The following is a 57,671-nucleotide window of genomic DNA, read 5'->3' as shown; positions in this document are numbered from 1 at the left end:
CGGCCTGGCCAAGCTGCGCGCCGGCTGGATCGACGCGCGCGGCGATACTGCGACCCTGAACGGCGCCAGCTCCGGCTTCACCCAACAGCGGCTGGCGGACGAGGGGCTGGATCACCTGCGCTTCGAACATCTGCCGCTGCCGCGCAAGGCGTTGCCGGGCAAGTGCGTGACCCAGCTGCACTATGCCCGCGCCGGCATCGTCACCCCGGAGATGGAGTTCATCGCCATCCGTGAAAACATGGGGCGCGAACGCATTCGCGGCGAGGTGCTGCGCCACCAGCATCCGGGCCAGGGCTGGGGCGCCAACCTGCCGGACAACATCACGCCGGAGTTCGTGCGCCAGGAAGTGGCCGCCGGCCGCGCCATCATTCCTGCCAACATCAATCACCCGGAGGCGGAGCCGATGATCATCGGCCGCAATTTCCTGGTGAAGGTGAACGCCAATATCGGCAACTCGGCGGTCACGTCGTCGATCGAAGAAGAGGTGGAGAAGCTGGTGTGGGCCACCCGCTGGGGCGCAGACACCGTGATGGATCTCTCCACCGGCCGCTATATTCACGAAACCCGCGAGTGGATCCTGCGCAACAGCCCGGTTCCCATCGGCACCGTGCCTATCTACCAGGCGCTGGAGAAGGTCAACGGCGTGGCGGAAAACCTCACCTGGGCGATGTTCCGCGATACGCTGCTGGAACAGGCGGAACAAGGGGTCGATTACTTCACCATCCACGCCGGCGTGCTGCTGCGCTACGTGCCGATGACCGCCAAACGCCTGACCGGCATCGTGTCGCGCGGTGGCTCGATCATGGCCAAATGGTGCCTGTCGCACCATCAGGAAAACTTCCTCTATCAGCATTTCCGTGAAATCTGCGAGATCTGCGCCGCCTACGACGTTTCGCTGTCGCTCGGCGACGGCCTGCGCCCCGGCTCGATTCAGGACGCCAACGACGAAGCCCAGTTCGCCGAGCTGCATACGCTGGGCGAGCTGACCAAAATCGCCTGGGAATACGACGTGCAGGTGATGATCGAAGGCCCGGGCCATGTGCCGATGCAGATGATCCGCCGCAATATGACCGAAGAGCTGGAACACTGCCACGAAGCGCCGTTCTACACCCTCGGCCCGCTGACCACCGATATCGCCCCGGGCTATGACCATTTCACCTCCGGCATCGGCGCGGCGATGATCGGCTGGTTCGGCTGTGCCATGCTGTGTTACGTCACGCCGAAAGAGCACCTCGGCCTGCCGAACAAAGAAGACGTCAAACAGGGCCTGATCACCTACAAGATCGCCGCCCACGCCGCCGATCTGGCCAAGGGCCATCCGGGCGCGCAGATCCGCGATAACGCCATGTCCAAGGCGCGTTTCGAATTTCGCTGGGAAGATCAGTTCAATCTGGCGCTCGATCCGGCCACCGCGCGCGCCTATCACGACGAAACCCTGCCGCAGGAATCCGGCAAGGTCGCCCACTTCTGCTCAATGTGCGGGCCGAAATTCTGCTCGATGAAGATTTCGCAGGAGGTGCGCGACTACGCCGCCGCCCAGGAGGCCGCCAAGCCGATCGAAGTGCAGCTGACCGGCATGGAGAAAATGTCCGCCGAATTCCGTGCCCGCGGCAGCGAGCTGTATCACAGCGCCGGCACCCTGCAAGAGGAGACAAACAATGACTGATATCACGACCCCCTTCCCGGCAACGCCCCACAAGCTGGGACTCTACCCGGTCGTCGACAGCGTGGAATGGATCGCTCGCCTGCTGGAGGCCGGCGTTACCACGATCCAGCTGCGCATCAAGGATTTGCCTGACGAGCAGGTCGAAGAGGATATCGCCGCCGCCATCGCGCTGGGCCAGCGTTATCAGGCGCGCCTGTTCATCAACGACTACTGGCGGCTGGCGATCAAGCATGGCGCCTACGGCGTGCATCTGGGCCAGGAAGATCTCGATACCACCGATCTGGCTGCCATTCACCGCGCCGGGTTGCGGCTCGGCGTGTCCACCCATGACGACGCCGAACTGGCGCGCGCGCTGGCGGTGAAACCGTCCTACATCGCGCTGGGGCACATCTTCCCCACCCAAACCAAAGACATGCCTTCGGCGCCGCAGGGGCTGACGGAGTTGAAACGCCACATCGCCGGCCTGGCGGATTACCCGACGGTGGCGATCGGCGGGATCAGTATCGATCGCGTACCGGCAGTGCTGGCGTGCGGCGTCGGCAGCGTGGCGGTGGTCAGCGCCATCACCCAGGCGCCGGATTGGCGCGCGGCGACGGCCGAGCTGCTGCGGCTGATCGAAGGCGAGGGGTCGAGCGATGCTTAACGATCAGGAATTCCTGCGCTACAGCCGCCAGCTGCTGCTGGAGGACGTCGGCCCGGAAGGCCAGGAGAAACTCAAGCGCGCCACGGTGTTGATCGTCGGTTTGGGCGGGCTCGGTTCCCCGGCTTCGTTGTACCTGGCCGCCGCCGGCGTCGGCACGCTGCTGCTGGCCGACGACGACCAGCTGCACGTTACCAACCTGCAGCGGCAAATCCTCTACCGCAGCGCCGATACCGCCACCGGTAAGGCGGCGCTGGCGCAACGTCACCTGCAGGCGCTGAACCCGTTGGTGGAATCCATCCCGCTGGCGCAACGGCTACAGGGGCAAGCGCTGCGCGACGCGGTCGCCCGCGCCGATCTGGTGCTGGACTGCTGCGACAATATGGCGACCCGTCATGAGGTCAATGCCGCCTGCATCGCCGCCGCCAAGCCGCTGATCAGCGGCAGCGCGGTCGGTTTCAGCGGCCAGCTGCTGGTGCTCGAGCCGCCCTATGCGCACGGCTGCTACGCCTGCCTGTATCCGGAGCAGGAAGAACCGCAGCGCAACTGCCGCACTGCCGGGGTACTCGGCCCGGTGGTCGGCGTAATCGGCACCCTGCAAGCGCTGGAGGCCATCAAGATGCTGGCCGGCATGCCTTCCTCCCTCAGCGGGAAACTGCGGCTGTTCGACGGTAAGCAGCAGAGCTGGAGCACGCTGCAACTGAGCCAGGCCCGCGCCTGCCCGGTATGCGGAGGCGCAGCATGAAAATCCGGCTGAACGACCAACCGCTTGAGCTGGCGCAGCCGCTCAGCGTCGCCGCCCTGCTGACCCAGTTGGAACGCCACCAGCCGGGCACCGCGCTGGCGATCAACCAAACCATCATCCCACGCGCCGACTGGGCCGACCATCAGGTGCAGGACGGTGACGACATTTTGCTGTTTCAAGCGATCGCCGGAGGCTGACATGCTGAAAATCGCCGATACCACTTTTACCTCGCGCCTGTTCACCGGCACCGGCAAGTTCGCCACCCCGGCGTTGATGCTGGAGGCACTGGCGGCCTCCGGCTCACAGCTGGTGACCATGGCCATGAAGCGCGTCGATCTGCGCGGCGGCAACGACGCCATTTTGGCGCCGCTGCAGCAGTTGGGCGTCAGGCTGTTGCCCAACACCTCCGGCGCCAAAACGGCCGCCGAGGCGGTGTTCGCCGCCCGGCTGGCGCGTGAAGCGCTCGGCACCCACTGGGTGAAGCTGGAGATCCATCCCGATGTGAAATACCTGCTGCCTGATCCGATAGAAACGCTGAAAGCGGCGGAAACGCTGGTGAAAGACGGTTTTGTGGTGCTGCCCTACTGCGGCGCCGATCCGGTGCTGTGCAAACGGCTGGAAGAGGTGGGCTGTGCGGCGGTGATGCCGCTCGGTGCGCCTATCGGCTCCAACCGCGGTCTGCGCACCCGTGACTTCCTCGAAATCATCATCGAGCAAGCCAAGGTGCCGGTGGTGGTAGACGCCGGCATCGGCGCGCCAAGCCACGCGCTGGCGGCGATGGAGCTGGGTGCCGACGCGGTGCTGGTGAATACCGCCATTGCCGTGGCGCGCGATCCGGTGCAGATGGCGCGGGCGTTTCGCCTGGCGCTGGAGGCCGGCGAGCTGGCACGCAGCGCCGGATTAGGCTCCAGCCAGTGCGGCGCGGTCGCGTCCAGCCCGCTGACCGCTTTTCTCAGCCAGCCAGAGGAGGCGCAATGATGGCCGACGATTTCAGTAGCCGCTGGCAACAGCTGGACTGGGACGACATTACGCTGCGCATCAACGGCAAAACTACGCGCGACGTGGAGCACGCGTTGAACGCCGACAAGCTGACGCGCGACGACTTTATGGCGCTGATCTCCCCCGCGGCCGCGCCGTATCTGGAACCGTTGGCGCAACGCGCGCAGCAGCTGACCCGCCAGCGGTTCGGCAACGTCGTCAGCTTCTATGTGCCGCTGTATCTCTCTAACCTGTGCGCCAACGACTGCACCTACTGCGGCTTTTCGATGAGCAACCGCATCAAGCGCAAAACGCTGGATGCGGCGGAGATCGCACGCGAGTGCGAAGCCATCAAGGCGCTGGGGTTCGAACATCTGTTGCTGGTCACCGGCGAACATCAGACCAAGGTTGGCATGGACTATTTCCGCCAGCACATCCCGGCGATCCGCCGGCACTTCAGCTCGCTGATGATGGAAGTGCAACCGCTGGCGCAGGAGGAATACGCCGAACTGAAAACGCTGGGCCTGGACGGCGTGCTGGTGTACCAGGAAACCTACCATCCGGCCACCTATCTGCAGCACCACCTGCGCGGCCAGAAGCAGGATTTCCATTGGCGCCTGGCCACGCCGGATCGCCTGGGGCGCGCCGGGATCGACAAGATCGGCCTCGGCGCATTGATCGGTCTGTCCAACAGTTGGCGCACCGACTGCTACCTGCTGGCGGAACATCTGTTCTACCTGCAGCAAACCTACTGGCAGAGCCGCTACTCGATCTCGTTCCCGCGTCTGCGCCCCTGCGCCGGTGGCATTGAACCGGCGTCGATCATGAGCGAGCCTCAACTGGTGCAGCTGATCTGCGCCTTCCGGCTGTTCGCGCCAGACGTTGAGCTGTCGCTGTCTACCCGGGAGTCGCCTTACTTCCGCGATCATATGATCCCGGTGGCGATCAACAGCGTCAGCGCCGGATCCAAGACGCAGCCCGGCGGCTATGCCGATGACGTACCGCCGGAGCTGGAACAGTTCGAACCGCACGACGGCCGCACGCCGCAGCAGGTCGCCGAGGCCATCAGCCACGCCGGGCTGCAGCCGGTGTGGAAAGACTGGGACGGTTATCTGGGACGCGGCGCGCAATAAACAGCAACGTTTGCCGCCGCGTGAAGAAAACGCTGGAGCGGCCGCGCAATGCCGAACGGCAGCGCTGGCGCCGGCAAACGCGCCGGCTATAGTGGCCTTGCCGACCGCCAAACCCGGCGTCGGCCGGGGCCGTCACCCTCTCGATGGCCCCGCCTTATCCCATCCCGGATCGCGCCGGAGATCCTCTTGCGCGACTCCGGCCCTCGTCCGCGGCAACGCGCATATGCCATATCGCGGCCTGTAAGGGCGCACGGATAGGTTGTCTTGTCGGTTAATGGGCTGTCAGAAAGATACGATATCTGCGTTCGGTATTCACTTAGGAGTGATATTCATAGGGCGCTATTGCGGCAGAACAGTGAGGAACGAGGAAAAAAGAAGATACAGCGACGAAGAGAGGTTCGAATGGTCATCCCCGATGCAGCCAATAGCCCTGGTGTTGACCGCAGATCTTTTTTGCCGCCTGCTCCCTGCTTACGGACAAGAGCAGGCGGTTTATTTTGTGAGACTGGCACCCCCCCAGGACGCGAATCACACAGTATGTGCGCTAATTAACCACATAAACGATTAAATGTGAATGTCTTTTGAGTGTTTTTTTATTTAGTATCGAGTATGTTTTGAGTTTGCCAAAGGAAATCAAACTGATATCACCGCAACCACCGGGGCATCATCTATAATCCAGCACGGGTTCTCGCGCAGGTTTTTCAGCGCTCGCGGTCAACATCAAAAAAGCCAAGGTTGTCATGAAGAAAACGCCAAATTATATCGATGCAATCAGCGCGTTGCTCACTCTGAAAGGAGTTGGCGACAGAAAACATGCCTCCACGATGGCCAACATACTGAACCTTCAGTACAACAGCGCCAAACAAAAACTGGATGGCAAAAGGGGCATCACCCTCGATGAAATCAAAAAGGTTTTTCAGTATTTCAACGAACCGTTTGCCGGCCAAAGGACGCATAACGGCGTCTTTATCATGAACAGCATTCACAAGCGCTGCAACATTGAGGTCGACGAGCGCCCGGCCACGCAAGCAGACAGCGACGAAACCTACGCCTACAAAAAAGACGATCTTTTCATCATCAACACCAACCGGGAACATGCCGCCGATGCCCCGCTGTACAAAGTCAACAAGATAGACTTTCTGCCGGCTCCGCGTATCGCGATCCTGGACAATGACAGTGATATTCTCGAATTGTTGAAGAAGATCGCCTGCCGCTACGGCATCGAGACCGAGACCTTTCAGACGGCGGACGCCATGCTGGCCGCGCTGGAGCACCAGTCTTTTGAGGCGTTTATTTTGGACTGGCTGTTGGACTTCGGCGAGACTTCCGAACGCGTCGTGAAGAAAATTAAAGATGCCCTCGATCCGCATGCCCGCATCATCATTTTGACCGGCCAGCTGAATCACTACGAGAAAAACATCGGCGATATGATCCTGCACTATGACGTGCATCTGGTGGAAAAACCGACCAAACCGCTGATTATCTCTTCGCTGCTGCTGTCGAACTTATTCTTTAATTAGTTTGACCGGGATGCGGATCAAAAACGACGAGCCAACCCCTTCGACGGATTTGACCTTGATGGCGCCTTTCATCGTCGTGACGTAATTTTTGATAATGGTCAGCCCCAGCCCCAATCCCTGTCGCGTTTCCCTTTCCACCCCCTGATTGAACGCCTTATATAATCGTTCCAGATTATCGACGTTAAACCCGATGCCGGTGTCTTTTACCCATAAATACAGATTGCCGTGGTACACCTTCACATTGAGGATAATCGCACCGTGGTGAGTAAATTTGTCCGCGTTGCTGAGCAGATTGGCCAATATTCGGTAGAGCTTATATTTGTCGGAGCAAATCAAACCAACATAGGATGAACGACGCACCACGATGCGATTACCGCGCCCGGCGCTGATACTGGTCATGGCATCGTCCACCACCTCATTCAGACGGAAGGTGGATATATTCACTTTGACCTCCCCCATCTCTAGCCGCGAATAATCCATCACCTCGCGCGTTTGTTCGGTGATCTTATTGCCGTGATAGGAGATCAGGCGAGCTTCTTTTTTCAACTCTTCCTGCGCTAGCTCGTGCTCCATGATATCCGCAGCAATGACGATGGCCTGAGTCGAGCCGGCGATCTCGTGGTAGATGGAAGAGATAAAGATGTTCTTATTCTTGATGATCTCTTTTAACGAGAAGGCATTTCTCAGCACCAGGAACATCATCAGGAACACCAACATCAGCGAAAAGAGGGCAAACATCTCGGCTTTACTCGAGTTGTCCTGGATGATGCCTTTCACTTCGGTAAAGTTTTTAATCTGTATCCGATAAATAATTTCCTGGATATCGACCAGCGTGCCCTCGATATCATCCATATAAGAGAGAATATCCGCCTTGTTTTTCTGCCCCACCAGCAAGCCGGCGGAGAGATCGTCCAACGTGCGGTACTGCTGCTTCAGCAGCGCAACATTCTTGATGAACTCGTCGTCGTAATAAAAAGAGTCGCTGAAGGTCGAACGACTTTCCAGGATCTGAATCTTCGAGTAGAAGATTTTCTTTTTGATCAGGAAGACGTCGTAGTCGTTGTTTTCACTGAGCAGCAGCGCGGTTTTGGTCCTTTCAAACGCCAGAAAAAGGATCTCGGCCACCGAATAGTTGTCCAGATTCGGCTCGATTTGCTTGTAGCGCTCTTTTACGCCGCCGAAGTTAATGGCAATCAACAAAATCAATAAAGAGAAGATGGCAACCAACGCGATAAGAGTACCGATCAGTTTTTTGCTCATCTTATTTCATCTCCAACCGTTTAACTTGCCAGACGGTTTTCGCATTCACATCCAGGTTATTCAGCTCAGCGTAGCCATCGCGCGGATAAATAATGGCGAATGGCCCCAGCTCCCCCACGTCGATCGGCTTACCGCCGCGCAGATAGGCGACAATCACGCGGTATTTAAGCATCTCGTCAATCGGCATCGAGTAGGAGTAATCGTCCCAGGCGAAAGCGCGCACCGACTGGCCTTTCAGATGATAGGCTTTCACCAGCTCGGCAAACTCAACGCCGGTAAACGTATCTTCCGGGGTGAAATTGGTCGAGGTTTTAATCGTGTGCGGCGGCATCGCCTCCAGCATCTGCCGGGTGATTTTGATCTTCTCGCCGTCGAGCGGTTTCAGATAAAAATAGTCAACGGCCGCATACAGCGGCGCGCTAAACAGCGAAAGCAGCAGTAACGTCATCAATCCTTTGATTTTCATCATTCACCCTCTTTGCGTTTCACCAATTCGGCCTGGCCAAATTCATCCTGCCCGACCACGACCCAGCCGTGACGTTGATAAAAGCCTTCGGCCTTGGAGCCGAGATCGGTGGTTAAGTGGATCGCTTCGGCGCCGTGCTCAAACATCCAGTGAGTGACCCGTGCCAGTAAGGCAGAGCCGATCCCCTTAGACTGGTATTCCGGCTTCACGAACAGGCCGCCGATCAGCGGTTCAGGGATGAATAACCCGAAGCCAACGCCGGCATAGTCGTCGCCATACTTGCAGATCCAACCGCCGCCCTGGTTGATGTCCTCCAGCGCCTGTTTGCGCTGCAGATACTGGACCTGATGCGGATGCAGCAGGTTTTCTTCAACGGAAAAGCGGATCTCATACAGGTATGGCAGGTGTTGCGCCGTCAATTTTTCGAAGGTAATGAGGCTGTCCATGTTTCGCACTGTCCTTAATTGTCAGATAAAAAGCGCCGGTCAATTTCTGCTGGAACCATAGTAGCAAAGTTTGTCTTAACCCGGCACGAGGCGAAAAAAAACCGCCCCCGAAGGGGCGGTTTATCTGGCGATGGGCCCGGCGTACCGGGCCCGCGGCGCGGATGACGATTACTCGTCGTCGCTGCCGCCCAGGCCTGCGTTGAGCAGCTCGGCCAGGTTAGCCGTCGCTTCTTCCGCGCTGACTTGCGGAACAACCGGCGCTTCACCCTGAGCACGGCGACGCATACGATCCTGATGATAAGCGTAACCGGTACCGGCTGGGATCAGACGGCCCACGATAACGTTCTCTTTCAGGCCACGCAGTTCATCACGCTTGCCGGCTACGGCAGCTTCGGTCAGAACGCGCGTCGTTTCCTGGAACGATGCAGCGGAGATGAAGGACTCGGTCGCCAAGGAAGCCTTGGTGATACCCAGCAGATCGCGCGAGAAGGTTGCCGCGATTTTACCTTCAGCTTCCAGCTGACGGTTGGCAATCTTGACGCGAGACACTTCAGCCTGCTCGCCTTCCAGGAACTCGGAGCCACCAGCGCTAACGATGGTGCCTTTACGCAGCATCTGACGAACGATAACTTCGATGTGCTTATCGTTAATCTTAACGCCTTGCAGACGGTAAACTTCCTGCACTTCGTTGGTGATGTAGCGGGTAACCGCATGCACGCCACGCAGACGCAGAATGTCGTGCGGAGACTCTGGGCCGTCGGAAACGACGTCACCACGTTCCACCACTTCGCCTTCGAACACGTTGAGCTGACGCCATTTCGGGATCATCTCTTCGTAAGCGTCGCTGCCGTCCAGCGGAGAGATCACCAGGCGACGTTTGCCTTTGGTCTCTTTACCGAACGAGATAATCCCGCTGATTTCAGCCAGGATTGCCGGCTCTTTCGGACGACGTGCTTCGAACAGGTCGGCAACGCGCGGCAGACCACCGGTAATATCCTTGGTACCGCCGGATTCCTGAGGAATACGCGCCAGGGTATCACCCGCACCGATCTGAATGCCGTCTTCCAGCTGAACGATCGCTTTGCCCGGCAGGAAGTATTGAGCAGGCATATCAGTACCTGGGATCAATACGTCTTCGCCCTGAGCGTCAACGATTTTCAGTGCCGGACGCAGGTCTTTACCGCTACCGGTACGCTCTGCGCTGTCCAGTACGACCAGAGAAGACAAACCGGTCAGTTCGTCGGTCTGGCGAGTAATGGTCTGGCCGTCAACCATATCCGCGAAGCGAATGAAGCCGCTGACTTCACTGATGACCGGCATGGTATGCGGATCCCAGTTAGCAACGGTTTCGCCGCCGTTAACTTCTTCACCGTCGCCTTTGCCCATCACGGCGCCGTAAGGCACCTTGTAGCTTTCTTTGGTACGGCCGAATTCGTCGATCAGTTTCAGTTCGGTGTTACGCGAGGTGATCACCAGCTTGCCCGCGGCGTTCATAACGAACTTCACGTTGCTCAGCTTGAGGCTACCCTTGTTTTTCACCTGGATGCTGGATTCAGCAGCCGCACGAGATGCCGCACCACCGATGTGGAACGTACGCATCGTCAGCTGTGTACCCGGCTCACCGATGGACTGTGCCGCGATAACGCCGATGGCTTCACCTTTGTTGATGATGTGGCCACGTGCCAGGTCGCGACCGTAGCAGTTTGCACACACACCAAAGTCGGTTTCACAGCTCACTACGGAACGGACTTTAACGCTGTCGACAGAATTCTCTTCCAACAGGTCACACGCCTTCTCGTTCAGCAGGGTGTTGCGTGGCACCAGAATGTCCGCCGTACCCGGCTTGAGGACGTCTTCTGCCGTCACACGGCCCAGAACGCGTTCACGCAGCGGCTCTTTCACGTCGCCACCTTCGATAACCGGAGTCATCAGGATGCCGTCGTGGGTGCCACAGTCGTCTTCGGTCACAACCAGATCCTGCGCCACGTCAACCAGACGACGGGTCAGATAACCGGAGTTCGCGGTTTTCAGTGCGGTATCCGCCAGACCTTTACGAGCACCGTGGGTGGAGATGAAGTACTGGAGTACGTTCAGACCTTCACGGAAGTTCGCGGTGATTGGCGTTTCGATGATGGAGCCGTCCGGCTTCGCCATCAGGCCACGCATACCGGCCAGCTGACGAATCTGAGCGGCGGAACCACGCGCACCGGAGTCGGCCATCATAAAGATGCTGTTGAAGGAAACTTGCTGTTCCACTTCGCCGTCACGGTTAACCACGTCTTCTACCGACAGGTTTTCCATCATCGCTTTCGCAACGCGTTCGTTCGCTGCAGCCCAGATATCGATCACTTTGTTGTAGCGTTCGCCGGCGGTAACCAGACCAGACTGGAACTGCTCCTGGATCTCGGCAACTTCGGTTTCCGCTTCTTCGATGATCTCCGCTTTCTTGGCCGGGATAACCATGTCGTCGATACCTACGGAAGCGCCTGAACGGGCTGCGTAAGCAAAACCGGTGTACATGATCTGGTCAGCAAAGATAACGGTCGGCTTCAGGCCCAGGATGCGGTAACAGGTGTTCAGCATCTTGGAGATCGCTTTCTTGCCCAAAGGCTGGTTAACGATCGAGTACGGCAGACCTTTCGGTACGATCATCCACAGGATGGCGCGGCCGATGGTGGTGTCGATGATGCTGGTCTGAGAAGTCCATTCGCCTTCGGCGTTTTTGACGTCTTCGGTGATACGCACTTTAACGCGCGCATGCAGAGACGCCAGGCCGGCGCGGTAAACACGCTCAGCTTCTTTGGAACCGTTCAGCACCATGCCTTCGCCCTTGGCGTTAACACAGTCGCGGGTCATGTAGTACAGACCCAGTACAACGTCCTGAGAAGGAACGATGATTGGCTCGCCGTTCGCTGGGGACAGGATGTTGTTGGTAGACATCATCAGCGCACGCGCTTCCAGCTGGGCTTCCAGCGTCAGCGGTACGTGAACAGCCATCTGGTCACCATCGAAGTCGGCGTTATAGGCCGCACAAACCAGCGGGTGCAGCTGGATCGCTTTACCTTCGATCAGAACCGGTTCAAACGCCTGGATACCCAAACGGTGCAGGGTTGGTGCACGGTTCAGCAGTACCGGGTGTTCGCGGATCACTTCGTCCAGGATATCCCAAACGACGGCTTCTTCACGCTCAACCATTTTCTTGGCGGCTTTGATGGTGGTGGCCAGGCCACGCAGCTCCAACTTGCCGTAGATGAACGGTTTGAACAGCTCCAGCGCCATCTTTTTAGGCAGACCGCACTGATGCAGACGCAGGTATGGACCTACGGTGATTACGGAACGGCCGGAGTAGTCAACGCGTTTACCGAGCAGGTTCTGACGGAAACGACCCTGCTTACCTTTGATCATGTCGGCCAAAGATTTCAGAGGACGTTTGTTGGAACCGGTGATGGCACGACCGCGACGGCCGTTATCCAGCAGGGCGTCTACCGCTTCTTGCAGCATACGCTTTTCGTTGCGCACGATGATGTCAGGCGCAGCCAGATCCAGCAGGCGTTTCAGACGGTTGTTACGGTTGATCACGCGGCGATACAGATCGTTCAGATCCGAGGTCGCGAAACGACCGCCATCCAGCGGAACCAGCGGGCGCAGATCCGGCGGCAGTACCGGCAGCACGGTCAGGATCATCCACTCCGGCTTGTTACCGGACTGTACGAACGCTTCCAGCAGCTTGATACGCTTGGTCAACTTCTTGCGCTTGGTTTCGGAGTTGGTTTCGTTCAGCTCTTCACGCAGCTGCTCGCACTCGGCTTCCAGATCCATGTTTTTCAACAGGGCCTGAATAGCTTCCGCACCCATCTTGGCGTCGAATTCGTCACCGAACTCTTCCAGCGCGTCCAGATACTGCTCTTCGGTCAGGATCTGACGACGCTCGAGGTTGGTCATACCGCCTTCGACCACCACATAGGATTCGAAGTACAGTACGCGTTCGATATCACGCAGCGGCATATCCAGCAGCAAACCGATGCGGGATGGCAGCGATTTCAGGAACCAGATGTGCGCGGTCGGCGAAGCCAGCTCGATGTGGCCCATGCGCTCACGACGCACTTTGGTCTGGGTCACTTCAACGCCGCACTTCTCACAGATCACGCCGCGGTGTTTCAAGCGCTTGTACTTACCGCACAGGCACTCGTAATCTTTTACCGGCCCGAAGATACGGGCGCAGAAAAGGCCGTCACGTTCTGGTTTGAACGTACGGTAGTTAATGGTTTCCGGCTTCTTAACTTCACCGAACGACCACGAACGGATCATGTCTGGCGAGGCCAGAGCAATCTTGATCGCATCAAACTCTTCGGTCTTAGTTTGCGCTTTCAGAAACTTCAATAAGTCTTTCACGGATTGGCTCCTGTCGGAGTTAAACCTGTTGGGTACCCACAACCGCAGTAGGTACCCGTGTGACCTGAACAACCACCCTCAGGCTCCCTTAGGCGGGGAGCCTGAGCCAGAATGACGATTACTCGTCTTCCAGTTCGATGTTGATGCCGAGCGAGCGGATTTCTTTCAACAGTACGTTGAAGGATTCCGGCATGCCTGGCTCCATCCGGTGGTCGCCATCCACGATGTTTTTGTACATCTTGGTACGGCCGTTAACGTCATCCGACTTAACGGTGAGCATTTCCTGCAGGGTATAAGCCGCGCCGTATGCTTCCAGTGCCCACACTTCCATCTCACCGAAGCGTTGACCACCGAACTGCGCTTTACCACCCAGAGGTTGCTGAGTAACCAAGCTGTAAGAACCGGTTGAACGGGCGTGCATTTTATCGTCAACCAAGTGGTTCAGTTTCAGCATGTACATATAGCCAACAGTAACCTGGCGCTCGAATTGCTCACCGGTACGGCCATCGAACAGCGTGATCTGACCGGAGGTCGGGATACCACCCATTTCCAGCAGCTTCTTGATTTCAGTCTCTTTCGCACCGTCAAACACCGGCGTTGCGATCGGCATACCTTTTTTCAGGTTCTCTGCCAGACGCAGCACTTCGTCGTCGCTGAAGGTGTTCAGGTCAACTTTCTGGCAAACGTCGTCGCCCAGATCGTAGGCCTTCTGGATGAACTCACGCAGCTTGGCCACTTCCTGCTGCTGCTTCAGCATCTGGTTGATCTTCTCACCGATGCCTTTCGCAGCCATACCCAGGTGGGTTTCCAGGATCTGACCGATGTTCATACGTGATGGTACGCCCAGCGGGTTCAGTACGATGTCTACCGGCGTGCCGTTTTCATCGTAAGGCATATCTTCGATCGGGTTGATCTTGGAGATAACACCCTTGTTACCGTGGCGGCCCGCCATCTTGTCACCCGGTTGGATCTGACGTTTAACAGCCAGATAAACCTTGACGATTTTCAGCACGCCCGGCGCCAGATCGTCGCCCTGAGTGATCTTACGACGCTTGGCTTCCAGCTTCTTCTCGAAGTCGGATTTCAGTTCGTCGTACTGCTCGGCCAGCTGTTCCAGCTGGTTTTGCTTCTCTTCGTCGGTCAGGCCCAGTTCCAGCCAGCGATCGCGCGGCAGCTTGCTCAGCTTGTCGGCTTCGATGCCACCGGCAACCAGCACCGCGTGGATACGTGCAAACAGGCCGGCTTCCAGGATCTGCAGTTCTTCCGTCAGGTCTTTCTTCGCCTGCTTCAGCTGCATCTCTTCGATTTCCAACGCGCGCTTGTCTTTTTCCACGCCATCGCGGGTGAAGACCTGCACGTCGATAACCGTACCGGAAACGCCGTTCGGCACACGCAGAGAAGAGTCTTTAACGTCAGACGCTTTCTCACCGAAGATCGCACGCAGCAGTTTCTCTTCCGGCGTCAGCTGGGTTTCGCCTTTAGGCGTTACCTTACCGACCAGGATGTCACCGCCGGTCACTTCAGCGCCGATATACACGATACCGGATTCATCCAGCTTGGAGAGCGCAGCTTCACCCACGTTAGGGATGTCGGCGGTGATCTCTTCAGGCCCCAGCTTGGTGTCGCGAGACACGCACGCCAGTTCCTGGATGTGGATGGTGGTGAAGCGATCTTCCTGCACCACGCGCTCGGAGACCAAGATGGAGTCTTCGAAGTTGTAGCCGTTCCAAGGCATGAACGCTACGCGCATGTTCTGGCCCAGTGCCAGTTCGCCCAGGTCTGTCGATGGGCCATCCGCCAGCACGTCACCGCGCTCGATTGGCTCACCCAGACTCACACACGGCATCTGGTTGATGCAGGTGTTCTGGTTAGAACGGGTGTACTTGGTCAGGTTGTAAATATCGATACCTGCTTCGCCCGGGTACATCTCGTCTTCGTTAACTTTGATAACGATACGGGAAGCATCCACGTACTGGATCACACCGCCGCGTTTGGCAACGGCGGTTACGCCGGAGTCAACCGCTACAGCACGTTCCATACCGGTACCGACCAGCGGCTTGTCAGCGCGCAGGGTTGGTACGGCCTGACGTTGCATGTTCGCACCCATCAATGCACGGTTGGCGTCATCGTGTTCCAGGAATGGAATCAGTGAGGCACCAACGGAAACAACCTGCTGGGTGGATACGTCCATGTAGTCAACCTGATCGCGGCTGAACAGGCTTGATTCGCCTTTGCTGCGGCAGGTGACCAGGTCTTCTACGAAGCGGCCTTCTTCATCCAGGTTGGAGTTCGCCTGGGCGATAACGAAGTTGCCTTCTTCAATAGCAGACAGGTAGTTGATTTCATCGGTCACCACGCCGTCACGCACGCGGCGGTACGGGGTTTCCAGGAAGCCATACTCGTTAGTCTGTGCGTACACGGACAGGGAGTTGATCAGACCGATGTTTGGACCTTCCGGCGTTTCGATTGGGCACACGCGGCCGTAGTGGGTCGGGTGTACGTCTCGAACTTCAAAGCCGGCGCGCTCACGGGTCAGACCGCCCGGGCCCAGTGCGGAGATACGACGCTTGTGCGTGATCTCGGACAGCGGGTTGTTCTGGTCCATGAACTGGGACAGCTGGCTGGAACCGAAGAACTCTTTCACCGCCGCCGAAATCGGCTTGGCGTTGATCATGTCCTGAGGCATCAGGGTATCCAGATCGCCCAGAGACAGACGCTCTTTCACCGCACGCTCAACACGCACCAGACCTACGCGGAACTGGTTCTCGGCCATTTCGCCGACAGAGCGGATACGACGGTTGCCCAAGTGGTCGATGTCGTCCACTTCGCCCTTGCCGTTACGGATATCGATGAGCTTCTTCATCACTTCGATGATGTCGTCTTTGCTCAGGATGCCCGAACCTTCGATCTCGTCGCGCAGCAGAGAACGGTTGAACTTCATGCGACCAACCGCGGACAGATCGTAGCGGTCTTCGGAGAAGAACAGATTCTCGAACAGGCTTTCGGCAGCTTCGCGCGTTGGCGGCTCACCAGGGCGCATCATGCGGTAGATTTCTACCAGCGAGCTCAGACGATCGTTGGTCGGATCGACACGCAGCGTTTCAGAGATGTACGCGCCGTGATCCAGATCGTTGGTGAACAGCGTTTCGATGCGCTTGTGGCCAGACTGGCTCAGTTTGGCCAGCAGATCCAGCGACAGCTCCATGTTGGCTGCGCAGATCAGTTCGCCGGTATTGGTATCGATATAGTCTTTCGCGACCACTTTGCCCGCGATGTACTCTACCGGTACTTCAATGCTCTGAATGTCGTCTTTTTCCAGCTGACGGATATGACGGGCGGTGATACGACGGCCTTTCTCTACGTAGATCTTGCCGTTGGCTTCGATATCGAACGAAGCGGTCTCACCACGCAGGCGCTCTGGCACCAGCTCCATCTGCAGCTTGTTGTCGCGGATTTCGAAGACGATCTTATCAAAGAACAGGTCGAGGATCTGTTCAGTGGTGTAGTTCAGCGCGCGCAGAATGATGGTCGCAGGCAGTTTGCGGCGACGGTCAATACGCACGAACAGGTTGTCTTTCGGATCGAACTCGAAGTCCAACCATGAACCGCGGTAAGGGATGATGCGTGCGTTGTACAGCACTTTACCCGAAGAGTGGGTTTTACCCTTATCGCTGTCGAAGAATACGCCAGGACTACGGTGCAACTGAGATACGATAACCCTCTCAGTACCGTTGATCACAAAGGTGCCGTTTTCGGTCATGAGCGGAATTTCGCCCATGTAGACTTCTTGTTCCTTGATGTCTTTGACCGTACCTTCAGGCGCTTCGCGCTCATAGATAACCAGGCGCAGTTTTACGCGCAGCGGTGCAGAGAACGTCACACCACGGATCTGGCACTCTTTGACGTCGAAGACCGGCTCACCAAGACGGTAGCTAACGTATTGCAGCTCCGAATTGCCACTGTAGCTCTGGATAGGGAAAACAGAACGGAATGCGGCTTCAAGGCCGTACTGCCCTTCTGGATCTTGCTCGATAAACTTCTGGAACGAGTCAAGCTGGATAGAAAGGAGATATGGTATGTCCAGCACTTGTGGACGTTTACCAAAATCCTTACGAATACGTTTTTTCTCGGTATAGGAGTAAACCATAGGGTTCCTCAGCTCGCTGATCAGTGACCCAATCTGTCCGTCCGATTAGGGACAGTTCATGCAACACCGTTTTGTCGACCGGAAAGCGGGAACACTTTCCGCAATGTCTCTTGCTATCACGCTTAAACCATTTCATCGCGTCTTCCCCCAGAACTCCTGGTAGTGCAAAGACCGCGGTATATTAAGTCGTCAACAGAAACAAACATTGGGAGGCGAAACCAGCAGCCAAACAGTGTGAAACGCTACTGGCGCCCTACAGCGCAAAAAGGCTGGTGACTAAAAAGTCACCAGCCATCAGCCTAAAAGACTAGGCTGCAACCGGAAAGGTTGGCTTATTTAACTTCAACTTCTGCGCCAGCTTCTTCCAGAGATTTTTTCAGAGCTTCTGCGTCATCTTTGCTCACGCCTTCTTTCAGAGCGGCTGGAGCAGATTCAACCAGGTCTTTAGCTTCTTTCAGACCCAGGCCGGTAGCGCCACGTACTGCTTTGATAACAGCAACTTTGTTAGCGCCTGCAGCTTTCAGGATAACGTCGAATTCAGTTTTCTCTTCAGCAGCTTCAGCTGGGCCAGCAGCTACAGCTACAGCAGCAGCAGCAGAAACGCCGAATTTTTCTTCCATAGCGGAAACCAGTTCAACAACGTCCATTACGGACATAGCGGCAACTGCTTCCAGGATTTGGTCTTTAGTGATAGACATAACAATTGTTCCTAAAATTCAGAAATAGTTTAAATACGTTAGCAAAGGCTAAGAAAGAGTGGCTTACGCCGCTTCTTTCTGATCGCGTACTGCAGCCAGAGTGCGAACCAGTTTGCCGGCAGCGGCTTCTTTCATGGTTGCCATCAGGCGTGCGATCGCTTCTTCGTAAGTTGGCAGCGTCGCCAGGCGGTCGATTTGCGCCGCTGGGATCAGCTCACCTTCAAAGGCCGCAGCTTTAACCTCGAATTTTGCATTCGCTTTCGCGAACTCTTTGAACAGACGAGCAGCAGCGCCCGGGTGTTCGTGAGAGAATGCAATCAAGGTTGGACCGACAAACGTGTCTTTCAGGCATTCGAATGGAGTGCCTTCAACTACGCGACGCATCAGGGTGTTGCGAACAACACGCATGTAAACGCCAGCTTCACGACCTGCTTTACGCAGTTCAGTCATTTTATCTACGGTAACGCCGCGGGAATCCGCAACAACCGCAGACAGCGCGCCTTTGGCTACTTCGCTGACTTCAGCAACAATCGCTTGTTTGTCTTGAAGATTTAATGCCATTAGCTTTTTGCTCCTGGATTAGCCGGGGAAAATCCCCCGGAACTCACTTCACTCGGCGCTTTGTAAAACGCCACGCCGAGCGGCTTAACACGGTGAGCAGAATCCAGCAAAGACATTCTTTTATAAAAAAGAAAAATTTTCTTAGGCTCTGTCACCGTCTACGCAGGAAGGATTAAGTATCTTGCGATACACCTGCGGTCTTGGACGGAGGCCTGGATAGGCCAGGCTCCAACCGAAAAATCTTTGTTTTGCCTACGGCATAGCCAGTAGCAAAACCTTGGGGCATAAGATTCTAGACAAATCTCGGCCCCAAGTCAAAGCGATAATCGCAAGTGCGATTAGTTCGCTGCAGCAGACAGACCGCTCTGATCGATAGCAACGCCAGCACCCATGGTGGTGGAGAGGCTAACTTTCTTGATGTACATGCCTTTCGCCTGAGAAGGTTTTGCTTTTTTCAGCGCAACCAGCAGGGCTTCCAGGTTTTCTTTCAGCTTGTCTGCGTCGAAATCAACCTTACCGATAGTGGTATGGATGATGCCGTTTTTGTCGTTACGGTAGCGAACCTGACCAGCTTTAGCGTTTTTCACTGCTTCAGCAACGTTCGGAGTAACGGTACCCACTTTCGGGTTTGGCATCAGGCCGCGTGGACCCAGGATCTGGCCCAGTTGACCTACAACGCGCATTGCATCCGGGGAAGCAATAACAACGTCGAAGTTCATTTCGCCTTTCTTGATCTGGTCAGCCAGATCGTCCATACCTACCAGCTCTGCGCCGGCAGCTTTCGCTGCTTCAGCGTTAGCGCCTTGGGCAAATACGGCAACGCGAACGGAACGACCGGTGCCGTGTGGCAGAACGGTAGCGCCACGAACATTTTGGTCAGATTTACGAGCGTCGATGCCGAGGTTAACGGCAACGTCAACGCTTTCTACGAATTTAGCGGTGGCCAGCTCTTTCAGCAGAGCAACAGCTTCGGTGATGTCATACTGTTTAGTAGCATCAACTTTGTCACGGATCACGCGCATGCGCTTGGTCAGCTTAGCCATCTCTTAATCCTCCACTACCAGGCCCATGGAACGAGCGGTACCTTCGATGGAGCGAGTCATCGCTTCAACGTCAGAACCAGTCATGTCCGCAGCTTTGGTTTCTGCGATTTCACGTACCTGAGCACGGGTCACTTTACCTACTTTGTCTTTGTTCGGCTTACCGGAACCAGACTTGATACCAGCCGCTTTTTTCAGCAGAACTGCTGCTGGCGGGGTTTTGGTAACGAAAGTGAAGGAGCGATCAGAATAAACGGTGATAACAACCGGAATCGGCAGACCTTTTTCAACGCTGTCAGTCTTAGCGTTGAATGCCTTACAGAATTCCATGATGTTAACGCCCTGCTGACCCAGAGCTGGACCCACTGGTGGGCTCGGGTTCGCCATACCAGCTGCAACTTGCAGCTTGACGTAGGCTTGTACTTTCTTAGCCATTTAAATTTCCTCGGTTTGGGTAGTATCGCCTCGCAAAAGGCTCCCCGTGTTTCACCTCGCCAGACAGGCATCAGGCAAGGCATCTAAAAACAAAAGGCGCGAAATTGTAGTTCAATTTCGCGCCTTTGACAAGCGGCAACGGACCGCTTATTGCTGATTATTCGATCAGCCTTTTTCAACCTGGCTGAAGTCCAGTTCCACCGGCGTTGCACGGCCGAAGATGGAAACGGAAACTTTCAGGCGGCTCTTTTCGTAATCGACTTCTTCGACCACGCCGTTGAAATCGGCAAACGGGCCATCGTTGACGCGCACCAGCTCGCCCGGCTCGAACAGCGTCTTCGGACGCGGTTTGTCACCAACCTGCTGCAGGCGGTTCATGATCGCATCAACTTCTTTATCGCTGATAGGCGCAGGACGGTCAGACGTGCCGCCGATGAACCCCATGACACGCGGCACGCTGCGCACCAGGTGCCAGCTGGCGTCATTCATCACCATCTGCACCAGCACGTAGCCAGGGAAGAATTTACGCTCGCTCTTGCGACGCTGGCCACCACGGATTTCAACCACTTCTTCCGTAGGCACCATCACTTCGCCGAACAGCTCTTCCATATCGTGCAGTTTGATGTGTTCACGCAGCGATTGCGCTACGCGACCTTCAAAACCGGAAAACGCCTGAACGACGTACCAACGTTTTTTTGGAGCTTCAGACATTTTAGAACCTCAGGCCAGTAATAAACGACACCAGACGGACCAGAATACCATCCAGTCCCCACAGAATCAGTGACATCACGGCGGTTACCGCGGCAACGATCAACGTGGTGTGTAGCGTTTCCTGACGAGTTGGCCAAATCACTTTACGTACTTCGGTACGCGCTTCGCGGGCAAACGCAACGGTGGCTTTGCCTTTGGTGGTCATCAGAGCCACTGCACCTGCAACGGCGATGATCAGCACAACTGCCAGCGCGCGCAATGGCAGGCTTAAATCACGGTAGTAATAGTTACCGACAATAGCCACAACCAACAGAACGGCGACGATCAGCCACTTTGCCGCTTCCAGGCCGCGTCCGCTCCCTTGAGCCTCGGTATTCGCACTCATAAACCAACCTGTCACAATGATGATTCAGAACAAACAACTTTGCCTCGCATTGCGAGGCAAACCAAACCGATCGGATACCGCAATAGCAATATCCCGGTGTTTTACGCCATGACGTATTCAGTCAATACGGTTTAAGAGCCCATCTCACCAATGATTATGACTGCAAAATCGCTGATGAGATAGGTTCTAGTTCACAGCGTAGAAAAAGGGCATCAAATGATGCCCTTTTACCGCGTGTCGCGTCAAACTTTATCAGCGATTAAGCGATAACTTTAGCAACAACGCCTGCGCCAACGGTACGGCCGCCTTCACGGATTGCGAAACGCAGACCGTCGTCCATCGCGATTGGGTGAATCAGGGTTACAACCATGTTCACGTTGTCGCCTGGCATTACCATCTCTACGCCTTCTGGCAGTTCGATGGTACCGGTCACGTCAGTGGTACGGAAGTAGAACTGTGGACGGTAGCCTTTGAAGAATGGCGTGTGACGACCACCTTCATCTTTGCTCAGGATGTACACTTCAGATTCGAACTGGGTGTGTGGCTTGATGGAGCCTGGTTTAGCCAGTACCTGACCACGTTCGATTTCTTCACGTTTGATACCACGCAGCAGAACACCTACGTTCTCACCAGCACGGCCTTCGTCCAGCAGTTTGCGGAACATTTCAACGCCAGTACAGGTAGACTTAACGGTGTCTTTGATACCAACGATTTCAACTTCTTCGCCAACTTTGATGATACCGCGCTCAACACGACCGGTAACAACGGTACCACGACCGGAGATGGAGAATACGTCTTCGATTGGCAGCAGGAACGGCTTGTCGATAGCACGCTCTGGCTCTGGGATGTAGCTGTCCAGGGCTTCGGCCAGTTCGATGATTTTCGCTTCCCACTCAGCTTCGCCTTCCAGCGCTTTCAGCGCGGAACCGCGGATCACTGGCAGGTCGTCGCCTGGGAAGTCGTACGCGGACAGCAGTTCGCGAACTTCCATTTCTACCAGTTCCAGCAGCTCTTCATCATCAACCATGTCGCATTTGTTCATGAATACGATGATGAAAGGAACGCCAACCTGACGACCCAGCAGGATGTGCTCACGAGTCTGAGGCATTGGGCCGTCAGTCGCAGCTACTACCAGGATCGCGCCGTCCATCTGAGCAGCACCGGTGATCATGTTTTTCACGTAGTCGGCGTGCCCTGGGCAGTCAACGTGCGCGTAGTGACGAGTCGGGGTGTCATACTCAACGTGAGAGGTGTTGATGGTGATACCACGAGCTTTTTCTTCTGGCGCGTTATCGATCTGGTCGAAAGCACGTGCAGAACCGCCGTAGGTTTTAGCCAGAACGGTGGTGATCGCTGCAGTCAGGGTAGTTTTACCGTGGTCAACGTGGCCGATAGTACCGACGTTAACGTGCGGTTTTGTACGTTCAAACTTTTCTTTAGACATCGATTGTCCCTCTAAGACACGGATAAATCGGTGGTATCACCACATCAACCAAGCATTTGCTCGTTGAATCCAGAACAGAAAGAAAATCAGGGGGCGAGAAATTAAGAAGTGGTGCTGATAGGCAGATTCGAACTGCCGACCTCACCCTTACCAAGGGTGCGCTCTACCAACTGAGCTATATCAGCACATCTTGGAGCGGGCAGTGGGAATCGAACCCACATCATCAGCTTGGAAGGCTGAGGTAATAGCCATTATACGATGCCCGCATCCTGGAACTCGGCTACCTGATTTTTCTGTAGAATTTTGGGATGGAGCAGGACTATTCATCACTCGCTTCGCATCCTTCGGGCCGGCTGCGCCTTGCGCTGCACAGCTCGAACCTTGCCGAAGGCTTTCGCCCTCTCCTCCCGCCATCAACCGCTGCGGTATTTATCGCATCTCAGTTAATCGCCGAAGGCAAGATTTGGTGGTGGGGGAAGGATTCGAACCTTCGAAGTCTGTGACGGCAGATTTACAGTCTGCTCCCTTTGGCCGCTCGGGAACCCCACCAGATTTTAACTACTTGTGACTTGAATGGTGCCGGCTACCGGAATCGAACTGGTGACCTACTGATTACAAGTCAGTTGCTCTACCTACTGAGCTAAGCCGGCATCAAGTGCAGCGCATTCTAGGTAGAGCGGACGGCCTATGCAACAAAAAAATTGCTTTACGCGCACTTTCGCTCACAAATCAGTCAATTTTGCATGCTGTCATGCAATTCGCAGCCTGCGGCGTGCAAACATTCATCACTTGCGGCAATCATTCTCTACAATTTTATCCACTTTTTGCAAGCATTGAGAGCCCCTTTCTCCGTGTCGGGCTTCTCAAAACACGTAACCTGCGTCGGTAAACCGTGAGCGGGATCGATGCACCAAAAAGAGGATCGCTGCCCAGGTTCGTGGCGTGAACTACACTTATTGCTCGCTCTTTCGCCGTGGCTATGCCTTTCGTCGTTCTGGCGCAGTTATTGCTTATCTTCATTACCCCCATCTCTGGAGGAATGACCGATGAAAATAGTGCCTATCAACGCCGCTACGCTCCCGATTTATCGCGATGAATTGGCTCGCCTGTTGACCGATGCGGTCACCCACGGTGCTTCAGTGGGCTACGACACCTTAATCCCGCATGAAGACGCCGAGAGTTACTTCCACAGCCTGCGTCCCGCCTTGGCCAAAAGCGAGCTGCTATTGTGGATTGCCCGCGACGAACGCGGCGTCGTTGGCACCGTGCAACTCGAGCTCTGCCAGAAACCGAATGGCCGTAATCGTGCGGAGGTGGTGAAGCTATTGGTGCATAGCCGCGCTCGCCGCAACGGCGTAGGTCTGGCGCTGATGAAGACGTTGGAGCAGGCGGCACTGCAACAGCAGCGCGGGCTATTGTACCTGGATACGCAGGCTGGCTCAGCGGCTGAAGCGCTTTATCGCAGCCTGGGTTATCGCTGTTTGGGCGAGCTACCGGATTATGCAGCGGGCCCCGATGGGCATTATCATCCGACCGTCATTTATTACAAACGTCTATTCACCGTAAACCAACCTTCGCGCGCCATTGCCTGCTAGCCTTCAGGCGGTATCCGGCCCCGATGATACCGCCTTGCAACCCCGCCTTATCAACTGCGCGCCGCTTCGCACAATTGACATAAACTGCTGCCTATCGACAACTTTTGCGAAAAAAGTCTACGCCAAAAACGAAGCTGTCTATAATATGCAGCTTGTTTATTCTCTGGAGTTGGCGTCCGGCGCCTTTCCCAACCTGCGTTAACAGGCAGAATTTGGCTTATGATAAAAAGAGATCAATCTTTAGCAACGCCTTACCTACAGTTCGATCGTACCCAATGGGCTGCGTTGCGAGATTCGGTGCCGCTGACGTTATCGGAAGAAGAGATCGTTAAGCTGAAAGGGATTAACGAAGATCTCTCGTTGGAAGAAGTTGCGCAGATTTATCTGCCGCTGTCACGACTATTGAACTTCTATATCAGTTCCAACCTGCGCCGACAGGCGGTGCTCGAGCAATTCCTCGGCACCGACGGGCAAAAAATTCCCTATGTCATCGGCATCGCCGGCAGCGTAGCCGTAGGTAAGAGCACGACCGCACGTCTGTTGCAGGCGTTGCTGAGCCGCTGGCCGGAACACCGCAGCGTTGAGTTGATCACGACCGACGGCTTCTTGCATCCTAATAAGGTGCTGAACGAACGCGGCCTGATGAAGAAAAAAGGCTTCCCGCAGTCTTACGATATGCATAGCCTGGTGAAATTCGTGTCAGAAGTGAAATCCGGCGCCAAACGCGTTACCGCTCCGGTTTATTCTCATTTAATCTATGACGTTGTACCTGAGGGTAATAAAGTCATCGAGCAACCGGATATTCTGATCCTGGAAGGGCTTAACGTATTGCAAAGCGGTATGGATTACCCGCACGATCCTCATCGCGTATTCGTTTCCGATTTTGTCGACTTCTCCATATATGTCGATGCCCCGGAGACGCTATTGCAAAGCTGGTATATCAATCGTTTCCTGAAATTCCGTCAGGGCGCATTTTCCAATCCCGATTCTTATTTCCATAACTATTCAAAATTGCCGGAACCGGAAGCGATTAATATCGCTACACAATTGTGGAATGAAATTAACGGCTTGAATTTGCAGCAGAATATACTACCTACCCGCGAACGCGCCAGCCTGATCATGACCAAAAGCGCCAACCATGCCGTTGAAAGCGTGCGCTTAAGAAAGTAAGACTACCGATCGCTCAAGGGGACGGTAACGTCCCCTTGGTTGCGCTCGCTATTCTGCACTGCGCAGCGATATCTCTCCGCCGATAAAGGGTTTGATCTCCCCATCTTGTTCCAGCAGCAGTGCCCCCTGCGAATCGATGCCTCGTGCGATCCCTACAATCTGCCGCTCACCAATCAGCAGTTTGACCGGTCTGTCGATAAAATTATCCAACGTGCGCCAACGACCAATGAATGGCCCCAGCCCATCTATCTCGAATTGTTTTAACGACTGCCGCAATTCATTGAGCAAAGTAGCAGTCAGCTCATTACGATCGATGTTAATGCCGGCTTCTTGCAGGTTGATCCAACCTTGGTTGATCCCCCCGGCATTGGTATCCCGCATCGCCAAATTAATGCCAGCACCGATGACCAACTGAGCCGCATCGCCAGTTTTTCCTGTCAACTCGACCAGGATCCCTGCCAATTTGCGATCATTCAGGTAGAGGTCGTTGGGCCATTTTACTCGCACGTCTTTAGCACCAAGGCGTTGCAAGACCTCCGCCATCACCATGCCGATCACCAGGCTCAGCCCCATCGCCGCAGCTGGCCCCTGTTCCAATCGCCAAAACATCGACAGGTATAAATTGGCGCCAAACGGCGAAATCCACTGGCGCCCACGACGACCGCGGCCAGCCAGTTGATACTCAGCGATGCAGGCGTCGCCAGATTGTAGTGTTTCGATACGATCCAGCAAATATTGATTGGTAGAGTCGACTACCGGCAACACGGTAACGCGTTTGTCGTCCAACCCTTTTAGAATGCGTTCCGCCTCCAATAGCGGCATGGGGGCAGGCAAGCTGTACCCTTTGCCAGGCACGGTAAAGACATCCAGCCCCCACTCGCGAATGGTTTGAATATGCTTATTGATCGCAGCACGGCTCATGCCGAGTGACTCACCGAGGTGTTCCCCGGAATGGAATTCGCCGTCGGCCAACAACGCGATCAGTTTTAACGGAACCTTGGTATCTTTCATGACAGCACCGCCACGGCATTCAGCTCACCGGTCGCGCCAATAAAGCGCACCTCAGGCTCCAACCACACACCGAATTTATCGGCCACCGTCTTGCGTACGTGGCGCGCCAGCGCCACCACATCCTGGCTGTGGGCATTGTCGATGTTCACCAGCACCAGCGCCTGCTGGCGGTGTACCGCAGCACCACCGATGCGATATCCTTTCAGCTCGCATTGGTCGATAAGCCAGCCGGCGGCCAGCTTCACCTGACCATCCTGCTGCGGATAATGCGGCATGCCAGGATATTTGGCGACGAGTTCTGCGGCTTTCTCTGCGTTCACCAAAGGATTCTTGAAGAAGCTGCCGGCATTGCCGGTTTCGCGCGGATCGGGCAGCTTGCTGCGACGCATAGCACATACGGATTCAAATACCTGAAGCGGCGTCACCGTGGTGGGCTCCAGCTTGGCCAGATCGCCGTAACTCAATTTGGGTTGCCACTGTTTGTTGAGACGCAGACCCAGCCCGACAATGACATGCCCAGTTTGGAAACGGTGCTTGAAAATGCTTTCCCGGTAGCCAAAACCACACTCGGCAGCCGGGATGCGATCGATAGCGCCGGTAGAGAAGTCCAGCAAATCGACATACTCGCAGACGTCTTTCAATTCGACGCCGTAGGCGCCGATGTTCTGAATAGGGGCGGAACCGGCCAATCCAGGGATCAACGCCAGGTTTTCCAGGCCGCAGATCCCAGCCTGCAGCGTATATTGCACCAGGTCATGCCAATTTTCACCGGAGCTGACGTGGAGATACCAGGCATCGTTATCTTCTCGAACATCGATACCCTTCAACTGATTGACCATTACCGTGCCCGAGAAATCCTCCAGGAACAGCACGTTGCTACCTTCACCGAGAATCAGCAGCGGCTCCTGACGCTTGCGCGTTTGTTGCCACACCTTGAGCATCAGCTCAATTCTATCGGCCATGATCAGGTGCGCTGCGTTGACCGGGAGCGCAAACGTATTGTGGTTTTTTAAAGACGCGCTTTCAGTAGACATAACGTTCAGTACCTATACGGAAATAATCTTTCGCCTAGTCTACTCGATTCGAGGCGTCTGGCTAATATTTGTTTTAATTAACGTGAAATTTATCGAATAATACACTAAAGAATTAAGATTTATCTTTGATATAGCCAGATATTTCTTATCAACACATTAATAAATAGGCATTTTTATTATTTAAATAATAATCTGAAGCTATCAATTATATATTAATCTGGCTATTTCTCTGGCAAAAAACATTATGATTCCTTATAAGAATAAGCTACATATGCCAAAAAGGTATTTTTCAAAGTAATAGATACAGCCAGTATATTTATTTTACGCATAGCAAAAAGCCCTGAACGTCAGTTCAGGGCTTTCGGCTTTATTTGATGCCTGGCAGTGTCCTACTCTCGCATGGGGAGACCCCACACTACCATCGGCGCTACGGCGTTTCACTTCTGAGTTCGGCATGGGGTCAGGTGGGACCACCGCGCTATTGCCGCCAGGCAAATTCTGTTTCATTCCAACCGCCTCACTTCCATGAAGCCATCAGAACCAATCTCGGAACTTCGCTGAAAATCTCTCTAAAAACACCTTCGGTGTTGTAAGGTTAAGCCTCACGGATCATTAGTACTGGTTAGCTCAATGCATCGCTGCACTTACACACCCAGCCTATCAACGTCTTAGTCTTAAACGTTCCTTCAGGGGCCTTAAAGGCCCAGGGAAGACTCATCTTGAGGCAAGTTTCGCGCTTAGATGCTTTCAGCGCTTATCTTTTCCGCACTTAGCTACCGGGCAATGCCATTGGCATGACAACCCGAACACCAGTGGTGCGTTCACTCCGGTCCTCTCGTACTAGGAGCAACCCCTCTCAATCTTCCAACGCCCACGGCAGATAGGGACCGAACTGTCTCACGACGTTCTAAACCCAGCTCGCGTACCACTTTAAATGGCGAACAGCCATACCCTTGGGACCTACTTCAGCCCCAGGATGTGATGAGCCGACATCGAGGTGCCAAACACCGCCGTCGATATGAACTCTTGGGCGGTATCAGCCTGTTATCCCCGGAGTACCTTTTATCCGTTGAGCGATGGCCCTTCCATTCAGAACCACCGGATCACTAAGACCTACTTTCGTACCTGCTCGAGCCGTCACTCTCGCAGTCAAGCTAGCTTATGCCTTTGCACTAACCTCACGATGTCCGACCGTGATTAGCTAACCTTCGTGCTCCTCCGTTACTCTTTGGGAGGAGACCGCCCCAGTCAAACTACCCACCAGACACTGTCCTCACCCCGGATTACGGGGCCGAGTTAGAACATCAAACATTAAAGGGTGGTATTTCAAGGATGGCTCCACGCAGACTGGCGTCCACGCTTCAAAGCCTCCCACCTATCCTACACATCAAGGCTCAATGTTCAGTGTCAAGCTATAGTAAAGGTTCACGGGGTCTTTCCGTCTTGCCGCGGGTACACTGCATCTTCACAGCGAGTTCAATTTCACTGAGTCTCGGGTGGAGACAGCCTGGCCATCATTACGCCATTCGTGCAGGTCGGAACTTACCCGACAAGGAATTTCGCTACCTTAGGACCGTTATAGTTACGGCCGCCGTTTACTGGGGCTTCGATCAAGAGCTTCGCCTTGCGGCTGACCCCATCAATTAACCTTCCAGCACCGGGCAGGCGTCACACCGTATACGTCCACTTTCGTGTTTGCACAGTGCTGTGTTTTTATTAAACAGTTGCAGCCAGCTGGTATCTTCGACTGGCTTCAGCTCCATCCGCGAGGGACTTCACCTACATGCCAGCGTGCCTTCTCCCGAAGTTACGGCACCATTTTGCCTAGTTCCTTCACCCGAGTTCTCTCAAGCGCCTTGGTATTCTCTACCTGACCACCTGTGTCGGTTTGGGGTACGATTTAATGTTACCTGGAGCTTAGAGGATTTTCCTGGAAGCAGGGCATCAACTACTTCTGCACCGTAGTGCATCGTCATCACGCCTCAGGGTTAGTATGCAACCGGATTTACCAGGTCACACCCCCTACACGCTTAAACCGGGACAACCGTCGCCCGGCTAGCCTAGCCTTCTCCGTCCCCCCTTCGCAGTAACACCAAGTACAGGAATATTAACCTGTTTCCCATCGACTACGCTTTTCAGCCTCGCCTTAGGGGTCGACTCACCCTGCCCCGATTAACGTTGGACAGGAACCCTTGGTCTTCCGGCGAGCGGGCTTTTCACCCGCTTTATCGTTACTTATGTCAGCATTCGCACTTCTGATACCTCCAGCAACCCTCACAGGCCACCTTCAACGGCTTACAGAACGCTCCCCTACCCAACAACGCCTAAGCGTCGCTGCCGCAGCTTCGGTGCATGGTTTAGCCCCGTTACATCTTCCGCGCAGGCCGACTCGACCAGTGAGCTATTACGCTTTCTTTAAATGATGGCTGCTTCTAAGCCAACATCCTGGCTGTCTATGCCTTCCCACATCGTTTCCCACTTAACCATGACTTTGGGACCTTAGCTGGCGGTCTGGGTTGTTTCCCTCTTCACGACGGACGTTAGCACCCGCCGTGTGTCTCCCGTGATAACATTCTTCGGTATTCGGAGTTTGCATCGGTTTGGTAAGCCGGGATGGCCCCCTAGCCGAAACAGTGCTCTACCCCCGAAGATGAGTTCACGAGGCGCTACCTAAATAGCTTTCGGGGAGAACCAGCTATCTCCCGGTTTGATTGGCCTTTCACCCCCAGCCACAAGTCATCCGCTAATTTTTCAACATTAGTCGGTTCGGTCCTCCAGTTAGTGTTACCCAACCTTCAACCTGCCCATGGCTAGATCACCGGGTTTCGGGTCTATACCTTGCAACTAATCGCCCAGTTAAGACTCGGTTTCCCTACGGCTCCCCTATACGGTTAACCTTGCTACAAAATATAAGTCGCTGACCCATTATACAAAAGGTACGCAGTCACACCACGAAGGTGCTCCCACTGCTTGTACGTACACGGTTTCAGGTTCTATTTCACTCCCCTCGCCGGGGTTCTTTTCGCCTTTCCCTCACGGTACTGGTTCACTATCGGTCAGTCAGGAGTATTTAGCCTTGGAGGATGGTCCCCCCATATTCAGACAGGATGTCACGTGTCCCGCCCTACTCATCGAACTCACGACCTGTGCATTTTAGTGTACGGGGCTATCACCCTTTGCTGCGCGACTTTCCAGACGCTTCCACTAACACACAAGCCGATTCAGGTTCTGGGCTCCTCCCCGTTCGCTCGCCGCTACTGGGGGAATCTCGGTTGATTTCTTTTCCTCGGGGTACTTAGATGTTTCAGTTCCCCCGGTTCGCCTCATGCCACTATGTATTCATGACATGATAGTGTGTCGAAACACACTGGGTTTCCCCATTCGGGTATCGCCGGTTATAACGGTTCATATCACCTTACCGACGCTTTTCGCAGATTAGCACGCCCTTCATCGCCTCTGACTGCCTAGGCATCCACCGTGTACGCTTAGTCACTTAACCTCACAACCCGAAGATGTTTCCATCGTTCGTGCTGCAAACATTTGAGAGACTCTATGACAGGTTACTCTTTATCCCAATACGTCTACGGAGGGATAAATTTCAGCCGTCATGTTTCAATTTTCAGCTTGTTCCAGATTGTTAAAGAGCAATATCTTAAACATGACTCGCAAGTCATCTTTAAGATTTTTTCGGTTATCGCTAACCGGTGATAATGTCTTTCACTCATTATCGGAATGGCGTCCCCAAGGGGATTCGAACCCCTGTTACAGCCGTGAAAGGGCAGTGTCCTAGGCCTCTAGACGATGGGGACCCGAAATTGGCTTATCGAATCACCGATTCGATAATTTCGGGTAAAGGTGAGATTTTTCGTGAAAAATCGAGCGCCATTGTCGTTTGTCACTGCACTGGACAGTCACAAATCTCCCGGCACTTACCTATACCACAAGGTTTTGTTTGCTCATTACTTTTTCATCAGACAATCTGTGTGAGCACGCCACTCGAACTAATATCTTTAGGTAAGGAGGTGATCCAACCGCAGGTTCCCCTACGGTTACCTTGTTACGACTTCACCCCAGTCATGAATCACAAAGTGGTAAGCGCCCTCCCGAAGGTTAAGCTACCTACTTCTTTTGCAACCCACTCCCATGGTGTGACGGGCGGTGTGTACAAGGCCCGGGAACGTATTCACCGTAGCATTCTGATCTACGATTACTAGCGATTCCGACTTCATGGAGTCGAGTTGCAGACTCCAATCCGGACTACGACATACTTTATGAGGTCCGCTTGCTCTCGCGAGGTCGCTTCTCTTTGTATATGCCATTGTAGCACGTGTGTAGCCCTACTCGTAAGGGCCATGATGACTTGACGTCATCCCCACCTTCCTCCAGTTTATCACTGGCAGTCTCCTTTGAGTTCCCGGCCGAACCGCTGGCAACAAAGGATAAGGGTTGCGCTCGTTGCGGGACTTAACCCAACATTTCACAACACGAGCTGACGACAGCCATGCAGCACCTGTCTCAGAGTTCCCGAAGGCACCAATCCATCTCTGGAAAGTTCTCTGGATGTCAAGAGTAGGTAAGGTTCTTCGCGTTGCATCGAATTAAACCACATGCTCCACCGCTTGTGCGGGCCCCCGTCAATTCATTTGAGTTTTAACCTTGCGGCCGTACTCCCCAGGCGGTCGATTTAACGCGTTAGCTCCGGAAGCCACGCCTCAAGGGCACAACCTCCAAATCGACATCGTTTACAGCGTGGACTACCAGGGTATCTAATCCTGTTTGCTCCCCACGCTTTCGCACCTGAGCGTCAGTCTTCGTCCAGGGGGCCGCCTTCGCCACCGGTATTCCTCCAGATCTCTACGCATTTCACCGCTACACCTGGAATTCTACCCCCCTCTACGAGACTCTAGCTTGCCAGTTTCAAATGCAGTTCCCAGGTTGAGCCCGGGGATTTCACATCTGACTTAACAAACCGCCTGCGTGCGCTTTACGCCCAGTAATTCCGATTAACGCTTGCACCCTCCGTATTACCGCGGCTGCTGGCACGGAGTTAGCCGGTGCTTCTTCTGCGAGTAACGTCAATTGATGAACGTATTAAGTTCACCACCTTCCTCCTCGCTGAAAGTGCTTTACAACCCGAAGGCCTTCTTCACACACGCGGCATGGCTGCATCAGGCTTGCGCCCATTGTGCAATATTCCCCACTGCTGCCTCCCGTAGGAGTCTGGACCGTGTCTCAGTTCCAGTGTGGCTGGTCATCCTCTCAGACCAGCTAGGGATCGTCGCCTAGGTGAGCCATTACCCCACCTACTAGCTAATCCCATCTGGGCACATCTGATGGCAAGAGGCCCGAAGGTCCCCCTCTTTGGTCTTGCGACGTTATGCGGTATTAGCTACCGTTTCCAGTAGTTATCCCCCTCCATCAGGCAGTTTCCCAGACATTACTCACCCGTCCGCCGCTCGTCACCCAGAGAGCAAGCTCTCTTGTGCTACCGCTCGACTTGCATGTGTTAAGCCTGCCGCCAGCGTTCAATCTGAGCCATGATCAAACTCTTCAATTAAAAGCTTGATTTGCTTCCACTCGAGAAGCGATGCTCAAAGATTTACTGCATGAATTTTACTTCAGTTAGTCACTCTTCAAGACTTGATATTTTTTTGCATCCGAAGATGCTGGATATCGTCTTGTGGAGTGCCCACACAGATTGTCTGATAAATTGTTAAAGAGCAGTGCCGATAAACTCATCGGCGCGGGCTGCGTATATTACGCTTTTCACCCGGAGAGTCAAGCGTTTATTTCGCTTTCTTCTCGCTGACCCGGCGGCTTGTCAGTCGTTGTTCCCGGTCAGTGGAGGCGCATTATAGGGAGTTCTCGGCGGGCCGCAACCCCTAAATGCAAAAAACTTTTCAAGCGCGGATTTTTTCGGCAAAACGCTGGCCAAACCCGCGTTTTTGTCACTTTTCGTACTGGATCTGGCTAAATTCCTGGGCAAAGCGGTCGACCTGTTGCCAATCTGTGTACTCCACTTCCTTACTGGTATCCGTTTCACCGCCCGTCATACGCATAATGAATTGAATCATGATGCGATCGAACCAGCGATAGCGCGGATAACGCAATGCGCCGGCAAACACCGCGCACTGTTTTGGCTGCCACGGCGAAGCCAACAGGAACTTACGGGTATAGGCGTTGGTTTGCGGCGAACGCTTTTCCGGTTTACGCGCGGTCAGGTTGACGGCAAAGAATGCGCTCGGCATCCGATTCAACTGCTCGGCATGACGCTTGACGAATTTATCCAGCGCCGGGTTAAAGTGCCCATAACGGATAGAAGCGCCGATCATCACCTGCTGATATTGGCTAAGATCGACCTGTTCTGCCTGCAGCAGATCGATCACCTCACAACGCAGCGTGTCCTGCAACTTGCTTGCTATATAAGAAGCGATAGCACGTGTTTGCCCGTCACGGCTCGAATAAAGTATCAATGCCTTCATGGCGTACTCCTTATATCAGGCTTACTCACGCCAGAAGGTTGGCGTGAACAGCACCAGCAATGTAAATACTTCCAGGCGCCCGAACAGCATCGTCACCACCAGGACCCACTTGGCCGCCGCCGGCATCGTGGTGAAGTTATCCGCCACTACGCCCAGGCCGGGGCCAAGGTTATTGAGCGTTGCCGTCACTGCGGCGAACGCGGAAAAGTCGTCAACGCCGGTGGCAATGATCGCCAGCATGCTGACGATAAACACCAGCGCATAGGCAGAGAAGAATCCCCACACCGCCTCCAGAATGCGTTCCGGCAGCGCGCGGTTGCCCAATTTGATGGTATAGACCGCGTTGGGGTGCACCAGCCTTTTCAACTCACGCGAGCCTTGCAGGTACAGAAGCAGGATACGGATCACCTTCAGGCCGCCGCCGGTCGAGCCGGCGCAACCGCCGATGAACGCCGAGCACAGCAACAACATCGGCAGGAACAGCGGCCACTTGGCGATGCTGTCGGTCGTGAAACCGGCCGTAGTCGCCATCGATACCACCTGGAAGAACGCCTGATTGAGCGTTTCCATACCGCTCTTATAGACGCCATGTCCCCAGAGCACCAACGTACACACCACCACCAGCGTCAACTGAACGAAGATAAACATGCGGAATTCAGGATCGCGCCCATACACCTTCAGGCTGCGGCCGCTCAGCAAAGCGAAGTGCAGGCCGTAGTTACAGCCGGAAATCAGCAGGAACACGGCGATGATGGTGTTGATGGTCGGGCTGGCGTAATAACCGATACTGGCGTCGTGGGTAGAAAAACCGCCGATGGCGATGGTCGAGAAACTGTGGCCGATGGCATCGAACACCGACATCCCAGCCCCCCAGAGCGCCAGCGCACAGGCGACGGTCAGCAATACATAGATTAGCCACAGGGTTTTGGCGGTTTCGGCGATGCGTGGACGCATCTTGTTATCTTTCAGCGGCCCGGGCATTTCCGCCCGATACAGCTGCATGCCGCCGACGCCGAGTATCGGCAGTATCGCCACCGCCAACACGATGATCCCCATGCCGCCCATCCATTGCAGCATTTGGCGATAGAAAAGAATAGCCTTCGGCAGCGAGTCCAACCCCACCAGCGTCGTCGCACCGGTGGTCGTCAATCCCGAGAAGGATTCAAAGAAGGCGTCGGTCAGCGACAAATTGGGCCGTTCCGAAAACAGGAACGGCAATGCCCCCACGCTGCCCAGCACGGTCCAGAACAGCACGACGATCAGGAAGCCTTCACGCGGCTTCAGCTCGTGTTTTTGCTTGCGGTTCGGCCACCACAGCATCAGCCCGATGGTCAGCGCCACGAAGAACGTTTGGCTGAACGCGCGCCCCGCCCCATCGCGATAAATCAATGCCACCAGGCCGGGAATAAACATCGTCCCGGAGAACAGGATGACCAGCAGACCAACGATACGGGTTATGGCGCGAAAATGCATTTCAGCACGATCCTTAGCAATTCAATTGGGAGGAATTATTGCGAAATGGGGGTTAATTGCAAATTACCGCGACTGAGATCACGCAATTTATTCCCAAACAGCTCGACCTCGGTGGCCGGCAACGCCAGATGCAGCACGACGGCGGCACCGTACTCGCCCTGCAGGATCCGACCTGCGGTTTGCTGCAGCAAGTTCTCCACCAGCGCCAACTGCGCATAGTCGCACTGCAAGATATATTCGGCTTCCGGCACCTTTTCTACCAACACCAGCTGCTTCAACGCCTGTTGGACACCGTTGCCATAGGCTTTCACCAGCCCGCCGGTGCCCAACTTGACGCCGCCATAGTAACGAACGACCACGGCGGTCACTTCGCCGATACCGCTGCCCATCAGCTGCGCGAGGATCGGTTTGCCAGCGGTGCCCGACGGTTCTCCATCGTCGGAGAACCCCAGCTGCTGTGAGTCATCGGGGCTACCGGCGACGAAGGCCCAACAATGGTGCCTCGCCGCCGGGTGCTCATCCCGCACTTGCTGAATAAACGCCTTTGCCGCTTCTACCCCGCTGGTTGGCGCCAGCAGGGTGATAAAACGGCTCTTCTTTATTTCTTCGGTAAAGCGGGTTGCTTCCGCCGGTATCGGGTACGGCCGCATCAGGCCAGGTTCAGATCGCGCGTCATGTTCTCGATACGCTTTTCATGGATCACGATATTGTCTTCGATGCGAATACCGCCATACGGTTTCAGCGTATCGATGCGATCCCAGGCGAAGTGCTGCTTGAACTCACCGCTGCGCCACGGCGCCAACAGAGATTCGATGAAGTACAGACCCGGCTCGATGGTCAACACCATGCCCGGCTGCAACACGCGGGTACAACGCAGGAACGGATACTTGGACGGCGCCGCCAGATGGGTGCCTTGCTCGTCCTGCATAAAGCCTGCGGCGTCGTGCACCTGCAGGCCCAGCGGGTGCCCCAGCCCGTGCGGCAGGAACGGCGTGGTGATGCCCGTTTCAACCATCGCCTCTTCGCTGAGGCCATTCACCAGTTTGTGATTCTTGAGCAACTTGGCGATGCGCTGGTGCATCTGCACATGGTAGTCGGTATAGCGCACGCCGGTTTTAATGGTGTCGATCAGCGCCAGCTGTTCACTATTGAGATCTTTCACCAGATGAGCGAACTCGCTGCCGCTTTGCGCCGCATAGGTACGCGTCAGATCGGCGGCGTAGCCGTTATATTCCGCCCCGGCGTCGATCAGAAAACTCAGGGACTCGGCCGGCGGCTGATGATCCAGCTTGGTGTAGTGCAGCACCGAAGCGTGCTCGTTCAACGCCACGATGTTGTCGTAAGGCACATCGGTATCGCGGTGGCCGGTCGCCGTCAGGTAGGCCAGATTGATGTCGAATTCGCTCATGCCGGAGAGGAAGGCCTCATGCGCGGCACGATGGCCGGTTACCGCCGTCTTCTGCGCTTCGCGCATGCAGGCCAGCTCATAGCCGGTTTTAATCGAACGGTGGAAATCCAGGTAGTTCAGCACCGCTTTCGGGTTGATGTTTTCCGAAGGGATGCCGAGATCGCGGGCGCGCTGTTGGGCATAACCGATATAGCCGACACGCTCGCGCTGCGGCGGAAGCTGCTGGGCGATGGCGTCGGCGTTGGCCAGCGGCATCAATTCAAGGGATTTGGTCCAGAAACTGTCCGGCAGCGGCTCTACGCTGTGCCAGTAGTCAACCGGGGAGTAGAACCACAGCTTCGGCTTGTTGACGCCATCTATCCACAACCAGCAGTTCGGCACCGACGTCACCGGCACCCAGGCTTTGAAATGCGCGTTCACTTTGAACGGATAGCTATGGTCGTCCAAAAATACCTTTTGCAGTTCCCCGGAGTGAATCAGCAGCGCATCCAACTTGTTGCGCTCCAGCACTTCGCGCGCGCGTTTTTGCAGCTCTGCCAGGTGGTCGTTATACAAAGAAGCCAGCGTTTCCATCACAGTACCCTTATGCCTTAGCACGAAAGAAGTCATCTTAACACAGCGCTCCGACGCTCCAACCTCATCGCGTTGGGCATGCGGAGCAGCTCGCAATTCCCTGCAAATGCCGTTACATCCGCAGCTTAACCATTAACCAGCCGCCCAAACCGAGCAGCGCTATCGCCAGCGCCCACAGGCCATGGTGTTCCAACAACACCGCACCGGCCGCGGCGACGCCCGCCAGACACTGCTGCAGAAAGCCGCACAGCGCCATCGCATAGGCACCGTACTCTTTGGCATCGCTGACCGCCATCGCCATGCTGTTGGGAAACAGCACCGCCTGGCCAAAAATGGTCAGGCAATACAGCGCAATGAACAGCGCCATACCGGAAAGGCCGGCCAGGACGCCGCTCCACCACAGCAGCAGGATCGCCGCCGTCGCCAGCGCCACGATGCCGCTGCCGGCCTGCATCAGTTTTTTCCCGCCGAGACGCGCCACCGTACGGTTCACCGTCAGCGCCCCGCTGAAGTAGGCGATGCCGATCACCAGCCCCAGCGCGCCGAACGCCGTGACGTTGAGCCCAAACCCCTGCTGCATGACGAACGGGCTCACCTCCTGCAGTGTCACCGTGGTGGCAAACCCCAGCCCACCGACGCAGGCCGGCCAAAAAAATCCCGGCCGCCGCAGGATGGCGAAGTAGGTGGCCGCCATCGCCGGGCGTGGCCCGCGAGCACGCCCTGCCTCCAGCGGCAGCGTCGCCATCAGCGCCAGAATGGCCAAACCGGTGGCGCCCATCAAGACGAAGCCCATCTGCCAGTGTGAATATTGGCTGAGCAGGCCACCGACGAACTGGCCGCCGCCCAGCGCGGTGATAAAGGCGATGGAGAGCACAGACAGCCGTCGCGCCAACTCGTCACCGCTCCAGTTATCCCGCACGATGATGCGCGCGATGATCGCCGCACCGCCGGCACCCACGCCCTGCAGCGCACGCAGCGTCAGCAATTGGGCGCCGTTGCTGCACAGCGCCAACAGCCCGCTGCAGCCAATGAAAAGAAATAAAGACAGCGTCAGGGGCGCGCGGCGGCCAAAGCGATCGGCGGCCGCGCCCCAAAACAGCACCGGCAAGGCGGCGCCGATGACGAAGATTGAAATGGACAGCTCGGTGGCACGCCGGCTCATCGCCAGCTCCCGCATCACCGTTGGCAGCGAAGGCAAATACACGGTCGTCGCCATTTGCGCCATAAACACCAACAGACACGCCAGCGCCATGGTTCTGGCGGGAATGCTCCATAAGCCGCTGCGTTTGACACAAGCTGCCTTAGTCATGCGTAACCTCGTCTGAATGTTCATTCGCTGCGAGCAAGTGTATGAGTGCCGACAAGCTCCAGCAAATGCCGATAGCACATAAAATATAACTTCGTTTCAAATCAAAAAACTAACTTGGCGACATGTGATCCGACCAGCAAATATGCAATCTCTCATTTGCATATTTTTAACATAAAAACCACACTCCTCTTCATCTGGTCATACCAGATCATACGCTGATTCAGGAGATAGACATGCTCTACCAAGGCGAAACATTACAACTGCACTGGCTCGATAACGGCATCGCCGAGCTGGTGTTCAACGCACCGGGCTCGGTCAACAAGCTGGACACCCGCACCGTCGCCAGCCTGGGCGAAGCGCTCACCGTGCTGGAAAACCAGCCAGAGCTCAAGGGGCTGCTGCTGCGCTCCACCAAAGCCGCATTTATCGTCGGCGCCGATATCACCGAATTCCTTTCTCTGTTCGCCGCGCCGGCTGAAAAGCTGCACGAGTGGCTGGTATTCGCCAACAACGTCTTTAACCGGCTGGAAGATTTGCCGGTACCGACCATTTCGGCCATTAACGGCTATGCACTCGGCGGCGGTTGCGAATGCATTCTGGCGACCGATTTCCGCGTCGCCTCACCGGACGCGCGCATCGGCCTGCCGGAAACCAAATTGGGCATCATGCCGGGCTTCGGCGGTTCTGTCCGCCTGCCACGCCTGCTGGGTAACGACAGCGCGCTGGAAATCATCGCCGCCGGCAAAGACGTCAGCGCCAAAGACGCGTTGAAAGTCGGCCTGGTGGATGCGGTGGTAGCACCGGAAAAACTGGCCGAAGCGGCGCTGAAAATGCTGCAACAGGCGATCGACGGCAAGCTGGACTGGCGCGCCGCACGTCAACCTAAGCTGGAGCCGCTGAAGCTCAGCCCGATCGAAGCGGCAATGAGCTTCACCACCGCCAAAGGCATGGTGCTGCAGACCGCCGGTAAACATTACCCGGCACCGATGACCGCGGTGAAAACCATTGAAGCCGCCGCCAAGCTGGGCCGCGATGAGGCACTGAAACTGGAAACCGCCAGCTTCGTGCCGTTGGCACGATCCAACGAAGCGCGTGCGCTGGTCGGCATCTTCCTTAACGATCAGTTCGTGAAAGGCCAGGCGAAAAAGCTGGCCAAGAATGTGGACGCGCCGAAACAGGCGGCGGTGCTGGGCGCCGGCATCATGGGCGGTGGCATCGCCTACCAATCGGCGCTGAAAGGCGTGCCGGTGATCATGAAGGACATCAGCGACAAATCACTGACGCTGGGCATGAACGAAGCGGCCAAGCTGCTCAATAAGCAGCTGGAACGCGGCAAACTGGATGGCCTGAAAATGGCGCAGGTGCTGTCGACCATTCAACCAACGTTGGACTACGCCGGCATCGAGCGCGCGCAGGTGATCGTCGAAGCGGTCGTGGAGAACCCGAAGGTCAAAGCCGCCGTACTGTCGGAAGTGGAAAACCTGATCGGCGAAGAGACCGTTCTGGCGTCGAACACCTCGACCATTCCGATTAATCACCTGGCAAAATCGTTGAAGCGCCCGCAAAACTTCTGCGGCATGCACTTCTTTAACCCGGTACACCGCATGCCGCTGGTTGAAATCATCCGCGGCGAACAAACCAGCGACGAGACCATTGCCAAAGTGGTGGCCTACGCCAGCCGCATGGGCAAAACGCCGATCGTGGTGAACGACTGCCCGGGCTTCTTCGTCAACCGCGTGCTGTTCCCATACTTCGCCGGTTTCAGCCTGCTGCTGCGCGACGGCGCCGACTTCCGTCAGATCGATAAAGTGATGGAAAAACAGTTCGGTTGGCCGATGGGCCCGGCCTACCTGCTCGACGTGGTGGGCATCGACACCGCACACCACGCGCAAGCGGTAATGGCCGCCGGCTTCCCGGAGCGCATGAGCAAAGACTATCGCGATGCCATTGACGTGATGTTCGACAACCAGCGCTTCGGTCAGAAAAACCAGCTGGGCTTCTACCGCTACAGCCAGGACAACAAAGGTAAGCCGCGCAAGGACAACGACGAGCAGACCGATGCGCTGTTGGCCGAAGTGAGCCAACCGCGCCAGACCATCAGCGACGAAGAGATCGTTGCGCGCATGATGATCCCGATGATCAACGAAGTGGTGCGTTGCCTGGAAGAGAAGATCGTCGCCAGCCCGGCGGAAGCCGATATGGCACTGGTGTACGGCATCGGCTTCCCTCCGTTCCATGGCGGCGCATTCCGCTACCTGGATACGCTCTGCACCGCCAACTACGTTGAGCTGGCCCAGCGTTACGCACACCTCGGCGCCCTGTATCAGGTGCCGGCCGGTCTGCGCGCCAAGGCCGAGCGCAATGAAAGCTACTACCCGGTGGCGACACCGCTGTCCGACGTCGCTACCCGCCAACCGGCATGAGGTCATAAAGATGGAAAACGTAGTTATTGTTGATGCCGTACGCACGCCGATGGGCCGCTCCAAGGGCGGCGCCTTCCGCCAGGTGCGCGCCGAAGATCTCTCCGCTCACCTGATGCGTGAAGTGTTGAGCCGTAACCCGGCGCTGGACGCCGCCGAGATCGATGACATTTACTGGGGCTGCGTGCAGCAGACGCTGGAGCAAGGCTTCAACATCGCCCGCAACGCCGCACTGCTGGCCGAAATCCCGCACCGCGTGCCGGCGGTGACCGTCAACCGCCTGTGCGGCTCTTCGATGCAGGCATTGCACGACGCGGCGCGCGCCATCATGGTTGGCGACGCACACGTCAGCCTGATCGGCGGCGTGGAACACATGGGCCATGTGCCGATGAACCACGGCGTGGATTTCCATCCGGGGCTGAGCCGCAGCGTGGCAAAAGCCGCCGGGATGATGGGGCTGACCGCCGAAATGCTGGCCAAGATGCACAACATCAGCCGCCAGATGCAGGATGAGTTTGCTGCCCGCTCCCACCAGCGCGCACATGCAGCGACGCTGGCGGGTTACTTCAAAAACGAGATCATTCCGACCAACGGCCACGACGCCGACGGCGTGCTGACCCGTTACGATTTCGATGAAGTCATTCGCCCGGAAACCACCGTCGAAAGCCTGTCGGCCCTGCGTCCGGCGTTCGATCCGGTCAACGGCACCGTCACCGCTGGCAGTTCTTCCGCCCTGTCGGACGGCGCTTCCGCCATGCTGCTGATGAGCGAGTCGCGCGCCAAAGCGCTCGGTTTGAAGGCCCGCGCCCGCATTCGCTCGATGGCGGTCGTCGGCTGCGATCCTTCCATCATGGGCTACGGCCCGGTGCCGGCCAGCAAGCTGGCGCTGAAACGCGCCGGTCTGAGCGTGCAGGACATCGATCTGTTCGAACTGAACGAAGCGTTCGCCGCCCAGTCGCTGCCGTGCATCAAAGATCTGGGGCTGATGGACAGTATCGACGACAAGATCAACCTGAACGGCGGCGCCATCGCGCTCGGCCACCCGCTGGGCTGTTCAGGCTCCCGCATCTCGACCACCCTGTTGAACAACATGGAACGTCGCGACGCACAGTTCGGTCTGGCGACCATGTGCATCGGCCTGGGCCAGGGCATCGCCACCGTATTTGAACGCGTTTAGCTGTGTCTATCTTGGGATGACCGCGTCACCACTTCAAATCGCGGCATCCCGCCAAGTTTAGTTGCCGTTCTTCCCGCCTGTCAGGGGCGGGTTTTTTTATGCCTGAAGTTTGCCGGCGCCCAAATAAAAACGGGGCGACCCTCGGCCACCCCGTTCACTGCGTATCGCCTCGGTCAGATAAACGAAAACGCGTCGCCAAACATATGCGCTTCCTGCGCGCCGCGCTCGGCGCAGAAACGCTCACGGGCGATTTTCGCCATCTCGAAACGCCCGGCGATGTAGATGTCGTGCTCCGCCAGCGTGCCGAAATCCTGCAGCACCGCGCTGAGCACGGTACCACTGCGGCCGCGCCATTCGGCTTCCGGCTGCTCGACCACCGGGATCACCTTCAGATTCGGATGCTGCAACGACAGCGCTTCCAGCTCGCTCAAATCGTACAGGTGCTTCAGCTCACGCCCGCCCCAGTAGATCGAAATGTCGCGATCGGGCTGCTGCTCCAGCGCGGTCAACAAGATTGAACGCGCGTAAGAGAAACCGGTGCCGCCGGCGATCAGCACCAGCGGACGGCTGCCCTCTTCCCGCAGCCAGGCGTCGCCATGCGGCACGTCAACGGTGATCGCCTGCTCTTTCAGGATGCGATCCATCACCGCCATGGCGTACAGATTCAGCTCCGAAGCACCGATATGCAGCTCGATGTACTCTTGCTGCGTCGGGGTTGATGCCAGCGAGAACGGGCGCTTGTCGCGCTCGTCCATCACCACCATCAGATATTGCCCTGCCTTGAAAGAAAACGGCTGCTCGGGCACCAGACGTACCCGATAAACCGTATCGGTAATGGCCTCTACCGAGGTCACTTTACAGCTCAATATTGTCATGCGTTCCCTCTGTCGGGTCATCAATGCAAAGCTGAGAACAGGGCCTGACGCTACAGCGTCGGTTCCCTGTCACTGAAGATTGCGAGCTCATCCCAGATTTCGTCGACGCGCGCACGTACCTTTTCATCCATCTGAATCGGACGGCCCCATTCGCGATCGGTTTCACCCGGCCATTTATTGGTGGCGTCCAGCCCCATCTTCGAACCCAGACCGGAAACCGGCGAGGCGAAGTCCAGATAGTCGATCGGCGTATTCTCCACCAGAACGGTATCCCTTGCCGGATCCATTCGTGTGGTGATCGCCCAAATTACGTCGTTCCAGTCGCGCGCATTGACGTCGTCATCGCAGACGATAACAAATTTGGTGTACATAAACTGCCGCAGGAACGACCAGACGCCCATCATCACGCGTTTCGCATGGCCGGCGTACTGTTTTTTCATGGTCACTACCGCCAGGCGGTACGAGCACCCTTCCGGCGGCAGATAGAAATCGACGATTTCCGGGAACTGTTTTTGCAGGATCGGCACGAACACTTCATTCAGCGCCACGCCCAGGATCGCCGGCTCATCCGGCGGGCGGCCGGTATAGGTCGAGTGGTAGATGGCGTTGCGGCGCTGGGTGATGTGGGTGACGGTGAACACCGGGAACTGGTCGATTTCATTGTAGTAACCGGTGTGGTCGCCGTAGGGGCCTTCCGGCGCCATTTCACCCGGCTCGATATAACCTTCCAGCACGATTTCGGCGCTGGCTGGCACTTCCAGATCGTTGGAAAGACACTTGACCACTTCGGTTTTATTGCCGCGCAGCAGCCCGGCAAAGGCATATTCAGACAGGGTATCCGGCACCGGCGTGACCGCACCGAGGATAGTGGCGGGATCGGCGCCCAGCGCCACCGCAACCGGGAAACGCTCGCCGGGGTGCGCCTGGCACCACTCCTGATAATCCAGCGCGCCGCCGCGATGCGACAGCCAGCGCATGATCACTTTATTCTTGCCCAGCACCTGCTGGCGGTAGATGCCGAGGTTTTGCCGTTCCTTATGCGGGCCACGGGTCACCGTCAGCCCCCAGGTGATCAGCGGCGCGGCGTCTTCCGGCCAGCAGTGCATCACCGGAATACGGCCCAGATCGACATCCTCACCCTGCCATACCTGCTCCTGACAAGGCGCGGACCCCAGCACCTTGGTCGGCATGTTCAGCACCTGCTTGAACTTCGGCATTTTGTCGAACAGATCGCGGAAGCCTTTCGGTGGCTCCGGTTCTTTGAGAAACGCCAGCAGTTTGCCGACTTCGCGCAGCGCGCTGATGTCTTCCTGCCCCATGCCCATCGCCACGCGATTGGCGGTGCCGAACAGGTTGCACAGCACCGGCATGTCGTACCCTTTCGGGTTTTCAAACAGCAATGCCGGGCCGCCTGCCCGCAGGGTGCGATCGGCAATCTCCGTCATTTCCAGGTAAGGATCGATCGGCTGGCTGATGCGTTTTAGTTCCCCTCTCTTCTCCAGCAACGAGAGGAAATCGCGTAAGTCACGGTATTTCATGCTGATCATTATAACGGCCTGTGGGGAGGGCATTATAAGCCCTCTTCACGGTTGTTGCTGCAATTTTGTTAACGCCGCCCGCTGCCGGGTGGCTCTCAGCCGCAGTTGAACGGCACCAGCGCAGCCAGCGCGCGCGTATCCTGATATTCGCGCGTCTCCTCGCCATGGCGGAACACCTTGAAGCCCTGCCCATTAGCGCTGAAGTAACGCAGCGCATTGCCTTCAACATGCAGCAGGCTGCCTTCCCGCAGCGCCACCACCGATTCGCTCGGGTTGATCGCGCAGAACTCCGCCAGGCGCTCGTCACGGGTTTCGCCCATGTGGCCGCTGATGTGCGCGTCGATGTAATGCGGGTTGATCTGTACCGGGAACAGCCCCAGCGCCGACAGCACCACGCTGCAGCGCACCGGCATGTCATTGGTGGTGCGAATGCTCGGCGTGGCCACATTGCAACCGGCGCTCCAGCCGACGTAAGGCACTTCACGCTCGCGCACCGCGCGCTGGATAGGCACGATCAGGCCTTGCTCATGCAGCATTTGGTTCAGCAACCAGGTATTGCCGCCGCTGACCAAAATGCATTCCGCCTGCGCGATCGCCGCCGCCGGTGAAGCGGCGTGGTGGATGCTGGTGACTTCGATGCCCAGCGTTTGCGCCAGTTCCTGCGCACGCTGGTCGTAGTCGTAACGGATCAGGGCGTAAGGGATAAAGACGGCGGATTTGATGCCACGACGCGCAATCATCGCCAGCAGTTGGCTTTTAGCGTACCCCAGCAGCTCGGCTTCACCAGACAGCTTGCCGTTGCTCAACAGAAACAGCTCCATTTCTTTCTCCCTCGGTCGAAAACGATGAATAGCGTCACAGCCGGTAGCGCAACGCCTTGCCATACTGTGACGGTAACAAATTTTTAGCCCTCTGTTATACCAGCGCCGTATCGATAAGTGTGTGACCCCTCGCTAATAGCCGCAGATTCATAGAGATAGGTGATGTTACACGCTGAAACTTGCATCACTATGTATCCGGAATAGCTTTTGATATGCTTACCGGCTGGCAGAAAGGCATGTGAAACTATGGAATCCTGGTATCTACTTTATTGCAAACGCGGTCAGCTGTTGCGAGCGCAGGAACATCTGGAGCGGCAGCAGGTAAACTGCCTCAGCCCGATCATCACGCTGGAAAAGATCGTGCGTGGTAAGCGCATCGCGGTCAGCGAACCCCTGTTTCCCAACTATCTGTTTGTGGAGTTCGACCCGGAGCGCATTCACACCACCACCATCAGCGCTACCCGTGGCGTCAGCCACTTCGTGCGTTTCGGCACGTTGCCGAGCGTCATCCCGAGCAAGGTGATCGATGAACTGCGCACGCACGCCTGCGAAACCTATGTCGATCCGGAAACCCCACAGCCGGGGGATACTGTTCTGATCGTCGACGGCGTGTTCGAAGGGCTGCAGGCGATCTACACCGAGCCGGACGGCGAGGCGCGTTCCATGTTGTTGCTGAACCTGATCAACAAGCAGGTCAGTCAAAGCATCGACAACCGACAGTTCCAGAAGATGTAATGCAAAAGGCGCCCTCAGGCGCCTTTTTGTTGGCTCATGTTCCGCTTAGCGGCGCATCGCGTCGTCGTGCAGCCACTGGGCGACACGCTTGGCGAAGTAGGTCAGCACGCCGTCGGCGCCGGCGCGTTTGAAGCACATCAACGACTCCATCACCGCAGGTTGCTCCTGCAGCCAGCCGTTCTGAATCGCCGCCATGTGCATGGCGTACTCGCCGGACACTTGATAAGCGAAAGTCGGCACACCGAAGGTATCCTTCACGCGGCGCACCACGTCCAGGTAAGGCATGCCCGGTTTCACCATCACCATGTCCGCACCTTCCTGCAGATCCTGCGCAATCTCCTGCAGCGCTTCGTCACTGTTGGCCGGATCCATCTGATAGGTTTTTTTGTTGCCGCCCTTCAGGTTGCCGCTGGAACCCAGCGCATCGCGGAACGGACCGTAGTAGCAGGAAGCATACTTGGCGGAGTAGGCCATAATCTGGGTATTCACCAAACCCTGCAGTTCCAGACGATCGCGGATCGCCCCGATACGGCCGTCCATCATGTCGCTCGGCGCCACGATTTCTGCGCCTGCTTCGGCATGGGACAGCGCCTGACGCACCAGAATGTCTTTGGTCACGTCGTTAATCACGTAGCCCTGCTCATCGATGACCCCGTCCTGCCCGTGGGTGGTGTAGGGATCGAGCGCGACGTCGGTCAGAATGCCCAGCTCAGGCACCGCGTCTTTCAGCGCGCGCACCGTGCGCTGTACCAGCCCTTCCGGGTTATAGGCTTCTTCCGCATGCAGCGATTTCAGGCCCGGTTCGATCACCGGGAACAGGGAGATCACCGGCACGCCGAGTTTGGCGATGGTTTCCGCTTCCTTGACCAGCAGATCGATCGTCATGCGCGATACGCCCGGCATCGAGGCCACTTCTTCCTGGCGATTGCTGCCTTCCATGACAAACACCGGATAAATCAGGTCGTTGACCGTCAGTTGATTCTCGGCGACCAGGCGGCGGCTGAAGTCATGACGGCGCACGCGGCGCATACGACGACCAGGGAAGGTACCCGGAAATGCATAGCTCATAGTTTTCTCCTAGCTCAAACCAGCCGGAATAGCCGGCGGGCGTTCTCATCGGTTTTTTGCCCCAGCCATTGCGGCTCTTCCTGTCGCCAGACGGCGACCTGATGCACGATATGGGGCAGGAAACAGGGTTCGTTGCGGCGAGATGCGGGTTTAGGCTGTAAATCCCGGGGCAACAGATAAGGGGCGTCCGTTTCCAGCAGTAGACGCTCGGCCGGGATCTGCGGCAACAGGGCACGCAACTCCAGGCCGCGCCGCTCGTCGCAGACCCAACCGGTAATCCCGATCGACAGGCCTAGCGACAGGCAGCTTGCTAATTCTTCGGCGGTGCCGGTGAAGCAGTGCACCACGGCCGCGGGCAGTTTATCCAACCACGGCGTCAGTAGCTCGGCAAAACGTGCGTGTGCGTCGCGGCAATGAAGAAACACCGGCAATGCCAACTCCGCCGCCAGCGCCAGCTGCGCAATGAACGCCGCTTCCTGCTGTGCGGGCGTCGAGAAATTGCGGTTGAAATCCAGGCCGCATTCGCCGATCGCCGCCACTTCTGGGTGCGCGGCCAACGCATAAATCTGCTCGGCGCTGTGTTCATCCCAGCTGCTGGCGTTATGCGGATGCACACCGGCGGTGGACCAGCAATAGCCCGCATGCTGCTGCGCCAGTTTGGCGGCCTCGCGGCTCTCAGGCAGATCGGTGCCGGTAATCAACATCCCGGTAACGCCCGCCGCGCGAGCGCACTCCACCACGGTCTCGCGGTCTTTGGCGAATTGGCTGCTGGTGAGGTTAACGCCGATATCAAACATGGTTTTTTCCAAAGCAAAAGCCGCCCAATGGGCGGCTTAGCAATCAAGATGGATCAGGGGGCTGGGGGTTCGTCACCCTCGTCTTCTTCTTCCGCCTGTGGACGACGTTTTCCGGTATAGAAGCGAGCGAAGAACACCCCCACTTCAAACAGCAGATACATCGGTATCGCCAACAGGGTTTGCGAAAACACGTCCGGCGGCGTCAACAACATGCCGACCACAAACGCGCCAACCAACACATACGGCCGTTTCTTCTTCAGATCTTCCGGTGAGGTGACGCCACTCCAGCACAGCAGAATGATGGCGACCGGCACTTCGAAAGCGACGCCAAACGCCATAAACAGCGCCATGACGAAATCGAGGTAGTTTTTGATATCGGTCGCAATGGTCACCCCCATTGGCGCGGTCTTGGCGAAGAAACCGAAGGCCAGCGGGAACACAATGAAGTAGGCGAAAGCCATGCCGAGGTAGAACAACAGGCTGCTGGACACCAGCAGCGGCATCATCAGGCGGCGTTCATGCTTGTACAGCGCCGGCGCGATGAATGCCCACACCTGATACAGGATCATCGGCGCAGAGACGAACACCGAGACGATCATGGTCAGCTTGATCGGCGTAAAGAACGGCGACGCCACGTCGGTAGCGATCATGCTCGCCCCGGCCGGCAGCTGCTTGAGCAGCGGCGCAGAGACCAGCTGGTAGATGTCGTTGGCGAAAAACACCAGCACCACGAACACCGCCAGCACGCAAATAATCGAGTTAAGCAGCCGCTTGCGCAGCTCTATCAGGTGACTGATAAGGGGTTGGGTATCTTCAACAGCCATGTATTAACGATCGCCACTAGGTTGGTGAGACGCTGGGGTTTTATCCGCAACAGGTTCGACAGGAGCAGGCACGGTTTCCACCGGCGCTTTAGCCGGTTGCGCCGCCACGACGGCTTCAGGTTCCACTGCCGGTTTAGGCACCGCGGCGGGCGTGCTGGCGCTGGTTGCCGCTTCCGCCGGCGTCACGCCGTCGTGCAAAGCTTCCGGATCGATGGCCTGCGGGTTATGAATGGTGTTCGCCAGCTCTTCTTTCTCGCCCCGGTAGGTGCGTTTCAAAGATTCCGTCGCGTCTTTCAGCTCATCCATCGACGCCTTCAACTCCGGCGTCAGGTTCTGCAGGCCGGCCTGTTCGGCTTTTTTCAGGCTGTCCTGCAGCTCCTGCAGCTTCAGTTCCTGAGACAGTTCGTGCTGCACCGAGGCCGCCAGCGAGCGCAGCGCGCGGATCCAGCCCGATACCGTTCTGACCGCAACCGGCAAGCGTTCCGGCCCCAGAACAACCAGGCCGATCACCAGCACCAGCAGCAGCTCACTAAACCCAATGTCAAACACGGTTTATACCTGCTCTTTGTTCTTCGACTCTTCCGGTTTCACTTCCGGCTGCTTATCGGTAATAGGCTTGGCCGAGAAGTCAGCATCATCCAGGCTGCTTTTTTCAGCCGTATTGGGGGTCGACGGCGTATCGTCGCCGATCGCTTTTTTGAAGCCCTTGATCGAGGCGCCGAGATCGGAGCCCAGCGTGCGCAGTTTTTTGGTACCGAACAGCAGCACCACGATCACTGCGATGATCAACAATTGCGTAATACTAATACCGCCCATTTTAATTACCTCTAATTTTAAAGGGTCTTTTAAAGCCAGCCCGCATTATAGAGCCGACTTTACCAGAGTAACGAATTAAATCAGGTGGTTCGCTTCCAGCCAATCACCCAGCATACGATGCCGGCGGCCATCATCCAGGCGGGAAACACCTCGATTTGCCCCAGCAGCAACAGCGTGCCGCTTACCAACAGTGTAGCGCCAACGCCGAACAAATAACGTGACTGCCCCTGACGAACCCGCTGAGCCTGCATCTGGTTGGTCAGCTTATCAACGCTTTGTTGCAACAGTTTATGCTGCTGCAGGCTATCGTAAAACAGCTCGGGCAGTTCGGGCAGTTTCTCCGCCCAGAACGGCGCTTTCTCTTTCAACGCACGCACCACGGCGGGAATGCCGACCTGATCGCGCAGCCAGCTCTCGAGGAACGGCTTGGCGGTGGTCCACAGATCCAGCTGCGGGTAGAGCTGACGTCCCAGTCCTTCAACATACAGCAAGGTCTTCTGCAATAACACCAGCTGTGGCTGCACTTCCATATTGAAGCGGCGCGCGGTGTTAAACAGATTCAGCAGCACGTTGCCGAAGGAAATCTCCGCCAGCGGCTTCTCGAAAATCGGTTCGCACACGGTGCGGATAGCAAATTCGAAATCTTCCACGTTGGTGTCACGCGGCACCCAACCGGAGTCGACGTGCAGTTCCGCCACCTTGCGGTAATCGCGGTTGAAGAAGGCGATGAAGTTTTCCGCCAGATAGCGTTTGTCATCCTTGTTCAACGAACCCACGATGCCGCAGTCGATGCCGATGTAGCAGGGATCTTCCGGATGTTCGTAGCTGACGAAAATATTACCGGGATGCATGTCCGCATGGAAGAAGCTGTCGCGGAAGACCTGGGTAAAGAACACCTGAACGCCACGTTCCGCCAACAGTTTCATGTTGGTGCCCTGCTGCTCCAGCGTGGCGATGTCCGAGACCGGAATGCCGTAGATACGCTCCATCACCAACACGCTTTCGCGGCAGTAGTCGGAGTAGACTTCAGGCACGTACAGCATCGGGCTGCCGTCGAAATTGCGACGCAGCTGAATGGCGTTGGCCGCTTCACGCAGCAGATTCAATTCGTCCAGCAGGGTTTTCTCGTACTCGCGTACCACTTCGCGCGGACGCAGGCGGCGGCCGTCCGGCAACAGCTTCGGCACCCAACCGGCCAGCCGGTACATCAAGCGCACATCGGCTTTGATAATCGGCCCGATATCCGGCCGGATCACCTTCAGCACCACTTCCTGGCCGGTGGTTTTCAACCGCGCAGTATGCACCTGCGCGATCGAGGCAGAGGCCAGCGGCTGCTGATCGAAGTCGTCGAACCAGGCTTCCAGCGGGCCGCCCATCGCCAGCTCGATATGCTTGCGCGCCAGCGCACCGTCAAAAGGCGCCACCCGATCCTGCAGCAGCGTCAGCTGATCGGCAATGTGCGGCGGGAACAGATCGCGGCGGGTCGACATCATCTGGCCGAACTTGATCCAGACTGGCCCCAATTCCTGCAGCGCCAGCCGCAGACGTTCGCCCAGCGGTTTGTCCTTGTGCCGATTAGGCATCCAGAACAGCAGCCGGCGGCCGAAGCGCAGCGGCAGCGTCAAACGCATTGTCGGGATCAGCTCGTCCAGCCCATAGCTGAGAAAAACGCGGACGATAAAATACAAACGACGCAGTTCGCCTGGGGTCATCGCTTGCCCTCCAACTTATCCATGCGGGCAATCAGCGCTTCCGCGCCGCGGGCGAGCGCATCCACTTCTTCATTGAACCACACCACTTCCAGCGGCCCCGGCGCCAGACGCCACTCTTCAGTCAGCGCCTCAGCCATGTCTTGCTGCCGACGCATCAATCCGGCCTTGAGTAACGAAGCGCCTTTGCCCAGCGCCTGCGTAATGCCCTGAGCGGCGATATCGCCGATATAAGGCGCCAGCCATTCCGCCGGATCCCACTCCGCCAGATCGAGCAGGCCAACCAGCTGTTGCACCACCTGAATATCGCCTTCCACCGTCAATTCGCCGCTGCGCATCAGCACTGGCAACTGCTGGCGATCGCGCAGCTTCAGTAAGGCGGGAATGCGGCTGCGCACGGTGCAATCGGCACTGTCTTCAGACTGCCCCAGCACATCCACACGCAGTTCGCTGAACACCAGCACCAGCGGTGAAGCCAACTCTTCCAGTTCGATGCGCAGCACCTTGCCCGCCAGGCGTTGGCGAGCGGCTTTCATGCTGCGATCGCGAAACAGCAGGTTATTCAGCGAGGTTTCCAGCGCACCGGTCAGCAGAGGGGTAAACAGCATCGGCATCTCCCTCTCAGAACTTGAAGCCGCGATGCAGGGCGACAATCCCACCGGTCAGGTTGAAATAGGTGACGTTTTCAAAACCGGCGTTGCCCATCATGCCTTTCAGGGTTTCCTGATCGGGGTGCATACGGATCGATTCCGCCAGGTAACGGTAACTGTCCGGATCTTTCACCACCAGCTCGCCGATCTTCGGCAACACATGGAAGGAGTAGGCATCATAAGCCTTGCTCAGCGGAGCCAGCAGCGGCTTGGAGAATTCCAGCACCAACAGGCGCCCGCCCGGCTTCAGCACGCGGAACATCGAGCGCAGCGCTTTGTCTTTGTCGGTCACGTTACGCAGGCCAAAGGAGATGGTGATGCAATCGAAGTAGTTATCTGGGAACGGCAACGCCTCGGCGTTGGCCTGCACGTAATTGATATTGCCGACGATGCCGCGATCGCGCAGCTTCTCGCGCCCCATCTTCAGCATCGAATCGTTGATGTCCGCCAGCACCACCTGCCCCTGCTCGCCGACCATGCGGGAGAACTTGGCCGCCAGGTCGCCGGTACCGCCGGCCAGATCCAGCACGCGCTGCCCACGGCGCACGCCGCTGCAGTCAATGGTGAAACGCTTCCAGATACGGTGGATGCCGAACGACATCAGGTCGTTCATCACGTCATACTTTGCCGCTACCGAATGAAAAACGTCCGCCACCATGGCCTGTTTTTCGTCTCTAGCGACGGTGCGAAAACCGAAATCGGTGGTTTCCTGCGGTTGATCTGCCATTGTCCTGCCTGCTATTCAGTCAATTTTGTGTTGATGAGTGTACCAGAAGCCTGGGGAATACCCCACCTCGCCACGGCCTCAGCCGTGCGAAACGAAGCCCGGCTCCCCGGCGGTATCGTCATCGTCTTTCGTCTGCGGCAGCGCGGCGACATCATCGTCGTTCGCCTCTTCCGCGTCATCGTGTTGCGCGCCGGCTTGCTGCGCCAGCAGCGGGTTGATCGGCCGTTTGACCTCAACCCCCAGCGCGCGGAAACCTTCAATTTGGCCGATAAGATTACCACGGCCTTCGCTCAGTTTGTTCATCGCCTGACGATAACTGCCCTGCGCCTTGTCCAGGCTCTGCCCCAGCGCGGACATATCGTCCACGAACAGCCGCATCTTGTCATACAGTTTCGCCGCGCGATCGGCGATGCGCTGGGCATTTTGGCTCTGATGCTCATAACGCCACAGGTTGGTGATGGTACGCAGCGCCACCAGCAGCGTGGTCGGGCTGACCAGCATGATGTTGTGCTTGAGCGCTTCGCTGATCAACTCCGGCTCGCGATCGATAGCCAGCAGGAAGGCGGGCTCGACCGGAATGAACATCAGCACATAGTCCAGCGAGCGCAGCCCCGGCAGTTGCTGATAGTCCTTGCGGCCCAGCATGCGGATGTGACCGCGCAGCGAGGCGATATGTTCGCTCAGCGCCGCCTCGCGCTCCGCCTCATCCTCGCCGTTGAAATAGCGCTCGTAGGCGATCAGCGACATCTTGGCGTCGATCACCACATCCTTGCCCTGCGGCAGGCGTACGATCACATCGGGCTGCATGCGGCTCTGGTGATCCACCCGCACGTTGACCTGCGTTTCATACTCATGCCCTTCGCGCAGGCCAGAGGCTTCCAGCACCCGGCTCAGCACCACCTCGCCCCAGTTGCCCTGCGTTTTGTTGTCGCCTTTCAGCGCCTTGGTGAGGTTGATCGCCTCGCGCGCCATCTGCGCGTTCAACTGCTGCAGATTGCGTATCTCGTGCGTCAGCGTGTGGCGCTCCCGCGCCTCCTGGCCAAAGCTGTCCTGAACCTGGCGGCGGAAACCGTCCAGCTGTTCGCGCAGCGGCAGCAGTAAACGATCCAGGCTTTGCTTATTTTGCTCGTCCACCTTGCGGCCGCTGTGTTCAAAAATGCGGTTGGCGAGATTTTCAAACTGGGTGGTGAGGCGCTGTTCGCTGTTGATCAGCAGGCGTTGCTTCTCCTCCGCCGCCATACGCGTCTCTTCCAGACGGATGGTGACTTCGCGCAGCTCGGCCTCCTGCGCGCTGTTAACCTCGCGCTGGGCGCGCAGCTCCTGATTGAGCAGTTCGCATTCGTTGCGCCAATGGTTGAGCTGTTGCAGCTTCTCATGTCCGGCTGCCAGCTGGCTGTGCAGGTTGCGCAGCTCCAGCTCGCTCTGGCGCAACTGCTGCTCGTGACGCTGCAGGGTATCCTGCCGCACGGCCGTTTCCTGCTGCGCCTGCTGCAACGCTTGCTCCAGCAACCGCAGTTCGGTTTCATGTTGCGCATTCGTCTGCTGCATCCGCAGACTGGCGATCAGCCACCCCAACAGCATGCCGATCGCGACGCCGCCAATCCCATAAATCAGACTGGTATCCACCCTGCCTCCTGTTGCACCTTGCCGTTCCGGCGTTTCGCACGCCCATTGCCCGTCACGTTAAGGGGAGGCTGTATGGATGTCCAGCCTGATTTTGCCCGCCGCGCACAATATTGCGCGGCGCTACGCAATTTAGCGAGAAATCAGCCCAGCCACTGGCTGAGCCACTTGATGCCGAATGCCCCCGGCGCCAGAATGCCGAACGCCCAGATCATCGCCGACGTGACGTTGGCCAGTTGGAAATAGCGCTGCGGCATGCCGCAAATGCCGCCCACCAGCGGCACCACGGCGCGCAGCGGGCCGAAAAAGCGGCCGATGAAAATGCCCAGCACGCCCCAGCGCTCAAAGAAGGCATGGCCGCGCGCCAGCAGCTGCGGATTGCGCGACAGCGGCCACATATGGGCCACGCGATCCTGATAGTGATAGCCGATCCAGTAAGAGAGCCAGTCGCCGAAAAACGCCCCGGCGGCGGCGGCGGCCCAAATCGGCCAAAAGGCGATGCCGCTTTCGCCGATCAGCGCGCCCAGCGCCAGCAGGATCACCGTGGCCGGCAGCAGCAGCGACAAAAACGCCAGCGACTCACCGAACGCCAGGAAGAAGATGATGGGAATGGCCCAGCCTTCGTGCTGACGCACGACGTCGCTGACCCAGTTGATAACGTCATTGAGGCTCAATGCAGGGCTCCTGATACGCGATGATTCGCCGCCTAGGATAAGCCGGGGCGAGTTAAACCCCGGCTAAACACGCGGTAATTTACTCGAGGTAAAACGCCTGCAGCGCTTCGCGCTGGGCCGCGCCCAGGCCGTATTCCGCTTCCAGCCAGCGGTCAGTGGAGCCGTATTGCTGACGGATGCAGCCCAGCGCCGTCATCAGGAACTCCTCGCGCGCGCTGAGCACGTAGGCGAATTGCTCCAGCGCCGCCGCATTCAGCTTGATAGACAGCTGATCCAGCATCTGCTCGCGGAAAGTGGCCAGCGTGGTTTCAGTCAGCAGATAGTCTTCCAGCACCGTCGCTTCGTCGGCGCCCAGCGCGAACAGCACCAGCGCCGAACCGACGCCAGTGCGATCCTTGCCGACCGCGCAGTGCTGCACGATCGCGCCGCCGCCAGGGTTGCTCAACAGCTGCGCCAGCCGCTGATAGGCCGCATTGCCGAACGGCAGGCGGCGATACAGCTCCAGCATGAACGCCCGGGCGTCGAAAGCGGCCAGCGTTTCGTTGGTGAGCTTTTCCAGGTTGGCGTTAACTTCGCTGCTCAGCGGGTTAGCCGGCACGTGGTGATAGTCGGCGCCATTCCACAGAATATCCGGTTTGGCTTGCACCTCGTCGGCATCGCGGTAGTCCAGCACGGAACGTACCGGCACTCCAGCGAGGAAAGTGCAGTCGCTTTCCGTCAGCCGTTCGAGAGAACCGGAGCGGAACAGCAGGCCGCGTTTGATGCGGCGCCCGTCGGCCACGCCGTTGCCACCGAAGTCGCGGAAATTGATGCCACCGTCGAGCGGCGCAAGCGAAGGATGAAGCAGGATCTGGGCGGTCATAAACGTCCTCGTTGTTTTTGTTATGACAACGCGCGGCAGCCATCGGCGCAGCGCTGAGGAGTATCACCGTAACAGATTCGCCGCGAATGGAAAAACGGGCCGCGTCAGCGGCCCGTTCAGTTCGTTGACAAAGGAGGAAAAAACGCGGTTTTTCCTCCTTTGTGGTCATCAGCCGAAAATCAATGAATTGATTTTCCCTGTTTGTTATCCGCAGCTCTTTGCAAACCCGGCAATGGCATGAGGTTGATGACAAACCTCAACGGGCCGCGTCAGCGGCCCGTTGAGGGAAGGTGATTACAGCAGACGGCGGGCGGCATCCACCACGATCTGCACCGCTTTGCTTTCCGTGTTTTTCATGGTTTCGGCGTTCGGGATCTCTTGCTGGGTGCGGTTAACGATCACCCCAGCCACCATGCCGGCACGCAGGCCCTGGCTGGCGCACATGGTCAGCAACGTCGCGGATTCCATTTCATAGTTCATCACGCCCATCGCCTGCCATTCTTCCATCGAGCCTTTGAAACGGCTAACGACGCGGCCAGAGTAGGTATCGTAACGTTCCTGGCCCGGGTAGAAAGTATCGGAAGAGGCGGTCACGCCAATGTGGGTGGTCGCGCCGCTGGCCTTGGCCGCTTCCACCAGCGCAGTGGTGCAGGCGAAGTCCGCGACCGCCGGAAACTCCATCGGCGCAAAGTGCAGGCTGGCACCGTCGAGGCGTACCGCCGCCGTAGTCACCAGCACGTCACCGACGTTGATGTTCGCCTGAATGGCGCCGGTGGTGCCGATGCGCAGGAAGGTGCGGATGCCCAGCTGCGCCAGCTCTTCCACCGCGATAGAGGTAGACGGGCCGCCGATGCCGGTGGAGCAGACGATCACCGCCTTGCCGTCCAGCTCTGCGCGCCAGGTAGTGAATTCACGATGGGAGGCCAGATGCACCGGATTTTCCATCAGCTTGGCAATCTTCTCTACGCGCTGCGGATCGCCCGGCACGATGGCAAGCTGGGCCCCTTGTAAATCGTTCTTGGTGAGGCCGAGATGAAAAACATCAGACTGAGACATACGAGACTCCTCATGGATCATGTTTATTGGGAGGAACAAAAAAGCACTCTACTGAAAATCGCCGCTTAATTTCGTGACAACAGTCACTATGAAAAGAGAAACAAATTACATGCTACATATTTTTTGTGATTTTTATCACAAAAAATCACTATGACGCATCCAGAACGCACCGCTAAATCTCAGTCTAGCCGACAAACCTTGCCGCTCCCTGCCCGTTGGTTGCCGACTGAAACTATTTAGCTCATCAATTCGAAATACCCCCATCTTATCGGTTGCTTAGGGACAAAAAAGCCCTCTAACGCACCTTATGGCACTTACGTGGGCCAAAACGCGTAATAACATGATAAAAAGCGCTTAAAAATGCCGCAAAGCCAGATAATTAGCCGTTTTTTATCGACTTGTCCGAAAGTGCGCCACGCAGCGCCAATAATGGGTAATCTTTCCTATAGTTAATCTCAGCGCTTTTTTCTATTGCACGGAGACCGCAATGAAAACCGAACATGTGATGACATTAGAACAGGCTCAGGGGGGATTCGCCCCGGCCGCCGCGCCGTTGGCCGCCTCCGCGATTATCACC

At 56.8% G+C, this 57,671-nt stretch carries 47 protein-coding genes, 5 tRNA genes, 3 rRNA genes and 1 other RNA gene (2 of these 56 running past the window's edge); 13 read left to right on the top strand and 43 right to left on the bottom strand.

What is annotated here, in order from left to right:
* The 7 genes from thiC to ACMGGW_RS24170 form a co-directional block, all read left to right on the top strand.
* A protein-coding gene (gene thiC, locus ACMGGW_RS24200) for a phosphomethylpyrimidine synthase ThiC (protein ID WP_049206079.1) crosses the window boundary here: on the top strand, positions 1-1,666 show its 3' portion. 278 nt of this gene lie to the left of the window's left edge; the window shows 1,666 of its 1,944 coding nt (coding positions 279-1,944); its start codon lies off the left edge, out of view; the stop codon is at positions 1,664-1,666.
* A complete protein-coding gene (thiE, locus tag ACMGGW_RS24195) occupies positions 1,659-2,309 on the top strand; it encodes a thiamine phosphate synthase (protein ID WP_049206077.1) in 651 nt (216 codons plus the stop codon). Before thiC ends, thiE begins: the two co-directional genes overlap by 8 nt.
* A complete protein-coding gene (locus tag ACMGGW_RS24190; RefSeq protein ID WP_004929883.1) occupies positions 2,302-3,051 on the top strand; it encodes a HesA/MoeB/ThiF family protein in 750 nt (249 codons plus the stop codon). The genes thiE and ACMGGW_RS24190 overlap by 8 nt, the downstream gene beginning before the upstream one ends.
* Positions 3,048-3,248 (top strand): sulfur carrier protein ThiS, encoded by a 201-nt coding sequence (gene thiS / locus ACMGGW_RS24185; protein ID WP_016929423.1) that lies wholly within the window; start codon positions 3,048-3,050, stop codon positions 3,246-3,248. The genes ACMGGW_RS24190 and thiS overlap by 4 nt, the downstream gene beginning before the upstream one ends.
* Position 3,249: 1 nt before the next feature.
* Positions 3,250-4,029, top strand: coding sequence for a thiazole synthase (locus tag ACMGGW_RS24180; RefSeq protein WP_197832641.1), 780 nt, complete (start codon positions 3,250-3,252; stop codon positions 4,027-4,029).
* Positions 4,029-5,162 carry a 2-iminoacetate synthase ThiH gene (gene thiH / locus ACMGGW_RS24175; RefSeq protein ID WP_197832642.1) on the top strand — a complete coding sequence of 378 codons (1,134 nt, stop codon included), beginning with the start codon at positions 4,029-4,031 and terminating at the stop codon, positions 5,160-5,162. Before ACMGGW_RS24180 ends, thiH begins: the two co-directional genes overlap by 1 nt.
* A gap of 824 nt (positions 5,163-5,986) precedes the next feature.
* On the top strand, positions 5,987-6,682 hold the full coding sequence (locus ACMGGW_RS24170) for a response regulator (RefSeq protein WP_049206075.1): 696 nt from the start codon (positions 5,987-5,989) through the stop codon (positions 6,680-6,682).
* Here the strand turns inward: ACMGGW_RS24170 and ACMGGW_RS24165 are convergent.
* The 17 genes from ACMGGW_RS24165 to ACMGGW_RS24085 all read right to left on the bottom strand — a co-directional run bounded on the left by ACMGGW_RS24165 (position 6,668) and on the right by ACMGGW_RS24085 (position 23,317).
* Complete coding sequence (locus ACMGGW_RS24165; RefSeq protein WP_197832640.1) at positions 6,668-7,942, bottom strand: ATP-binding protein; 1,275 nt, start codon at positions 7,940-7,942, stop codon at positions 6,668-6,670. The two genes, ACMGGW_RS24170 and ACMGGW_RS24165, sit on opposite strands and share 15 nt — an antisense overlap.
* A 1-nt stretch (position 7,943) precedes the next feature.
* Positions 7,944-8,408 carry an oxidoreductase gene (locus ACMGGW_RS24160; protein ID WP_167325050.1) on the bottom strand — a complete coding sequence of 155 codons (465 nt, stop codon included), beginning with the start codon at positions 8,406-8,408 and terminating at the stop codon, positions 7,944-7,946.
* Positions 8,408-8,854, bottom strand: a complete 447-nt coding sequence (locus ACMGGW_RS24155) for a GNAT family N-acetyltransferase (RefSeq protein WP_025304940.1) — start codon at positions 8,852-8,854, stop codon at positions 8,408-8,410. Before ACMGGW_RS24155 ends, ACMGGW_RS24160 begins: the two co-directional genes overlap by 1 nt.
* 168 nt (positions 8,855-9,022) lie before the next feature.
* The gene (gene rpoC, locus ACMGGW_RS24150; RefSeq protein WP_025304939.1) at positions 9,023-13,246 is read right to left on the bottom strand and encodes a DNA-directed RNA polymerase subunit beta'; all 4,224 of its coding nucleotides are present in this window, start codon (positions 13,244-13,246) and stop codon (positions 9,023-9,025) included.
* Positions 13,247-13,364: 118 nt separating this feature from the next.
* A complete protein-coding gene (rpoB, locus tag ACMGGW_RS24145) occupies positions 13,365-17,393 on the bottom strand; it encodes a DNA-directed RNA polymerase subunit beta (RefSeq protein WP_025304938.1) in 4,029 nt (1,342 codons plus the stop codon).
* Between the two features lie 332 nt (positions 17,394-17,725).
* Positions 17,726-18,091, bottom strand: coding sequence for a 50S ribosomal protein L7/L12 (rplL, locus tag ACMGGW_RS24140; RefSeq protein WP_004929903.1), 366 nt, complete (start codon positions 18,089-18,091; stop codon positions 17,726-17,728).
* Between the two features lie 63 nt (positions 18,092-18,154).
* The gene (gene rplJ, locus ACMGGW_RS24135; protein WP_004929905.1) at positions 18,155-18,652 is read right to left on the bottom strand and encodes a 50S ribosomal protein L10; all 498 of its coding nucleotides are present in this window, start codon (positions 18,650-18,652) and stop codon (positions 18,155-18,157) included.
* Between the two features lie 338 nt (positions 18,653-18,990).
* Positions 18,991-19,695 (bottom strand): 50S ribosomal protein L1, encoded by a 705-nt coding sequence (rplA, locus tag ACMGGW_RS24130; protein ID WP_019456443.1) that lies wholly within the window; start codon positions 19,693-19,695, stop codon positions 18,991-18,993.
* Between the two features lie 3 nt (positions 19,696-19,698).
* Positions 19,699-20,127, bottom strand: coding sequence for a 50S ribosomal protein L11 (rplK, locus tag ACMGGW_RS24125; protein WP_015376316.1), 429 nt, complete (start codon positions 20,125-20,127; stop codon positions 19,699-19,701).
* A gap of 165 nt (positions 20,128-20,292) precedes the next feature.
* Positions 20,293-20,838: a transcription termination/antitermination protein NusG gene (nusG, locus tag ACMGGW_RS24120; RefSeq protein WP_004929914.1), complete on the bottom strand. Its 546-nt coding sequence runs from the start codon at positions 20,836-20,838 to the stop codon at positions 20,293-20,295.
* Between the two features lies 1 nt (position 20,839).
* A complete protein-coding gene (gene secE, locus ACMGGW_RS24115; protein WP_004929916.1) occupies positions 20,840-21,223 on the bottom strand; it encodes a preprotein translocase subunit SecE in 384 nt (127 codons plus the stop codon).
* Positions 21,224-21,482: 259 nt separating this feature from the next.
* Positions 21,483-22,667, bottom strand: a complete 1,185-nt coding sequence (tuf, locus tag ACMGGW_RS24110; protein ID WP_015376315.1) for an elongation factor Tu — start codon at positions 22,665-22,667, stop codon at positions 21,483-21,485.
* Between the two features lie 109 nt (positions 22,668-22,776).
* Positions 22,777-22,852: transfer RNA gene (locus tag ACMGGW_RS24105), tRNA-Thr, on the bottom strand.
* A gap of 6 nt (positions 22,853-22,858) precedes the next feature.
* Positions 22,859-22,933: transfer RNA gene (locus tag ACMGGW_RS24100), tRNA-Gly, on the bottom strand.
* A 36-nt stretch (positions 22,934-22,969) separates the two neighbouring features.
* Positions 22,970-23,085, bottom strand: a non-coding RNA gene (locus tag ACMGGW_RS24095) — RtT sRNA.
* Positions 23,086-23,131: 46 nt separating this feature from the next.
* Positions 23,132-23,216 (bottom strand) — tRNA-Tyr (locus ACMGGW_RS24090).
* Positions 23,217-23,241: 25 nt separating this feature from the next.
* Positions 23,242-23,317 (bottom strand) — tRNA-Thr (locus ACMGGW_RS24085).
* Positions 23,318-23,713: 396 nt separating this feature from the next.
* Here ACMGGW_RS24085 and ACMGGW_RS24080 point away from each other — a divergent pair.
* Both ACMGGW_RS24080 and coaA read left to right on the top strand, forming a co-directional pair.
* The gene (locus ACMGGW_RS24080; protein WP_025304937.1) at positions 23,714-24,262 is read left to right on the top strand and encodes a GNAT family N-acetyltransferase; all 549 of its coding nucleotides are present in this window, start codon (positions 23,714-23,716) and stop codon (positions 24,260-24,262) included.
* 219 nt (positions 24,263-24,481) lie between these two features.
* Entirely contained in the window at positions 24,482-25,432 is a 951-nt protein-coding gene (gene coaA, locus ACMGGW_RS24075; protein WP_025304936.1) for a type I pantothenate kinase, read from the top strand.
* 48 nt (positions 25,433-25,480) lie between these two features.
* On the opposite strand, the gene birA is transcribed toward coaA, so the two are convergent.
* From birA to ACMGGW_RS24020, 11 genes are all read right to left on the bottom strand, one after another.
* Complete coding sequence (birA, locus tag ACMGGW_RS24070) at positions 25,481-26,443, bottom strand: bifunctional biotin--[acetyl-CoA-carboxylase] ligase/biotin operon repressor BirA (RefSeq protein ID WP_025304935.1); 963 nt, start codon at positions 26,441-26,443, stop codon at positions 25,481-25,483.
* Positions 26,440-27,477 (bottom strand): UDP-N-acetylmuramate dehydrogenase, encoded by a 1,038-nt coding sequence (gene murB, locus ACMGGW_RS24065; protein ID WP_025304934.1) that lies wholly within the window; start codon positions 27,475-27,477, stop codon positions 26,440-26,442. Before murB ends, birA begins: the two co-directional genes overlap by 4 nt.
* A gap of 376 nt (positions 27,478-27,853) precedes the next feature.
* Positions 27,854-27,969: ribosomal RNA gene (gene rrf / locus ACMGGW_RS24060) — 5S ribosomal RNA — on the bottom strand.
* A gap of 99 nt (positions 27,970-28,068) precedes the next feature.
* Positions 28,069-30,976: ribosomal RNA gene (locus ACMGGW_RS24055) — 23S ribosomal RNA — on the bottom strand.
* Positions 30,977-31,210: 234 nt separating this feature from the next.
* Positions 31,211-31,286, bottom strand: a tRNA-Glu gene (locus ACMGGW_RS24050).
* A gap of 206 nt (positions 31,287-31,492) precedes the next feature.
* Positions 31,493-33,034: ribosomal RNA gene (locus ACMGGW_RS24045) — 16S ribosomal RNA — on the bottom strand.
* Together the 16S, 23S and 5S rRNA genes with 1 tRNA gene alongside form the textbook arrangement of a ribosomal RNA operon.
* A gap of 391 nt (positions 33,035-33,425) precedes the next feature.
* Positions 33,426-33,959 (bottom strand): menaquinone-dependent protoporphyrinogen IX dehydrogenase, encoded by a 534-nt coding sequence (gene hemG / locus ACMGGW_RS24040; protein ID WP_025304933.1) that lies wholly within the window; start codon positions 33,957-33,959, stop codon positions 33,426-33,428.
* A 21-nt stretch (positions 33,960-33,980) separates the two neighbouring features.
* Complete coding sequence (gene trkH / locus ACMGGW_RS24035) at positions 33,981-35,432, bottom strand: Trk system potassium transporter TrkH (RefSeq protein WP_025304932.1); 1,452 nt, start codon at positions 35,430-35,432, stop codon at positions 33,981-33,983.
* Between the two features lie 35 nt (positions 35,433-35,467).
* The gene (locus tag ACMGGW_RS24030) at positions 35,468-36,082 is read right to left on the bottom strand and encodes an IMPACT family protein (protein ID WP_016929437.1); all 615 of its coding nucleotides are present in this window, start codon (positions 36,080-36,082) and stop codon (positions 35,468-35,470) included.
* A complete protein-coding gene (gene pepQ, locus ACMGGW_RS24025) occupies positions 36,082-37,413 on the bottom strand; it encodes a Xaa-Pro dipeptidase (RefSeq protein WP_148123048.1) in 1,332 nt (443 codons plus the stop codon). Before pepQ ends, ACMGGW_RS24030 begins: the two co-directional genes overlap by 1 nt.
* A 112-nt stretch (positions 37,414-37,525) precedes the next feature.
* On the bottom strand, positions 37,526-38,722 hold the full coding sequence (locus ACMGGW_RS24020) for an MFS transporter (RefSeq protein ID WP_025304930.1): 1,197 nt from the start codon (positions 38,720-38,722) through the stop codon (positions 37,526-37,528).
* Positions 38,723-38,955: 233 nt separating this feature from the next.
* Here ACMGGW_RS24020 and fadB point away from each other — a divergent pair, with 233 nt between their 5' ends.
* Together fadB and fadA are read left to right on the top strand one after the other, a co-directional pair.
* Positions 38,956-41,145: a fatty acid oxidation complex subunit alpha FadB gene (gene fadB / locus ACMGGW_RS24015; RefSeq protein ID WP_197832521.1), complete on the top strand. Its 2,190-nt coding sequence runs from the start codon at positions 38,956-38,958 to the stop codon at positions 41,143-41,145.
* 10 nt (positions 41,146-41,155) lie between these two features.
* A complete protein-coding gene (gene fadA, locus ACMGGW_RS24010; RefSeq protein WP_025304928.1) occupies positions 41,156-42,319 on the top strand; it encodes an acetyl-CoA C-acyltransferase FadA in 1,164 nt (387 codons plus the stop codon).
* A gap of 173 nt (positions 42,320-42,492) precedes the next feature.
* Here fadA and fre read toward each other — a convergent pair whose 3' ends face one another.
* The 3 genes from fre to pepE form a co-directional block, all read right to left on the bottom strand.
* Positions 42,493-43,194 carry an NAD(P)H-flavin reductase gene (gene fre / locus ACMGGW_RS24005; RefSeq protein WP_025304927.1) on the bottom strand — a complete coding sequence of 234 codons (702 nt, stop codon included), beginning with the start codon at positions 43,192-43,194 and terminating at the stop codon, positions 42,493-42,495.
* Positions 43,195-43,244: 50 nt separating this feature from the next.
* Positions 43,245-44,741, bottom strand: coding sequence for a 4-hydroxy-3-polyprenylbenzoate decarboxylase (gene ubiD, locus ACMGGW_RS24000; protein WP_025304926.1), 1,497 nt, complete (start codon positions 44,739-44,741; stop codon positions 43,245-43,247).
* An 86-nt stretch (positions 44,742-44,827) separates the two neighbouring features.
* A complete protein-coding gene (gene pepE, locus ACMGGW_RS23995; RefSeq protein WP_025304925.1) occupies positions 44,828-45,553 on the bottom strand; it encodes a dipeptidase PepE in 726 nt (241 codons plus the stop codon).
* 246 nt (positions 45,554-45,799) lie between these two features.
* Between pepE and rfaH the strand changes: the two genes are divergently transcribed.
* Positions 45,800-46,288, top strand: coding sequence for a transcription/translation regulatory transformer protein RfaH (rfaH, locus tag ACMGGW_RS23990; RefSeq protein ID WP_025304924.1), 489 nt, complete (start codon positions 45,800-45,802; stop codon positions 46,286-46,288).
* 45 nt (positions 46,289-46,333) lie between these two features.
* Here rfaH and hemB read toward each other — a convergent pair whose 3' ends face one another.
* The 12 genes from hemB to udp form a co-directional block, all read right to left on the bottom strand.
* Entirely contained in the window at positions 46,334-47,356 is a 1,023-nt protein-coding gene (gene hemB, locus ACMGGW_RS23985; RefSeq protein ID WP_033636707.1) for a porphobilinogen synthase, read from the bottom strand.
* A gap of 14 nt (positions 47,357-47,370) precedes the next feature.
* Positions 47,371-48,153: a 3'-5' ssDNA/RNA exonuclease TatD gene (gene tatD / locus ACMGGW_RS23980; protein ID WP_197832520.1), complete on the bottom strand. Its 783-nt coding sequence runs from the start codon at positions 48,151-48,153 to the stop codon at positions 47,371-47,373.
* A 53-nt stretch (positions 48,154-48,206) separates the two neighbouring features.
* Positions 48,207-48,977 carry a Sec-independent protein translocase subunit TatC gene (gene tatC / locus ACMGGW_RS23975; protein WP_004934456.1) on the bottom strand — a complete coding sequence of 257 codons (771 nt, stop codon included), beginning with the start codon at positions 48,975-48,977 and terminating at the stop codon, positions 48,207-48,209.
* Between the two features lie 3 nt (positions 48,978-48,980).
* The gene (gene tatB / locus ACMGGW_RS23970; protein ID WP_197832519.1) at positions 48,981-49,526 is read right to left on the bottom strand and encodes a Sec-independent protein translocase protein TatB; all 546 of its coding nucleotides are present in this window, start codon (positions 49,524-49,526) and stop codon (positions 48,981-48,983) included.
* A gap of 3 nt (positions 49,527-49,529) precedes the next feature.
* On the bottom strand, positions 49,530-49,793 hold the full coding sequence (gene tatA, locus ACMGGW_RS23965; protein WP_004934452.1) for a Sec-independent protein translocase subunit TatA: 264 nt from the start codon (positions 49,791-49,793) through the stop codon (positions 49,530-49,532).
* Between the two features lie 80 nt (positions 49,794-49,873).
* The gene (gene ubiB, locus ACMGGW_RS23960) at positions 49,874-51,505 is read right to left on the bottom strand and encodes a ubiquinone biosynthesis regulatory protein kinase UbiB (RefSeq protein ID WP_025304920.1); all 1,632 of its coding nucleotides are present in this window, start codon (positions 51,503-51,505) and stop codon (positions 49,874-49,876) included.
* Positions 51,502-52,110: a ubiquinone biosynthesis protein UbiJ gene (gene ubiJ / locus ACMGGW_RS23955; protein WP_025304919.1), complete on the bottom strand. Its 609-nt coding sequence runs from the start codon at positions 52,108-52,110 to the stop codon at positions 51,502-51,504. Before ubiJ ends, ubiB begins: the two co-directional genes overlap by 4 nt.
* A gap of 13 nt (positions 52,111-52,123) precedes the next feature.
* Positions 52,124-52,879 (bottom strand): bifunctional demethylmenaquinone methyltransferase/2-methoxy-6-polyprenyl-1,4-benzoquinol methylase UbiE, encoded by a 756-nt coding sequence (gene ubiE / locus ACMGGW_RS23950; protein WP_025304918.1) that lies wholly within the window; start codon positions 52,877-52,879, stop codon positions 52,124-52,126.
* Positions 52,880-52,957: 78 nt separating this feature from the next.
* The gene (gene rmuC / locus ACMGGW_RS23945) at positions 52,958-54,505 is read right to left on the bottom strand and encodes a DNA recombination protein RmuC (protein ID WP_049295068.1); all 1,548 of its coding nucleotides are present in this window, start codon (positions 54,503-54,505) and stop codon (positions 52,958-52,960) included.
* Positions 54,506-54,645: 140 nt separating this feature from the next.
* Entirely contained in the window at positions 54,646-55,176 is a 531-nt protein-coding gene (locus tag ACMGGW_RS23940; protein WP_004934438.1) for a DedA family protein, read from the bottom strand.
* A 79-nt stretch (positions 55,177-55,255) separates the two neighbouring features.
* Entirely contained in the window at positions 55,256-56,038 is a 783-nt protein-coding gene (locus ACMGGW_RS23935; RefSeq protein ID WP_025304916.1) for a tyrosine-protein phosphatase, read from the bottom strand.
* A gap of 294 nt (positions 56,039-56,332) precedes the next feature.
* Positions 56,333-57,094 carry a uridine phosphorylase gene (gene udp / locus ACMGGW_RS23930; protein WP_004934432.1) on the bottom strand — a complete coding sequence of 254 codons (762 nt, stop codon included), beginning with the start codon at positions 57,092-57,094 and terminating at the stop codon, positions 56,333-56,335.
* A 487-nt stretch (positions 57,095-57,581) separates the two neighbouring features.
* On the opposite strand from udp, the gene ACMGGW_RS23925 reads away from it, so the two are divergent.
* Positions 57,582-57,671: the start of a dienelactone hydrolase family protein gene (locus ACMGGW_RS23925; protein WP_025304915.1), read on the top strand. 738 nt of this gene lie beyond the right edge of the window; the window shows 90 of its 828 coding nt (coding positions 1-90); it begins with the start codon at positions 57,582-57,584; its stop codon lies off the right edge, out of view.

This window comes from Serratia sp. BNK-4 (genome assembly GCF_048685115.1).
GTDB lineage: Bacteria > Pseudomonadota > Gammaproteobacteria > Enterobacterales > Enterobacteriaceae > Serratia > Serratia bockelmannii.
Note: the sequence above shows the minus strand (reverse complement) of the source record. Positions and strands in the feature narration are given on the sequence as shown.

Excerpts from the sequence above, each read along its gene's own strand:
- thiE (WP_049206077.1), top strand. The coding sequence starts at position 1,659 with ATGACTGATATCACGACCCCCTTCCCGGCAACGCCCCACAAGCTGGGA.
- ACMGGW_RS24190 (WP_004929883.1), top strand. The coding sequence starts at position 2,302 with ATGCTTAACGATCAGGAATTCCTGCGCTACAGCCGCCAGCTGCTGCTG.
- thiS (WP_016929423.1), top strand. The coding sequence starts at position 3,048 with ATGAAAATCCGGCTGAACGACCAACCGCTTGAGCTGGCGCAGCCGCTC.
- ACMGGW_RS24180 (WP_197832641.1), top strand. The coding sequence starts at position 3,250 with ATGCTGAAAATCGCCGATACCACTTTTACCTCGCGCCTGTTCACCGGC.
- thiH (WP_197832642.1), top strand. The coding sequence starts at position 4,029 with ATGGCCGACGATTTCAGTAGCCGCTGGCAACAGCTGGACTGGGACGAC.
- ACMGGW_RS24170 (WP_049206075.1), top strand. The coding sequence starts at position 5,987 with ATGGCCAACATACTGAACCTTCAGTACAACAGCGCCAAACAAAAACTG.
- ACMGGW_RS24165 (WP_197832640.1), bottom strand. The coding sequence starts at position 7,942 with ATGAGCAAAAAACTGATCGGTACTCTTATCGCGTTGGTTGCCATCTTC.
- ACMGGW_RS24160 (WP_167325050.1), bottom strand. The coding sequence starts at position 8,408 with ATGAAAATCAAAGGATTGATGACGTTACTGCTGCTTTCGCTGTTTAGC.
- ACMGGW_RS24155 (WP_025304940.1), bottom strand. The coding sequence starts at position 8,854 with ATGGACAGCCTCATTACCTTCGAAAAATTGACGGCGCAACACCTGCCA.
- rpoB (WP_025304938.1), bottom strand. The coding sequence starts at position 17,393 with ATGGTTTACTCCTATACCGAGAAAAAACGTATTCGTAAGGATTTTGGT.
- rplL (WP_004929903.1), bottom strand. The coding sequence starts at position 18,091 with ATGTCTATCACTAAAGACCAAATCCTGGAAGCAGTTGCCGCTATGTCC.
- rplJ (WP_004929905.1), bottom strand. The coding sequence starts at position 18,652 with ATGGCATTAAATCTTCAAGACAAACAAGCGATTGTTGCTGAAGTCAGC.
- rplA (WP_019456443.1), bottom strand. The coding sequence starts at position 19,695 with ATGGCTAAGCTGACCAAGCGCATGCGCGTGATCCGTGACAAAGTTGAT.
- rplK (WP_015376316.1), bottom strand. The coding sequence starts at position 20,127 with ATGGCTAAGAAAGTACAAGCCTACGTCAAGCTGCAAGTTGCAGCTGGT.
- nusG (WP_004929914.1), bottom strand. The coding sequence starts at position 20,838 with ATGTCTGAAGCTCCAAAAAAACGTTGGTACGTCGTTCAGGCGTTTTCC.
- secE (WP_004929916.1), bottom strand. The coding sequence starts at position 21,223 with ATGAGTGCGAATACCGAGGCTCAAGGGAGCGGACGCGGCCTGGAAGCG.
- tuf (WP_015376315.1), bottom strand. The coding sequence starts at position 22,667 with ATGTCTAAAGAAAAGTTTGAACGTACAAAACCGCACGTTAACGTCGGT.
- ACMGGW_RS24080 (WP_025304937.1), top strand. The coding sequence starts at position 23,714 with ATGAAAATAGTGCCTATCAACGCCGCTACGCTCCCGATTTATCGCGAT.
- coaA (WP_025304936.1), top strand. The coding sequence starts at position 24,482 with ATGATAAAAAGAGATCAATCTTTAGCAACGCCTTACCTACAGTTCGAT.
- birA (WP_025304935.1), bottom strand. The coding sequence starts at position 26,443 with ATGAAAGATACCAAGGTTCCGTTAAAACTGATCGCGTTGTTGGCCGAC.
- murB (WP_025304934.1), bottom strand. The coding sequence starts at position 27,477 with ATGTCTACTGAAAGCGCGTCTTTAAAAAACCACAATACGTTTGCGCTC.
- hemG (WP_025304933.1), bottom strand. The coding sequence starts at position 33,959 with ATGAAGGCATTGATACTTTATTCGAGCCGTGACGGGCAAACACGTGCT.
- trkH (WP_025304932.1), bottom strand. The coding sequence starts at position 35,432 with ATGCATTTTCGCGCCATAACCCGTATCGTTGGTCTGCTGGTCATCCTG.
- ACMGGW_RS24030 (WP_016929437.1), bottom strand. The coding sequence starts at position 36,082 with ATGCGGCCGTACCCGATACCGGCGGAAGCAACCCGCTTTACCGAAGAA.
- pepQ (WP_148123048.1), bottom strand. The coding sequence starts at position 37,413 with ATGGAAACGCTGGCTTCTTTGTATAACGACCACCTGGCAGAGCTGCAA.
- ACMGGW_RS24020 (WP_025304930.1), bottom strand. The coding sequence starts at position 38,722 with ATGACTAAGGCAGCTTGTGTCAAACGCAGCGGCTTATGGAGCATTCCC.
- fadB (WP_197832521.1), top strand. The coding sequence starts at position 38,956 with ATGCTCTACCAAGGCGAAACATTACAACTGCACTGGCTCGATAACGGC.
- fadA (WP_025304928.1), top strand. The coding sequence starts at position 41,156 with ATGGAAAACGTAGTTATTGTTGATGCCGTACGCACGCCGATGGGCCGC.
- fre (WP_025304927.1), bottom strand. The coding sequence starts at position 43,194 with ATGACAATATTGAGCTGTAAAGTGACCTCGGTAGAGGCCATTACCGAT.
- ubiD (WP_025304926.1), bottom strand. The coding sequence starts at position 44,741 with ATGATCAGCATGAAATACCGTGACTTACGCGATTTCCTCTCGTTGCTG.
- pepE (WP_025304925.1), bottom strand. The coding sequence starts at position 45,553 with ATGGAGCTGTTTCTGTTGAGCAACGGCAAGCTGTCTGGTGAAGCCGAG.
- rfaH (WP_025304924.1), top strand. The coding sequence starts at position 45,800 with ATGGAATCCTGGTATCTACTTTATTGCAAACGCGGTCAGCTGTTGCGA.
- hemB (WP_033636707.1), bottom strand. The coding sequence starts at position 47,356 with ATGAGCTATGCATTTCCGGGTACCTTCCCTGGTCGTCGTATGCGCCGC.
- tatD (WP_197832520.1), bottom strand. The coding sequence starts at position 48,153 with ATGTTTGATATCGGCGTTAACCTCACCAGCAGCCAATTCGCCAAAGAC.
- tatC (WP_004934456.1), bottom strand. The coding sequence starts at position 48,977 with ATGGCTGTTGAAGATACCCAACCCCTTATCAGTCACCTGATAGAGCTG.
- tatA (WP_004934452.1), bottom strand. The coding sequence starts at position 49,793 with ATGGGCGGTATTAGTATTACGCAATTGTTGATCATCGCAGTGATCGTG.
- ubiB (WP_025304920.1), bottom strand. The coding sequence starts at position 51,505 with ATGACCCCAGGCGAACTGCGTCGTTTGTATTTTATCGTCCGCGTTTTT.
- ubiJ (WP_025304919.1), bottom strand. The coding sequence starts at position 52,110 with ATGCTGTTTACCCCTCTGCTGACCGGTGCGCTGGAAACCTCGCTGAAT.
- ubiE (WP_025304918.1), bottom strand. The coding sequence starts at position 52,879 with ATGGCAGATCAACCGCAGGAAACCACCGATTTCGGTTTTCGCACCGTC.
- ACMGGW_RS23935 (WP_025304916.1), bottom strand. The coding sequence starts at position 56,038 with ATGACCGCCCAGATCCTGCTTCATCCTTCGCTTGCGCCGCTCGACGGT.
- udp (WP_004934432.1), bottom strand. The coding sequence starts at position 57,094 with ATGTCTCAGTCTGATGTTTTTCATCTCGGCCTCACCAAGAACGATTTA.